This window comes from Brevibacillus ginsengisoli, assembly GCF_050113715.1.
In the GTDB taxonomy this organism is placed as follows: domain Bacteria; phylum Bacillota; class Bacilli; order Brevibacillales; family Brevibacillaceae; genus Brevibacillus_H; species Brevibacillus_H ginsengisoli.
On sequence record NZ_JBNJQR010000008.1, the window covers coordinates 113,872 to 170,039 of the forward strand.

A 56,168-nucleotide genomic window follows, 5' to 3' on the forward strand; every position below is an offset into this window, starting at 1 on the left:
CATTAAACCCGATATTCTGGAATCGGCCGTAAAACGGTACCAAGAACAAAGATCCTACGCTACCGACCCTATTCTCGAGGAAAGCGAATGGAATAACCTGCAGGATATTATGGCGGAAGCTGGCGAGTTGAAAGCGCGAATCCCCTACAAACAATTGGTGAACACCACTTTTGCCGAAAAAGCGAAAGCAGGGAGGTAATCACGGATGACTTCTCTTCCTTCTACTCCAGCCAAGATCGAACTACATCGCGTTTCTCATCTCTATGTCAATACGATTAGCGCTTTCTTAGCCGTTAAGGGAATCGACTTGCGAGTAGAAGAGGGTGAGTTTGTCTGCTTGGTTGGGCCTAGCGGCTGTGGAAAAACCACGATTCTCTCGCTGATTGCTGGAATTGAGCGGCCAACTGCCGGAAAAATCCTTTTGGATGGCCATGAAGTGACCGGCACTTCTCGGCAAATTGGCTATATGTTGCAACAAGATTATCTGTTTACCTGGCGTACGATTGAGGACAATGTGATGCTTGGGCTAGACATCCAAGGAATTCGCAATAAAGATACAGAGGCGTATGCTTCTCGCCTTCTTTCTGAAATGGGCTTGCAGGAGTTTCGCAAAGCTTATCCGCAGCAATTATCAGGTGGAATGCGCCAGCGGGTTGCGCTCGCCAGAACCCTTGCCTGTCAGCCAGATGTGCTGTTGTTGGATGAACCCTTTTCGGCGCTCGATTATCAGACCAAGCTTAAATTGGAGGATTTGATTATCGAAACGCTTCGCCGTCATAAGAAGACGGCCATTCTCGTGACACACGACTTGTCGGAAGCGGTAGCAATGGGAGATCGCGTCTACATACTCGATCGCAATCCCGGACGCGTTCACAAGGAAGTTATCGTCCCGGATGAGATACGCCAGCCTCTTCCCTTTCAAGCCCGTAATCAGGAGGGGTTCACCGTACTTTTCCAACAGGTGTGGAAGGAAATGGAGCGTGTAACGGATGCAACCCATTGATACCAAACAAATCCACCTTGCTTATGTGAAACAAGAAAAGAGGATGCGACTGTACGTTTTCCTCACTCAACTCATTATCTTCGCTCTCTTCATGAGCCTTTGGGAATGGGTGGGCAGGGTCAATGCCATTAATGTCCTTTTGTTCAGCTATCCGAGCAAAATGTGGGCGTTGTTTGTGGAAAAATTACTGGATGGAAGCCTGCTCCCCCATCTTTATACAACTGTCTATGAAACGGCGGTCGGGTTTATACTGGGAACGCTCCTTGGAACGTTATTTGCCGCCGTGATCTGGTGGTTTCCGTTTTTGTCACGTGTGCTTGATCCCTATTTAGTCGTATTAAACAGCATGCCCAAGGTTGCGTTCGGCCCCCTCTTCATAGTGGGATTCGGCCCTGGGTTCTTCTCAATCATTGCGATGGGGTTTGCCATTTCGGTGATCATTACCACGATCGTCATCTACAACAGCTTCAAGGAAGTCAACCAGAATTACATCAAAGTGGTGCAAACACTGGGCGGCAACAAACGTCAAATTTTCACGCTGGTCATTTTGCCGGCTACCGTTCCGGCGATCGTCTCCACGTTGAAAGTGAATGTCGGCCTCTCATGGGTTGGGGTCATTACCGGAGAATTCCTGGTCTCGCAAAGCGGGCTCGGTTACCTCATCATCTACGGCTTTCAAGTATTTAACTTTACCCTCGTAAGCGTTACAGTAGAACAACAGGATCACTTACTTCCTTAAATCTCCATTCAGAGGATAAAATCGGTACATTTATCAAACACTACCATTCAGTGGAGAAGCGATTTTAATCCGCTATGAAGAGCTAAGTAAGGAAGAGAGCCAATGTTCTTTCGCAGATATAGCCCCTCAAAAAAACGATCTCAGTCACTAGTTCCCGTAAGCTTTCATGAGCTTTTACAAAAGGTAAAAGACTGGACCGCCCCAAGCAAAGATTGGTCCGTCACTCGCATATCCAACGTGTTTTCCCTGTTCTATTACTCGTATCTAGTCGATTCCGAGCAATTACAGCAATCGATTATCAAACAACTGCAGGCGATTGAAGGCAATTATCAAGCCGCAGAGGATCTGCTTCAGGTCATTCCGTTGGATGAAATCGTATTGACTGAGGATTTCCCGAAGGTAATGAAGCATTTAATACAGGGATGGGTTTTCATCCATGTTGATGGCTTATCCAAAGGCTTACTCTGTAATATCACAAAATCCGAAAAACGAAACCTCACCAAACCGGAAATCGAGAGCCAAATCTATGGTCCGCAGATCGCTTTTGTGGAGTCACTCCAAACCAATATGGCCATCATCCGCAAATATGTTCCGCATACGAAACTGGTGGTCGAAGAGTTTGAAGTTGGCAGACGAACGTTAACCTCGATTTCGGTTCTTTATATCCAAGATATCGCTGACCCCCAAAATATTCAGGAAACTAAGAGTCGATTAGAACAGATTGACATTGAATATATTTTGGACAGCACGATGCTCTCTCAGTTAATTTCGGACCAAGAAAGCTCCCTTTTCCCCGAAATGCTGCTGACGGAACGCCCGGATCGAACAGTCGCGGGAATGATGGATGGTAAAATTGCCATTCTTGTGTCTGGGAGTCCGTTTGCTATTTTGTGTCCTTGCAGTTTAGTTGACTTCTTTAAATCGACGGAGGATTTGTATTTCAGATGGAGTGCAGCAACATTTCTGCGCCTCTTGCGGATTACAGCCGTAATCGTCTCGGTTCTGTTAACTCCATCATATGTTGCTGCGCTTACCTTCCATTACCAATTGATTCCTTCTACCATGCTGGTTTCGTTGGCGCAATCCCGTTCAAGAGTCCCTTTTCCACCGTTAATGGAAGCTTTTATACTGGAATTCATGATTGAGCTGTTGCGTGAGGCCGGTGCCAGGCTCCCAACCAAAGTGGGACAAACCATGAGTATCGTTGGCGGTATCGTTATCGGACAAGCGGCGGTACAGGCTGGATTTACGAGCAACATTCTGATTATCATTGTGGCTCTGGGGGCTTTAGCCTCTTTTACGACCCCCTCTTACATGATCGGGAATGCCATCCGTATTCTGCGATTCCCGATGATCCTGTTAGCCGGCATGCTTGGCGGTGTGGGGATTATGTTGGGCATCTGTTTTACGCTGATTCACCTGCTGAGATTAACCAGCTTGGGACATTCCTATCTGTATCCGTTGTATCCTCCCGTCTTGCGTAAGATCCCGAACAGTGTTGTTCGCGCGCCTTTCAAGTCTTTATTCAGACGTTCTGTATCGACTGCCGACAAAAATCAGTCCGGCTCGAATCACCTTCCCCACCCCCCAAAAACTCCGGATATCTTTGAAGAACCGGTAGGTGGACAGCATGAATCATCCTAATCAACAAGCCAGAACCGTACCTTTACTCCGCTCTTTCTTGATTTTTTTCGTTATTCCCGCGAACCAGATCGGTGTCGGTTTCATGGGATTTGAGTCATACGTTTACACGGGTTCAGGGCATGACGCTTGGATCTCTGTCCTCATGGCGAGTGTGGCTTCTATGGTAGCTGTCTGGTTTATGGTTCGAACGCTTTTGCGATTCGAGTCAAAGGATCTATACGACATACACGGGTTCGTCTACGGCAAATGGATTGGAAAGTTCATGAATACGATCTATATGATTTATTTGTTTCTCACGGGTTTTACCATTTTGCGCACTTATATCGAAGTCGTGCAAGCTTGGATGTTCCCGGACCTTGAAGCATGGTTCTTGGCGACACTCTTGGTTCTCTTAATTATATATGGCGTGAATAGCGGGATTCGCGTGATTGTCGGTTACTGCTTTCTCACAATCGTTTTCTCCGTCTGGTTGGGCGGGCTCTATTATTACCCACTTCAATATGCCCATTGGGAGCACCTTTTTCCCATCATGGAGGCAAGTCTTCCCGAGTTATTAGCTGGAGCTCAAAAAATGTCCTTCACTATCATCGGATTCGAAATCATTTACTTTGTCTTTCCCTTTCTGCAGGACAAAGAGCGCGTTATGAAGTATTCGCAGTTTGGCTTACTGTTTACAACATTTATTTTTGTAAGCATCATGATGGTCTCTATCGTTTACTACTCTGGTAAACAATTACTTAAAACTGTCTGGGCTACCCTCAATTTGTATAAAATTGTCGAACTGCCCTTCCTGGAACGCTTCGAATACATTGCGGTCGCTTACTGGATGTTTATCGTCACTCCAAATTTGTTCTTGTATCTCTGGGCATCTACACGAGGATTCAGCAAAACTTTTCATATCAAACAGCGTACTGCCCTATACGGATTATGTTTAGTCATGATTATCCTTACCATGCTTATTAAGACAAGAGACCAGATTAACAACTTTACAGATATGGTAGGGTATGTGGGCCTTGGATTGTCATTTGCCTATCCGATCGTTCTCTATGTTTTTGTCATGATAAAACAATCCTGGCAGAGGAGGAATAAGAGTGAAGACCCGGCGTAAGACCTTACTGTACGGCCTGATCGTCTGTTTGACGTTGTTCCTGCTTTTTTTTGCCGGAGGGGTAGAGAAAAGAGTTCTGGAGCGAATGGGCTTGGTCGTGGTCATTGGGTATGATGAGCTGCCCCGGGACCGACTGCTGGGTACGGTTGTCCTGTACCAGATCGATCCCGGGGCGAAGGAAAAAGTGAACGTGATTTCCAATACAGCCTTTACGAGCAAAGGTTTCCGCAGCGCGGCGAATGTAGAATCTGCCAAGAAATTGGCTGGTGGCCAAATACGGGTTGTGACCTATCACGAGTCACTCGCTCGCAAAGGCATCATGAATTTGGTGGATTCCTTAAGTCGTGATGCCGATATAGGTACAGGGATATACCTGACAGTCAGCAAAAACAAAGTCCTCGATCTCCTATCCCATCGATACCCAGAATTCGCGAACGTTGGCACCTATATCTATCAAAACATCAAGCAAAACACTAATGGCGAACGGTTAATTTCGTCCACTCTGCATGAATTTCTGCACGATTATTATTCGGTTGGAAAAGATCCGGTGCTTCCCTATATTGCTCAACAGGGGGATGAGCTGATGATCAATAAAATAGCCTTGTTCAAAGACGATCGGATGGTAGGGACAATGTCCTTACAAGACTCCTTCCTAATCAAATTGCTACAAAATCGTGTAAGCGGTGGAAACATCGAATTAAAAATTGATGGGAAACCTCTGGCTAAATACCTTCTCAAGGGAGGGCAAGGAAAGCCCATTCATATCGTCCTTGAACAGATTGGAAGCAAGAGTAAAATTAACGTCGTAGATCCCAATACGCCTACTTTTGAAATTAAAATCAAGCTGGAAGCGAGACTGCAAGAGATTGTCACCCAGATCGATCTGAGTAAACCCGAGTCATTGAAAGCGTTGCAGTCTGAAGCGAACAAAGCACTTGAAAAGCTGCTCCAGACATTCTTGAAGGAAACCCAAAAAATGGGTGTCGACCCTGTTGGATTTGGATTAAAATATGATGCCCAAGTACGTCATGCCAAACTTACGAAAGAGAAGTGGCGAGGTGATTACAACAAAGCCAAATTCAACATCAGTGTAAACACTATGATCATCCGCACCGGCGTAACCAGATAATTCACCCCATTCCAAGGTGATTATTCGCTTCATTCGAAAGGTTCCAGACGCGAAGCTCATACGATTCGGCTCCCGAAGAGATAAACGGGTCCATCTCAGCGATTGCTTGGGCTTCCATCATGGAACCAGCTCGAATAATCACCATTCCCCCACGATAATTGCCAACATAAATTGTCATGTATGACTAATTTCAACATAATCTGGTATTGTTTACGGTTTACGATTCTGGGAATTTGACAGAGGAGCGTTATGTTCCTTCCTTGCATAAGCATTCATCGTCGCGTGAAGCATAATCGTCAAGGCGCGTTCCAATAATTGTTTGTTCGGGAACTGATGATGCACATCACGGCAGTCAGAGGGCAGGTTTACTTCTACTCTTGTCATTCACTCACTCTCCCTTCTTCTGTAAAAAACAGTCGTGATCGTTCTTTTTGAATCTATTCCGCTGTGCCTGTACAACATGATTCATACCCTCTCTTGCAAGAAGAGAGAACAGTTTGAATTCAGGTAGGTGACAACATGAAAACAGCGCTCTATATCCGCGTGTCAACGGACGAACAAGCAAAGGAAGGGTACTCGATCCCTGCTCAAAAGGATAAATTAATGGCCTACATTCGTTCGCAGGATTGGGAATTTGTCGATCTGTACATCGATGAGGGGAGGAGTGGAAAGGATTTAGAGCGTCAGGAGTTACATCGCCTGCGTGCTGACATCCGTACTGGCCGAATTGAGGTTGTCCTTGTCTATCGTCTTGACCGATTAACTCGCTCGGTGCTGGATCTCTATCATCTTTTGCAAGAGTTCGAGACGTATCAAGTCAAGTTTCGTTCAGCCACAGAAATATACGATACGACGACGGCGATGGGACGTCTTTTTCTTACGTTGGTGGCTGCACTGGCTCAATGGGAACGAGAGAATCTGGGAGAACGCACTCGCATGGGAAAAGAAGAGAAGATCAAGCAAGGGAAACGCGCAGGTGGCAATATCCCCTATGGCTATCGGTTAGATCATGGTACTCTGGCTATTCATGACCAGGAAGCCACGACGGTAAAGCTTATCTACCAACTCTATCACCAGTACGGTAATATGAATCGGGTAGCTGACCGCCTTTTTCAACTGGGTATATTCTCGCGAAAGGGTACACCCTTCTCGGTGAAAACCGTTCGAGATATCCTCCGAAATCCTGTTTACATCGGCACTTTGCGTTACAACCATGCCCGCAAACATCAGAACAAGAACAAAGCAGTTCCATTAGAGGATGTGATTCTGATCGAAAACGCTCATCCCGCCATTCTCTCTGCAGAGGATTTTTCTTCTCTCCAACAACAGTTGAAACACCAATCTAAAAAAAGCCCTCGTACACTTTCCTCTACGTATCTCTTCTCTGGTTTGGTGCTCTGCCCGCACTGCCGTCATACTCTAATAGGCAAAACCAGTAAAAACCATCGGTACTACCACTGTTCCTATACAAAACCAGGTGCCTGTCACCAATACAGCATCCGCGAAGATCAACTGGAACGTCTGTTCATTCAGTTATTCCAAACCCTTTTGAGACAGATCACGATCCAACTGCTTCCACTGACACAGAACACCACATTGGAACTCAAGCCCAATGAACAATCCTTGTATCAAAAAGAGCAAGCTCATCTCACACAAAAAGAGCATCGACTCCACGAACTCTTTCTCGCGGGAATGATCGATATTCAGGAATTCCAAAAACAAATAACCGCTATCCAGCAACGCCGAGAAGAAATCAACGAATTGCTGAACCAAAAAGAAAGCTCCGATGCTCTGAATGATGAGAGTTGCCAGACGCTGATTGAGACGCTCCTCAATGTTGATCAAATATGGAACTACATGAGTCGCGATGAACAGCAGAAGGTCATACACCTCCTGGTTGCAAGTATCAAGTTGCGCTATCACGATCAGCAAAAGATGTGGGTCATTGACTCGATTTCTTATCATCCGTAATGCGCGTTGTTGTTCTTTTGTACCGTTTCTCCTGGTAATGGTAAGTCTTGCGCTGATTGCCATCGTCGCGACCATCATGTATAAGGGAGTCGCCTATCTGGAGCGAAGGCTTACCCGCCAGTTTAAATAGATGAGAAAAGACTTCGTCACTCTAAGCTCTGTTTAAGCTCGCGTGTTGTCTCAACTGTCCGCTCCGCTTAAAATGAGACACGAGTTGACGAAGTCTTTTCTCCAGTACGCTTACGCGAAGGAAAAAAGTCGAATTACTTTCCCACTGTAAAGTAATTCGACTTTCTTAATTAAAGAGCAAAAAACAAGAGTCTCCCCCACATCTTTAGGCATAACAACAAGTGGAATTAGCCTTCTATGTGTGGATTCAGGTTTATTTTTTTAAGTGTGATAAGGTTTTTAAGTACTGTTTACTGTGTACAGTGTCCGACCCATCCCTAAAAAAGTAAACCCAGCGATTAAAGTTGTAAACTGGCAGCGGGCATTAAACTAACGGTCAGATTACGATCGTTGACCCCAAGTATGGTAAGAAAAAGCACCCTCGTGAGGTGCTTAAGCTGACACTGGGTTAAAGCATGCCTGCCGAAAGGAATGATTCCGTTCAATGTAAGTGTAAGGCTATCACAACAATAGCTCCATGGCTGCGCGTTCTATATCCGCAATCTCGAGCAACAGCTTAGACGCATTCACGAGCTCTTGGTGCTCACCTGTTCTTCCTGCATGCTCGATTGAAGCAGAGACGCTAACCCACATTGGGGCGATCTCTGTAAACATACAGTGGGCTTGTTCGATCCTCGGGTCCTCCAGCCGATCAGCACATTCTCTCAAATAATCCCTAAACAGATTCCGAAATAAAGCGCCGCCGGTTCCCGCACGCTCCATTAGCGTCGCGGTAAGACATAAATCATGTTCGAAATTGTTGCTGCGAGAAGGCCACTTCAAGATTTCATTGCTCATTTTAACAATGCCCTTATTGCCAACATTCCGAATGGGCGGGTTCAGATAGTCATGCGCATTCATGGTCAAGGATTCGCGTATAGCAGGAACAAGCGGAAGCAATGCGGCGTTTGGCTCGATCGTAAAGGAACGATTCCGGGAGCTCATGGGTCCCTTTGCATTTCTGGCAGCGGCCAAGCTTGTCAAACGCGTCTTCACAAGTCCACCCTGTTGTCTGGTGTCCGCCATGTAGGCGTATTCGTCATCTATACCGTAAATTACCGCATAGTGACCGGCGAAGTGCACTTTGTTCTTAAAATAATCCAAGTAATAGGCATCTAATTTAAGCCCAATCGGAATGCCGTGTTCGATGCTGCTTCGGACGTTCTGCCACGCCTTATTGACGGACGAGGTTTCTTGATATCTGACGTTCAAGCCGAGTCGTTCGGCGAGATTAGCGGTCAGTTTATCCGGTTTTACCCTTCCTCCGATGAAGGGGAAGTCCATTCCCTTCGAATCCCAGTATATGAATCCAAGCCCTTGCCCGAGTCCGAACAACATCGGCTCAGACAGGCGGACTCCCGCATATTGCATTAAATTGCCCATGGCGGTTGTTTCGCAATGTTCGCCTTGATAAGGAATGAAACCTTCAATAAATTTGACCATGTCTACTTGCCTCCTCCAATAATTCATGGATTAAACGGCTAACGAACGCTTGCTCGCTCTCGATTAAGCTGAATGGATGCAAGAACAACGCCCTTACGTTCAGCGGCAAGCTAGCTCCGCCTTGTGATTCGTACTTCTGTCTTATTTTTAACGAGGCTTGTTCAAGAAAATCCAGTCGTTTCCGTAAAGCAATGACGGCCTCTTCCTTCCCGATATGGGGCAAAGCGGCCAAACCGAGATCGAAGCGGTTGTCACGTTCCCGTGTAGACGACAGACTATCAAGAATTTCATTTTTCAGCTTACGTATACCCACTTCGGTGAGGGCAAACCGGGTCGGCGTTGGCCCCTTGCCGGATTTCTCGTCGGATGTCTCAGGTGAGATCCATCCTTTATCGCTAAGTTTCTTCAATCCTGCATATATTGAAGTTGTACCGATATTCGCCCATTCCTTATAACCTCGCTGCTCGACTAACTTCATAATATCGTATCCGGAAGCTTGACGATGTTCCGCGATCATTTGCAGGAGCATGAATTCGACATTCGATAATGTATGCATAGAGAGACTCCTTACCTTAAGTATTTCATATACGGAATATAACATAGGTGTAATAAAAAATCCAATAACCGAATCTGCTAGAAAACTACAGCTTGAGAATGTTCAAATCAGGAACTGACGAACTTCCGAATGTACGGGTCTTGAGGCGGCACTTGAGCTCGCGGCATCGACCGAACATGCCGATCCTTTTTTGTACCCAAGTGATCAACACTACTTCGCGGAAAGCAGTTTGTCGTCGTATGACGCTGACGCGACAGCGTTGCTGTTGCACCATGTACTTGAATTCCTCAGGCGGTTAAATGACTGAGAGCAAACTCATGTATGCGGGAAGTCAGTTAAGCTATCGGAGAACGTTAGTTCAACAAAACAGCGGCGAATAAAGGCTTTATTTTATAGCCTTTATTCGCCGGACTTATATACAAGCATTTCCAAAAGGCGTTTCCACACGAAATGAATACCCAATATAACAAATAAAGCCCCGAACATATTAGATATATACAATATGTTTGAGGCTTTATTTTATTTTGTTTTCTTATAGTAGGTCTTGATAAAATCAGTTAGTATGACTCTTGTTAATTACCAAACCTTCCACCAAGGTTTCTTCGCGTCTTGAGAGTCCGAATGCTCTTCTTGCTTTTCCTCCAGCAACTCAGGCGGCAGCTGGTCGAGGAAGTTTTGTACGACCTCTTTGAATTGCTCTTGAACATGAGGAAGCATCTCTTTTAGGACCTCAACAGCCTGTTGCTTCTGGTCTGACGATATCAAGGCATTGGCATAGTTAAAACCAACGTAAGGATATTCAAAGTTTGGTTTCCAATATTTCTCGGCGAACTGGATCAATTGATAGACATAACCGGCCTGTCCTAATTCACCTGTTACATTCATGATTGTGATCTCGCTGTCTCCGCTTTTGGTAATCGCTTCCTGGTATTTTTCCATCGCCAAAAGCAAGTTCCCTTCTTGCATGGACAATCGACCCATGATCAGTTGCGGACGCCAAGCTCCCTCTTCCCGACCGAAAAACTCCAGGCGTTCCATTAATTCCTTGATTTTCCCGTGTTCGACGAAGTTAGAGACGTACCAATCCAAACCATTATCCTGATTTGGATCTTTCACTAATCCCGCTTCCAGGAATTCAAAGGCTTTTTCTTCGTTGCCTTCCAATACCAGAATTTTGGACATATTGGTATACGCGCTGCCCGCGTTCGGATAGTTCTGAATGACATAAATAAGGAGTGATTTCGCTTGCTCAAACTCTTGCTGGTGCATATGGACTACCGCGCGAAAAATCAAAGCTGGTTCAATCGGTCCATACAATTCTAACAGTCGATCCGCGGCCTGGGCAGCTTCCGTGAAGAATTCCTTGCTCACGAGATCCATCGCAAACTGACGCAACATATCTTTATCGTCCCAAAACCGCTCCATGGTAGGCAGGGCGACTTTCTCCAGAAATAATTCTCGTGTCAGCTCAATTCGTTGACCATGCTCATTGGTGAATTCAATAAGATCAGACATTAGAGGACCCCTCTTTCGTATGCTTGGCTACCTATTGTATATTCGAGAGGCGCAAGGGTATTCCCTGTTTAAATCCAAGCTTTTATATTTACTTTGCGTATAAATTCCTCAGTGGATTCTTTTAGGTTATTTTCTTTATCGCTCTCATCGTCTGACATCCCCATGAGTTGACGGAAAAGGGCTTCATTACGCGTAGCGAGCGCAAAGTCAAGCAAAGCTTCACGCTGGATTTTCTCTGCTTCTTGCTCCAGTAAGCTCTCCTCTGTCGCCATATCTGATTCAATAATTTGAAATGCTTTATCGATTCGAGGAATGCGGACAATCCAATCGAATACGCTATCTGGATTCCGGTCACGTCCAATAATGTATGCATGTTCTCCAAGAGGCAACCCTTGCTCAAAGGAGTCTGCGATTAGAATGACGCGTTGTCCAAGCTTGAACATTTACGTCAACCTCCTCTACCATTACCTGCACAACAGTCATGCTCGTCATGTGTGATCGTGATGTATTCTTATGATACTCAGTTGAAACCTTGTTGGGAAGCAAAAAATCAGCTAAACTTCATTACAAGACATAGAGAAAACAGTTGAGGTGAAACGAAGCTCATGAACGCATGGTTCTCGTTATTTATTACATTCTGGACCTTTGTTCTTTTTGGCCTCTTGGTTATTGGCGGCTTCTTCATGTTCCGCAAATTTTTGAAGTCCATGCCCAAGCAGGATGGCAAATCTGATCTGGACTGGCAGGATCACTATATCGATCAGACACGCTCCCTATGGACAGATGAAACACTAGCTTTCCTGAATGAGTTGGTGGAGCCCGTTCCTCCCATTTTTCGTGATGTGGCCAGACGTACCATTGCGGCTCGCATCGGACAGTTGGCCCTCGAGGAAAAGGCTTCCGTCATCACCCAGGACTTGATTATTAAAGGATATATTCAGGCAACCCCGAAACGTGACCACAAGTGGCTGGTTGCTCATTTACAGAAAAAAGAGATTGAGCTTGCTCCCTACCAGCAGTATTTGTAAGAGATCACTCTTGCCAGCTTGGGCTACTTTGCTAACAAACGCTTGATGTCTTCTTCCAGATCTTCTGGTTTCGTCGTGGGGGCATAGCGTTTCACCACGTTGCCTTTTCGATCGACGAGAAACTTGGTGAAGTTCCATTTAATCGAGTCGGTCAGCATACCAGGCGCCTCTTTCACCAGATAGCGATAGAGTGGATGAGCGTCGGCCCCGTTAACATCGATCTTGGCAAACATCGGGAACGTCACATGGTAATTGACTTCACAAAATTGCTGAATCTCCTCTTCCGTTCCCGGTTCCTGACTCATGAATTGATTGCAGGGAAACCCAAGCACAACCAACCCGTCCATTTGATAGGTTTCGTATAAGGATTGCAAGCCTTTATATTGCGGCGTAAATCCACATTTACTCGCCGTATTGACAATGAGCAGCACATTGCCCGCATAATCGTTGAGTGATCGCGCTTCTCCTCGAATCGTCCTCACTTCGAATGAATAGACGCTCATATCCATCACTCTTTTCCTTCTTCTTTTTTAGGTTCTTTTCCAGATACGCCCCCGGAAACCAGGAATGTCATGACGTCCGCACTCTCTGCTTCCAATACCTCCACTTGATCGGAAGGAAAAAGGAGCACGTTGCCCGCGACATTGTACGATTGCGGAAAATAAACCGCTACATGATCCTCAATGCCATACATACTCATGGAATCTCGTGTAATGAAACCGATCGCCTTAGCATAGCCATTCGGAGTCAGTCTAACGAGTACCGGACGATCGAAGCTTTTCTTATCTCCGACGAACGCCCCGATTAAATCCTTAATCGATGAATACAACAGTTTAATAAATGGCAAGTGGCCAAATATTTTATCAACGATCGACAAGAGGCCTCTCGTCAAAACATTGGACGATAAGAATCCAATCACAACAATACTTGCCAGCGTAATGACAAAACCAACGCCAGGAATAGGAAGTCTAAGCCAGCTATCTACGGTGACAAACACTTTGTACAAAACATAGATGGTTACGGCTAGTGGAATGGTAAATAATAATCCTTCAAAAAAATATCTGGCAACCCGTTTCAATGTTAGTTCCCCTTTCAATTCTTCTGTATTCCATTGTACTGATTCTATTCTCTGATTCAAGTTTACAGGTGTTTATCATGTGGTTATTAGAGACGATCCCGCTCTATTTTGGTATGATAGAACAAACTATTTGGTAAAAGCAAGGAGGTCTCGTAACATGGAAACGTCGCAAACTGTCGTGAGTGCAGAATGGCTCCATGCAAATCTTCAGGATCCCAATCTGGTTATTCTCGATTGCCGCTTTATGTTAGGTCAACCTGTCTCAGGGCGATCAAACTATGAAATCTCTCATATTCCTGGAGCTGTTTATGTAGATTTGGAGGCTGACCTGTCTGGTCCCAAATCAAAACATGGTAGTCGCCACCCTCTGCCTTCTGTGGAAGCAATGACCGCTCTTTTCTCCCAATTAGGAATTGATGATCAAACAACCGTCATCGCGTACGACGATCAGGATTTAGCCATGGCGGCAAGACTCTGGTGGATGCTGCGCTATGTGGGCCACAGCAAAGTTGCCGTCCTGGAGGGAGGATTTGCTGGCTGGCAAAAAGCCGGGTTTCCAACCACCACTGAAGTCACTTCTCGAAAGCCACGCGATTTTAAAGCCCATGTACAAGCTGAAATGCTGGTTACACTCGATGATGTACTCTCGCGTGATGATCAAACCGTCTTGATCGATTCCAGAGCGCGTGAACGCTATTTGGGTGAAAACGAAACAATCGATCCTAAAGCCGGACACATTCCTGGTGCGCTAAACTACTTCTTCAAAGAAAACCTGACCACTGAGAGCACCTTACTTCCTACACCGGAATTACGCAAACGCTTTGATCAAGTCGTCAACGCCAAGGAAGTAATGGTTTACTGCGGTTCTGGTGTGACAGCCTGTGTCAATCTGTTGGCCCTCCACAAAATCGGACGTACCGATGCCAAGCTGTATCTGGGAAGTTGGAGCGATTATTCCTCCTACGAATTACCCGTCGCCACCAAAGAATAATGAAACGCATGATCCTGTTTTTTCTGCATTTTGGGTATCAGCAGGCGCTCTCCTGCTTGTTTCCCGCCTTTATCTTTATCACACTAGCACTCTCGCATGTGATCATCATTCCTGGACTTCCTCGATATGATTTTATTTTACTCGCTTGTGTGGGGATGCAGGCTGTCATGGTCTGGAGCAAGTTGGAGACGGTAGATGAACTAAAAGTGATCACGGTGTTTCACTTGATCGGGTTGGCCTTGGAAATCTTCAAGGTCCATATGGGTTCATGGGCGTATCCTGAATTGGCATACAGTAAAATCTGGGGAGTTCCGCTCTACAGCGGTTTCATGTACGCGAGTGTGGCCAGCTATCTCTGTCAGTCTTGGCGTAGGTTGGATATCTCGATTGAGCGATGGCCGCACGCTCTTTTGACAATTCCATTGGGGGCTGCGATTTACCTCAACTTTTTTGCGCATCATTACTGGATCGATATTCGTTGGGTGTTGACGGTCCTGATCTTCCTCTGCTTCAGACAGACGAAGGTACACTATCATGTAAACGGTCGCTCCTATTGGATGCCGCTGTGGCTCTCGTTTTTGTTGATCGGCTTTTTTATCTGGTTGGCCGAGAACATCGCGACACTGCTCGGAGCCTGGCAATACCCCAATCAACAGCATGGCTGGCACATGGTGGGATTCAGTAAAATCAGCTCTTGGTTCCTTCTCGTGATTGTCAGCTTCATCATCGTGGCTCAATTGAAGCATGTAAAGCTAAACCGTTCATCGATAGCGATAGAAAGATAGAAATCCAGTTCATTACGACTGGATTTTTTCATTACAGAGACTCCGCAATATTCGTTCGAATGCTGTGCCATAGAAACAAAATACAAGCAAGAAAGGCAAACACAAACGCCACAAAAAAAGACAAACTCATCTGGTTAATGGTCCCCGCTATAAGAGGACCTGTCATTGCCCCGATGGAAAGAACGGCGGAAAAAATACTGAATGCTGTCCCGTAGGATTCTCTTGGCGCTTGTTGGGTCAAGATCGTTGACATCGCTGGAAAAAGCATGCCAAAGCAGACCCCAAGGCTAAGCATCCATGCTTGTAGCGGAAAGTTGACCCCCACCGCCAATCCATACATGATGAGTCCTAAACAGCCCAATCCAACCAGACAGCGAATCTGTGGAGCTATTCGGTGAAGTGCTACTATACTTAAAATGGTTAGCGAACCAACGCCCATCACCCCAAACAAACTGCCCGTTACACTTGGTGCCAGATGATTGCGCTCAATGAGCAAAGGAACCTCGAACATCAGCGTCCCTTGCGCATACAGTACACAAAACCCGGTTAGATAGGCTAACATCAGTTTGGTAAAAGACATACTAACTGTTCCCGCTTGAGCCGTTTTCGAGTCTCGCAAAGGAATCTTCTGTCGCCTCACTGGAAGCCTCCAGATCGCTACGGCTCCAGCTACCAGCATGATTACACCAAACCATTGAAAGGCTTGGTGGTAGCCCGCATGGGAAGCAAGGTAACCACCAACCACCGGCGATACCATCGAGGCAATGGTCATTACCATTCCGTTTTTGGCCATGACATTTCCCTGCTCTATGGATGTTCTCCCCAACTCCCCCAACATGGCAAAACAAGCTGGCGTAACAAATGCCATCACAAACCCGAAGACGAATCGCAACAACAGCAATACGCCAAATTCATCTACTGTTCCTTGCGCAATCAACAACAGACCTGCTAAAAACAGGCCACCACTGATTAAAAACGGCTTGGAATAGCGATCCAGTATGGGTCCAGCAATGAGATTACCTACCAAATTACTGCTGGAATAAGCGCTTAACAAAACCCCAATGAGCATGGCGGAAGCCCCGAGAGATTGAGCATATGGAGCGAGCAAGGGCATCTGCGCATGCATGTCAAACGACGAAAGAAACAAGATGAAAAACAAGGTAACCTTCACTGTCTTGATTGTCCCCACTCCTTTTTAATCCCATGTTATCGAGACAACCCGTGAAATATGTCAAAAACCACACCTCGTCATGAATGAATGGTGTGGTTTTCCCTTTGGTGGTTAAGGACTGATTCGATTGTTGATTTGAGAAGTGAGTTTACTAAACTTCCAATAGCTGCCGATTCTCCAGATCGCGATGTAAATCATCCCCATGATCATCATGAGTACGCTAAAATCAATTGGATCTAAGCTTTTAAAGTACTGCGCCAAGGAGAACCGGATGGCAATGATCGCGATCAGGATATATTTAAAATATTCATTAGGCTTGGTATAGATCAACCCATCCGCTCTTCTTTCATACTCTGTATGCTTCAGCATAATGAAGCCAAACACGCTTCCCAATATACCAGCAGCCAGTAGCTCCCAATAGGCCGGCCAGTGAAAGATTCTCCCTGGAATGTGCATGATTTGTTGCATGCTAAACGAGATAACGATGAACATGATGATGACAGGGATCAACATCCTAAGCCCATTTCCTTTGATGGGACGATGTGTTCTTCGGGTTTTTCTCCAAATAACCAGTCCAATGATGACAATAGCAGCTGTCATAGAAATGATGGATTGCATACCGTCTTCGCTCCTTCTTTTTGCATCTTAGAACATGTAAAACTTCTTCCTATAACGATATTTTTCGGTCAAGTAAATACGCACACAGACGAATCACTAGAAAAGCCGCTACCCAGCTAATGACCATACTAACAAGTACTTCCCATGTAAATGGCGACGAGATAACAGGATCCTCGGCCGCTCCAGTTTTTATGAACAGATTGTTCAGTAATGACGTGTTGATTCCACTGTAAAAGAAGCCAATCCCACTCATAAATACTAGCCACAATAAAGGAATGAGAGGACGAAGTGAAGTGTAAGCAGCACTACCCATAAGCATGCTGATGGACGTAAGGAACGGACTGAATCCAATGACCAAGATGAGCAAATTTAGACCAGTTAATACACTGGCTTCCACATCTGTCCAAGCGTACTGCGGAAGAACTAAGATAATGAATACTGTGTATAACGAAATCAGCGCGAATAATAAGCTCGCTCCAACAACCACCCGCAAAAAGAGGGCGATCCATTTGGAGCTGACTAACCAAACTCTGGGATAGGGAAGTGTCAGCCACCATCCATATGTCTCATTTTCCCACTCTCTTTTCATCATCGAGACTCCTGTTACAATTAACACATACGGAAAACCTGTGGTAACAACCCAGAGATGATATAACTCAAGGTGATGATGATTTGCAAAGTAAGTGACGATTCCAACGCCAAATATCGCAAAGAGTGCCAGGTAGATCGTCCACCAGCTTTTGGTCACACGGGAACGACCTTGTTTCCTCCAGCTTCCCTTCAAGGTAAATTCATGACGGACAAGTGCCCAAAAAGTATGAGAGGAACTCATCGTCTCCACTCCTTCTGATAGTAAGTTCGGAATACATCCTGCAAGGAACCGTATTCGGCACGCAAATCCTCAGTTTCCCCTGACCAAATAACCCTACCTTTATCCATGAACACGGCATAGTCGAACAAACCTTCTACTTCATGAATGTCATGTGTACTGATCAGAATGGTTTGCTCCCCACCCTCCAAAAAATCAATCATTCCGGCCACGATCGCTTCACGAGAAATGACGTCAATCCCAGCAAATGGTTCATCCAAAATAATCAGAGGAACACGGCGAGCCATACAGAGAATCAGCATGACCCTTGCCTCTTGCCCTCGGCTCATTCCCCCTACTTTCTGCTCCAATTCGATGTCCATAAACTCAGCTAACTTCTGCGCTGCTTCCATTTCGAAGCCTGGTAAAAAAGTGGCACCCCATTCAAAAGTCTGCTGTACTGTAAGTTTGGGATACCAGCGCGCGCGGTCAGGCAGATACGCGATCTGGCTGTTGGCTTGCCAACCTGGCGTTTGTCCAAGGACCTGGATTTTCCCTTCATCTGGTCGGATCAATCCGGTAATCGCCCGAAGAAAGCTGGATTTCCCACAACCATTCGGCCCGAGAATACCGACGATTCGACCGGAAGGAATCAGTACATCAAGTTGATCCAACGCTTTTTTATTGCCATATGTCTTTGTTATCTGTTCAGCAATAACGATTGCGTTACTCATTGATTCGTCCCTCCCATGGCTCGATTTTTTTGTCTGAGGTATTCCTCGACATCCGTGAAGGAGAGCCCCAAGCTTTCCATTTGCTCCATAAACGCCTCAATATATTTGGCCGCAATCTCGGTTCGAAATGACTGGACTCTCTCGATCGACGACGTGACATACGTTCCTTGACCTCGTCGTTTCTCCGTTAAGCCATCGCGTTCCAATTCCTGATAGGCGCGCATCACCGTATTCGGATTCATACGCAGTTCCTGAGCCAATTCTCGAACGGAAGGCATTTTATCTCCCAATTTCATTTCTCCTTTGGCGATTGAGCTTCTCACCTGATCTAGAATCTGTTCATACAGCGGTTGGCTAAAGTCAATCTTAAACCGTAGCGAACCTACTTTTTGTTCTTCCATGGGCGTTCCTCCTGCCCTACTTCTGTATATAGTGTATTATATCACTTAATACACTTAATGCAAGTGGTGAATTAGCATTCATAAGAAAACGGGCACAAGAAAAAGGCCGAGCGTATACACTCAGCCTTTTCGATCTTGTTCGTCCTATTTTAATAGTCACGCACGCACTTACGCATTCGTTCTAAGTCCCAGCGAGCTTTCATGGAACGTAATCGTCGAATATTTGTCTTGCGCCACGCGGAGCTGATATTCGCTTTCAAACAGCATCACCAATCGTCCGTAGCGATCACGTACGGTTTGGCTTCGTGTTGCCACCTGATCTAGTGCTGCTTTATCCCCTTCAATCCAGCGAGCAATCTGATACGGCATGCGCTGCAAGATAATCTCTACACCGTATTCCGCCTTCAGACGGTACTCCAACACTTCAAACTGAAGGACACCGACAACGCCCAGGATTAGCTCATCCCACGGCTGCGTCTTAAACAACTGAACCGTTCCCTCTTCAGTCAATTGCATGATGCCTTTTTGGAACTGCTTGTGCTTCATCGCGTCTTTTACCGTTACTTTGGAGAAGAATTCCGGTGAGAAGTGAGGCATTTCTTCAAATTCGAAGGATTCACCTAGACAGAGAGTATCTCCAATTTGGAAGACTCCCGGATCATAGAGACCGATTACATCTCCCGCGAACGATTCCTCGACAATTTCCCGATCTTGCGCCATAAATTGCATCGGCTGAGCGAGCTTGATGTCTTTATTCAAACGAACGTGTTTGACAGTCATCCCACGTTCAAAGCGACCGGAGCATACACGTAGGAACGCGACGCGATCTCGGTGTGCCGGATTCATGTTGGCCTGGATTTTGAAAATAAAACCGGAGAATGGACGGTTGTATGGATCGATCAAACCGATGTTGCTTTTCTTCGGAGACGGTGGCGGCGCCATTTGCAGGAAGTTATCCAGAAACGTCTGAACTCCGAAGTTGTTGATCGCACTGCCAAAAAATACAGGAGTAAGCTCCCCTTTGTTGATCAGTTCCGCATCAAACTCGTCTCCAGCTACGTCTAACAACGAAATTTCGTCCTGAAGCTGCTGCCACAGATCCTGACCGACCCTCTCTCCAATGACAGAGTCTTCTGGCCCGCTAACCTCGACGAATTTGATCTCGTCATGGTAATTGCCGTTCTCGTAAAGCTCGACCCGGGATTGGATGCGATCATATACCCCGCAGAAATGGCTGCCCATCCCGATTGGCCAGTTCATTGGATAGGAACGAATACCCAGTACGTTCTCCAGTTCTTCCAGTAGGGCAAATGTTTCTTTACCGAAGCGGTCCATTTTGTTGACGAAAGTAAAAATCGGAATCCCACGCATACGGCAAACCTTGAACAGCTTGATCGTTTGCGCCTCTACCCCTTTGGCTACGTCGATAATCATGACCGCAGCATCGGCAGCGGTAAGTGTACGATAGGTATCTTCACTGAAATCCTCATGGCCCGGTGTATCCAGAATGTTAATATGGTGACCTTTATAGATGAAGTCCATCGCACTGGAGGTTACGGAAATTCCGCGTTTTTTCTCGATTTCCATCCAGTCGGAGGTAGCGTGCTTGGAGTTTTTACGTCCTTTTACCGTGCCCGCTTCCCGAATGGCGCCTCCAAAATAGAGCAGTTTCTCGGTCATGGTCGTTTTACCCGCGTCCGGGTGGGAAATGATAGCGAACGTACGGCGTTTCGCAATCTCTTGTTCCCATTGAGGATTTATTTGAGTCATGTTTTCATTTCTCCTATGTCAAAATCTCGTTATCTCTCATCAGTACGATTATACAGAGATTCGTCCACAGACGAAAGCTAAAACATTTAAGCCCTATGTATTGGTATTTTTTTCAGCAACCGTTATACTAAGATTGCTTAGTAAAAATATTTTGATTATTGTTAGGAGGCCTCCAATGTCTAATACGACACTTGAGAAACAAGTTGCTGCCTTTCGCGAATTCGTCAAAAAAATGACGAGTTACAATCAAGCCCTGGCTGTTCTTCACTGGGATATGCGCACCCAAGCGCCTCGTAAAGGAATGGATGCCCGCGCTGACGTCATTGGAGTGCTTTCGGGTGAAGCATTTAAACTCTCCACCTCCAAGGAGATGGAAGAATATCTGGAAGCGTTGAGTGAACCGGCTACATACAGCACACTTGACCCGATCACCGCGGCGACCGTCCGTGAGTGCAAAAAAGAGTTCGACCGCAGCAAGAAGCTCCCGGTTGAGAAATACCAAGAGTTTGTGGTCACCACAACTCAAGCAGAGACCATCTGGGAGGATGCGCGACGCCAGAATAATTTTGCCATGTTCCAGCCGTATTTGGAGAAAATCGTGAAGCTCCAGCTTGAGTTCATCGATTACTGGGGTCACAACGGCGTAAAATACGATACGTTGCTCGATCAGTATGAGCCTGGTATGACGAGCGGCCAGCTCGATCAAATGTTTAAAGTGTTACGTGACAAGACGGTTCCTCTCGTGCACGCCATTGCGGAATCACCGAATCAACCGGATGTCAGCTTCATGACCAAATCCTTCTCGATTGCCGAGCAAGAGGCCTTCAGCCGTTTTGTTCTCGAGAGAATCGGCTATGATTTCCAAGCGGGACGTATGGATCGCAGTTCTCATCCGTTCGCGACCAGTTTCGCACCTGGCGACGTGCGCATCACGACTCGCTACAAGCAAAACGATTTCCGTGAAGCCTTGTGGAGTTGCATCCACGAAGCGGGGCACGCAATTTATGAACAGAACATCTCTTCAGAATTGTTCGGTACCCCATTGTGCGACGGTACCTCCATGGGTATTCACGAATCCCAATCCCGCTTCTGGGAGAACATCATTGGCCGCAGTCTGCCATTCTGGAAGCACTTCTATCCAGAACTACTCAAAGTGTTCCCAACTCAGTTCGCTGGAGTCAGTCTGGAACAATTCTGGCGCGCGGTCAATCAAATGTCGCCTTCTCTCATCCGTACGGACGCGGATGAATTAACCTACAACCTGCACGTGATGATCCGTTACGAAATTGAAAAAGGTCTTATCAACCAGACGATCGAAGTAGCTGATTTACCGCGAATCTGGAATGAGAAAATGGAAGAGTACCTGGGCGTTGTTCCTCCAAATGATGCGGACGGCGTCTTACAAGATGTGCACTGGGCTGGAGGAAGCTTCGGTTACTTCCCAACCTACTCCTTGGGGAATGTGTATGCCGCACAGTTTAACAATACCCTGCGCAAAGAACTGACCAACTACGACCAACTGATTGAAGCAGGTGACTTCGCGCCGATTCGGGGTTGGCTGAAGGATAAGATCCACCAGTTCGGTAAAATGAAATCTCCGAATGAACTGGTTCAGGAGATTACAGGTGAAGCTGTAAATGCGAACTACCTCGTGAATTACTTAGAGAAAAAGGTCAAAGAAGTATACAAACTGTAGGAATGTGAAGAGCCCTGCCCTAGTGATCGTGCTAGGCGCAAGGCTCTTTTTTAATGAAATAAAGAAAAACCGTACCCATAATGGATACGGTGATCTTTTCATACGTTGTTACAATTAGTTTTCTGACGCACCAACGATTACCAACAAGATGAACAGAACGAGCACCAACGTAAACATATCTCCAAAGAAACCATTAGACATTCCCGATCCCCTCCTTTCTTTATGATACATGGCATTTTATTCAGAAAGGGGGATCATTCGTGTTAGAGGAAATACCTATTTTAAGCTTTTTGATGCATCTGTCCTGCATACAATCTTAAGTCGATACAACCACACTTCGCTCTCGAACGTATTTGGTCAACTCAACCGTCATCTGGTGGTAATGAAAGGGCGTTATCAGGTAAAGACCCTTGAAGTATTTCACCGCTACGTCCAGCAACTCTTTGGCCATTCGCGTGCCTTCTGCTCTCGCCGCTTCTCCTTGGACGTTCTTCATCCGTTCCAAAGCCTCTTGCGACAGCTTGATTCCCGGGACCTCGTTATGCAAGAATTGGGCGTTACGCGAGCTGGTCAAAGGCATGATCCCTAGAAAAATCGGGATAGGGATGTGTTGCGTCTTCTGATAGATGAGTTCAATCGTCTCCGCATCATAAACCGGCTGTGTCATAATATAGTCGGCACCTGCTTCGACCTTCTTCTCCAACCGCTGCACCGCCGCATCGATATTGCGTACATGGGGATTAAAGGCGGCTCCGACGATAAATTGCGCTTTTTGCTGGAGCGGTCTTCCCGAAAACGAATAGCCTTCGTTCAGTTGCTTGGTCATGCGGATCAGATCGAATGAGGAGACGTCAAACACAGAGCTTGCCCCCGGTAAATCCCCAAAACGAGAGGGATCTCCCGTGATTACGAGCACTTGATCAATCCCCAAAGCATGCAAACCCATCAAATGGGATTGTTGACCGATCAAATTACGGTCCCGACAGGCAATGTGAACTAGCGGTTCAATGCCAAATTGACTTTTCATAATCGCCCCAAGGGCCATATTGCTCATTCTCACGTTGGCAAGCGAGTTATCCGCCATCGTAATCGCATCAGCTCCAGCGTTGTGCAGTTCACAGCAGCCTGTCAGGAATTGCGAGATTTCCAAATCTTTCGGTGTATCGTACTCAACGATAATCGTGTGTGTTGTTTTTACCGCTTCCACGATACTTGGCTTCGTCCTAGGCAGGACCCGATAAACCGGCTCAGCTGGACTTGGTGCCGCTACCAAAGCCGGATTGATGCGCTCTACCGGTTCCAATCCACTCAAAGCCTCACAGATGGCGCGAATATGATCAGGGGTGGTGCCACAGCAGCCCCCGATGAGACGAGCCCCTTGCTCACGAAGCTGCAAGGCACTCTGTCCAAAATACTCAGGCGATGATTTGTAGGCGTATTCTCCGTCCGATAACCCTAATCTCCCCGCATTGGCAAATACCGAGACCCAAGTCTCTTCAGGCACAACCGCACTCTCCAGCGAACGGAGCATCTCGGCAGGACCGAGGCGGCAATTTAAACCGACGATGTCAGCACCCTTCATTTGAAGATGACGGAACGCTTCCGTAAGTGTATAGCCGTCTCGTGTTCGCCCAACCTCCAAGGTAGCCAATTGGGCAATAATCGGACGATCGGTTAAGGAGCGCACGAGTTCTGTGGCCAGTAAAAGCTCATCCAAGTCAACAAACGTTTCCAGAACAATTCCGTCCACCCCTGCATGAAGCAGGGCTACCGCTTGCTCTTCGAATTGATCTTTGTATCCGTCCATTTTGAGATTGTACACACGTCCAGCCGTAATGGAACCCATGCTCCCCACGAGGTAGGCATCCTCAGGGAGCACGTCCCGGGCAATGGATACAGCCGCCCGGTTAATTCGGGAGACCTTGCTTTCCAGTCCGTAACGTGCCAAGCTGTCTCGATGAGCACCAAACGTATTGGTCTCAAACAAACGCGCTCCTGCCTGATAATAAGCCTTGTGCACCTCTTGCACCAACTTCGGGTTGTTCAGACAAAGCTCCTCATAACAAATACCGACTGGTACACCCAACTGATAGAGCTGCGTGGCCATCGCCCCATCACCAATCAATAGATGAGACTTGAGGTATTCACGCAAATCTGTTTTGTTCATTCGATTCCCCTCTTCCCTCATCAAGTCTATTCATCGGATTCATCAGGCGATGCGGCATTGAAATAACGAGCTTGCGGATGCGCGAAGACCATTGCCGAAACAGATGCCTCCGGGTCCATCATGAAACCCTCTGTGAGATGAACGCCAATGTCTTCTGGACGAAGCAATCGGAATAATTTCTCTTGATCATCCAAATTAGGGCAAGCCGGATACCCAAACGACACACGAATTCCTTGGTACCTCGCCCCAAATCGCTCTAACATCGTCATCTCTGCCGGATCCGGGAACCCCCAGCTGTCACGCATGACGTGATGAAGCCGCTCTGCAAACCCTTCCGCAAGCTCCAAAGCTAGCGCTTGAAGCACGTGAGATTTGAGATAATCCCCTTGATTTTTCCACTCTTCCGCCTTTTCGCGGATGCCTTTTCCAGCCGTTACGGTTAAAAAGCCGACGGTGTCCATCTCCTTGCTCTCCACTGGTCGCAAGAAATCAGAGAGACACAAGTATGGCGCTTGCTTTTGTCGCGGGAAACTGAATCGCTCCAGCACTTCCGAGTGATTGGCGGGATTATAGATCAGGATGTCGTTGCCATCCGCTTGCGCCGGAAAGAATTGATACATGCCATGCGCTTCGATCAAATTCTGCTCGTGCGCCTCCCGCAACAAATCTTCAACCACGCCGTAAAGCTCCAGCACTTTTGGGTCGCCCTCTTGAAGCAGACGCTCCACGTTGCCTTTTACCCCAAGATGCTTACCTAACAGCATCCGCAGATTCAGATACGGCTGCAAATGCGTAATCGGATAATTGCGCAGCACATGTCGGTTGGTATCAGGCGGACTAAATAACGGCGCGTGGCGATCAATTTCCGAACGAATTGGACGCTCCTTAGGCGCTGGGCTGGCTGTGGTTTGATCAGCGTTCTCTTTCAACTGTTGCTTTTCCGCAAGTTGTTGTTTTAGCAGACGCTCGATCTCTTCCGGATTTTGCAGCTTGTTGGCAATGTCGAGTCCATCCATAGCGTCTTTGGCGAATAGAACAAGTCCCTCGTACTCCGGAGCAATCCGGTTAGATGTAAATTTGCGGGTAAGCGCTGCTCCTCCCACCAGCATCGGGACGTGAATGCCCGCCGCGCGCAAATCTTGGGCGGTGATCACCATTTGCTGCGCCGATTTCACCAACAATCCCGACAAACCAATCGCATCCGGCTTCTCTTTGCGGCAAGCCTCGATCAGCTGCTCCGGCGGAACTTTGATCCCGAGGTTGACGATTTCATAGCCGTTATTGCCAAGAATGATCTCCACCAGGTTCTTCCCGATGTCGTGGACGTCGCCTTTTACTGTGGCGAGAATGATCTTGCCTTTGGATGCTGAAGATGACTTCTCCATGTGTGGTTCCAGATGAGCCACCGCCGCTTTCATGACTTCCGCGCTTTGCAGCACCTCGGCTACGATCAGCTGGTTGCCGTTAAACAGGCGGCCAACCTCTTCCATCCCCGCCATCAACGGTCCATTAATGATCTCGAGTGGCGGATATTTTTTCAGCGCTTCATCCAAATCTGGGATCAATCCGTCCTTGGAACCTTCGATTACGTATTGCCCAAGGCGTTCTTCGAGTGTAAGAGTAGAAGTTTCTTTTACCTGGGTTACTTTTTTCTGTCGATAGAATTCGGTGAACTTAGCCAGTGTCGCGTCATTGGTCTCGAAAAGTAAGGCCTCCGCCAGCTTCCGTTCGTGTTCGGGAATAGACGCGTAACGCTCCAGCTTCTCGGTATTGACAATCGCGTAATCGAGTCCGGCCACCGTGGTGTGATAGAGAAAAACAGAGTTCAACACTTCACGACCCGCGTTGGGCAAGCCAAACGAGATGTTGCTGATGCCAAGCGTCGTTTTACAGAGCGGAAACGCTTCTTTGATGAGGCGTATTCCCTCAACGGTCTCCCTCGCCGAGCCAATGTACTGCTCATCGCCTGTACCTACAGGAAAGACGAGCGGGTCAAAAATAATATCCTCAGGCTTCACACCCAACTCGTCGACCAGCAAGTGATAGGAGCGTTTGGCTACCTCCAGCTTCCTCTCACGGGTAATCGCCATTCCTTGTTCATCGATGGTTCCGACGACAACCGCCGCACCATACCTGTGAATGAGCGGTACCACCTGTTCAAATCGTTCCAAGCCATCTTCGAGGTTAATTGAGTTGAGAATCGCTTTCCCCTGAGAGTAAGTAAGCCCCAGCTCCATTACCTTGGCATCGGTGGAGTCGATCATGAGCGGCGCTTTCACTTTCTTGGTCACGTACCGGAGGAACTGCTTCATGTCGTTGTACTCATCCCGATCAGGGTCTGCCAAGCAAATATCAATCACCTGCGCACCCATACGAACCTGTGCGCGCGCAACGTCCGACGCTTCCTCGTACTGTCCATTGGTAATCAAATCACGGAACTTCTTGGAGCCAATGACATTCGTTCGCTCTCCAACAAGCAATGGGCGGTTGTCCTCCTCCACGTACACAGGGTCAATCCCGCTTAACGCGCTGATATGTCGCTTCGTCGCTTGTCTTGGTTTGTAGGATTTCAGCGTCTGTGCCATCGCTCTCACGTGATCAGGCGTGGTTCCACAGCAGCCACCCGCAATGTTGAGCCACCCTTGCTCCGCAAAACCGGCCAGCTTGGTTGCAAGGGCTTGCGGTGATTCATGGTAATGTCCGTTCTCATCCGGAAGTCCGGCATTCGGATAACAGCTGATCGAACAGTTGGCCAATTCAGACAATGTGCGGATGTGGTCTCTCATGAATTCCGGCCCTGTTGCGCAGTTCAAACCGATGGATACAGGCTGTAAATGCGCGAGCGAAATATAAAAAGCCTCAATATTCTGACCAGCAAGCGTTGTCCCCATTGGCTCAATCGTTCCGGAAATCATCACGGGCAGTTCAATTTTTAGCTCCGTAAAGGCCTGACGAATTCCAATCCCGCCCGCTTTCACGTTCAACGTATCCTGAGCGGTCTCCAACAATAGAACATCGGCTCCGCCAAGGATTAGCCCTTTTGCCTGACGGTAGTAGGCCTCTACCATATGCTCGAACGTAGCGCCGCCTGTGAGCGATAAGGTTTTCGTTGTTGGACCCATCGAGCCTGCTACATAGCGTGGCCAATCAGAAGTAGAGAACGCCTCTGCCGCTTCCTTCGCGATACGGGCAGCCGCTATATTGATTTCTTCGTCACGCGCCTGCAGCCCATATTCCGCCAATACGATATTGGTTGCCCCAAACGTATTCGTCTCGATGATATCCGCCCCGGCCTCGAGATACTTGTCATGGACATTGCGAATCACATCCGGTCGAGTCAAATTCAGCATCTCATTACAGCCATCCAATTCCTCTGTGCCAAAATCATCAGCCGTCAAATTGGCTTGCTGCAGCATGGTGCCCATCGCGCCGTCCAGAATTAAGATTTTATGCGTTAATTGTTCTTGAAAGGTAGGTTTGCTCATTCGGTTTCCCTCTTTCCTATTAAACTGGGGACAAATAAAAAAATCCTCTTCTTGAAAAACATAAGAAGAGGATCACGTCATCATTAACGTAGAATAAATCCCCTCTTATCTTTCAAAGCATCTGCTCTGCTGGATTTGGCACCTGTTAATCAGGTTGCCGAGGCTTCATAGGGCCAGTCCCTCCGCCTCTCTCGATAAGAGATCATAATTCGTTACATATGAAGTTGATGTGATGTTACCACTCTCTGGCGGGTACGTCAACGAAAAATTCTGTTTTTTCCGATGCTTCGCCCATTTTTCTGAGCACTAGGCAATTGCCCAGACCGAACCAGGCATTCGTGTATAGACTAATATCATAACGAAAGGAGGCAAAAACAAAAATGAGTACATCATCTTTTTGTAATAATATTGGCGGTTGCTTCGGGTTGATACTCGTTCTGTTTATCCTGTTGGTCATCGTCGGTGCTTCTGACGAATAACACGTTGGAAAATCCGCTTGCACGAAAGGCCGTTCGCTAATAACCACTGTCTTGAGCTAGGATGCCTGCTTCTCCCCAGGTATCCTTTTTCTTGTGGTTTCATACTGTGTCAAGGTTATTTGTATCAGACTCCCGCACAAGAAGGGAATTATTTTGAAGTAATAAAGAGAGACTTGTTCTTGGAATCCCATTTGTATTTTATCGAAAAAATCCTTGCAACATCATCTAGTGGTAAAAGGAAGCGTTTATTAACAATCAAAGTTTTTGCACCGATAACGGTCTTCTTCCCATTAATCAGTGCTTCGCTTTTATTCCCAACAAATTCTACATCTTTATTGTTTAGCATCACACCAATATTATTGCCAATAATTGAAGGAGTCCAATTCATTTCTCCACCTAGTTGATGGATGATTTCGGGCACTGGAATGTATATTTTCCCGTTTATAAAAGTAACTGGATGGTCCAAAAAAAGAACCCTTTCACCATTTACAAAAGTCTTAATAGCAAATTGAGAGTTATATGATTCTAACGAACGAGATATGCTCATGGAATATATAGATGAAGTTCCATCTTCTTTTGAGAAGGTTACTTCATAATCGCCAATCTTATATTCGTATAGATAATCTCCACCCTCGGTACTTGCAATACCAAGTGGTTTACCAAACATTTTAATTAATTGTTGCTCTGTTATTTTGTAAGTGGGAACATCAATACTTTGTACGATGTCTTGATAATTCATCATGACATCGGTTCTAAAAACACAGGCTTTGCATGCTTTAGACTTAGAATACTTGGTTACGAACGGTTGGGGATCATAATTCACATAAGTTGGTTGTTCGGTTGATGGCTCTCCCCACACTTTCACTAGATTCGCTCGTGTCATCCCAATATAGATTGGAAAGTTTTTTAATTTTCCTTGTTTCGCATAAGCAAACAAATCGGGAGTAATCTGATAAGCTTTTGAACTTGCCTCTGCTACATTACCCTGTACACTGATGATTGACATGATTACCATTACAGAAATGATTAGTAGGTTCCGTATAATCTGCATGTATATCTCTCCTCTCGGCAAATATATTACCACTAATTCCATTATATGGATATACCTTCCTCTTAGAGTGTGTCGATTCGGTTGTCACTTCCTCTGTTCTTTGATACGATCAACAGGTACATCAGATAAAATAGAATTTGTAAATGTTAGGGAGGTACTCACTCATGAGCGAACTTCAAGCGTATACGAGCCGTTCTGCCCTTCTCTCCTCCATTGAGGTTGTAAAAGAATTGGGACAGACAGATTTTGAAACTTACACGATCGTGAAGGAACAAGACAGCCCACAGCATTTCCTCCACTATTCGTTCTTCCATATCAAACTATCCGAGGGCGGCATTCGAGAGGATTACGATTATTTCTTACCGCTTGATGCTGATGAGGTTTTGGCGTTCGTCCTTGAAGAACAGCCGTATCAATTCCCTGATCACTGGAATAAAACCTATCTGCGCAGTGGCACTGATGACCGTCTGATTCCGTTTGAGCCTACCTATATCGATGAACTCGAACGGGAGAAGGAAGAAGAATTGGGGATTTTGGAGGCTCTAACGCGTTATAAAAACCTTTTTGAGAACGCTGAGGACAAGGATGCGTTGACACAGGAATTCTTTAAAGAGCTAGAAGCCAACCGTAAAAAATTCGATCCAAAGTAAGGCTTCATTCTGCTGATAGTTGCATCTTACTCCGGAAATCATATATAATAACATTTATATCGTTTGATACCACACATCGATGAAGAGGAGAGTATTTATTCGCACACCCGAAGCGAGTCAGGGATGGTGGAAGCCTGATGGTTCGACGAATGAAGAAGCGCACCTCGAAGATGCAACCTGAAGGTCTGAGCTATGCAGCAGACTGTGTAGGGCTTGCCGGGTTTGCCCGTTACAGCATTTTAAGCTGGCTCTTATTCGCTTACGCGAGGAGCAAGAAGAGTGGTACCGCGGGAGTACATAATCCTCTCGTCTCTTTTATTGGAGACGGGAGGTTTTTTATTTTGATGAGAAAGGTTGAGGACACATGAGCCAAAGCTACAAACAACTGGTTGCCCAAAAAATTACCGCCGCTCTCACCGACTTAGGTGTAGAGGATTTCTCCCTCGACAAGGTAGAATCCATGCTGGAAACTCCGCCGAATCCTTCAATGGGAGACATCGCGTTCCCTTGCTTTCAATTGGCAAAAGCACTGCGTAAAGCGCCTCCAATGATCGCTGGAGACTTGGCAGCCCAAATCTCTGGTCACCCTCTGAAAGAAGTACAAGTGGCCGGTCCATACGTCAACTTCTTCCTGGACAGACACAACGTCAGCACGGAAGTCATCGATACGATTTTGAGCCAAAGAGCCGCTTATGGTTCCACCACGGAAGGGGCAGGCCGCAACGTGCCGATCGACCTCTCCTCTCCTAACATCGCGAAGCCGTTCTCGATGGGTCACCTCCGTTCTACGGTGATCGGGAATGCGATTGCCAACATTTTGGCCAAAACCGGCTACAATCCAGTGCGCATCAACCACTTGGGCGACTGGGGCACACAATTCGGGAAACTGATCGTTGCCTATAAAAAATGGGGCGATGAAGAAAAAGTCAAAGCGGAGCCAATCAAGGAACTGCTTACACTTTACGTCAAGTTCCACGAGGAAGCCGAACAAGATCCTTCCCTCGAAGATCAGGGCCGTGAATGGTTCAAACGTCTGGAGGATGGTGACGAGGAAGCGAAGCACTTGTGGCAGTGGTTCCGCGATGAATCCTTGCAGGAATTCATGAAAATCTACGACCTGCTTGGCGTGAAGTTTGACTCCTTCCACGGTGAAGCCTTCTACAACGACAAGATGGATCGTGTCGTAGAACTTCTGGAATCCAAAGGACTGTTAACGGAATCAGAAGGTGCGCAGGTTGTTTCACTTGATGAATTTGACATGCCGCCTTGCCTGATCAAAAAATCAGACGGCGCGACTCTTTACGCTACACGTGACCTTGCCGCTGCCCTCTACCGTCATGAGAATTACGATTTTGCCAAAGCGCTCTACGTGGTAGGCGGCGAGCAACGCCTTCACTTCCAGCAGCTGTTCAAGGTCTTGCAAAAAGCAGGCTACGACTGGGCGAAGGAAATGTATCACGTTCCGTTCGGCATGATGCTTAAAGACGGCAAGAAGATGTCTACTCGTAAAGGAAAAGTGGTTCTTCTGGAAGAAGTGCTCGCTCAAGCGATTTCAGACGTATCCAAGGTCATTGAAGATAAAAATCCAGCTCTCGCCAATAAAGAAGTAGTCGCTCGCCAAGTAGGCGTTGGAGCGGTTATCTTTCACGACTTGAAGAATTTCCGTCTCAACGACATTAACTTCTCTTGGGAAGAAATGCTGACGTTTGAAGGCGAAACAGGACCGTATGTTCAATACAGCCATGCGCGCGCTTGCTCCCTCCTGCGTAAAGGAAACTACCAGGGCGGTGCCATTACCTTGACACCAGATGCGCTTGATTCCGCAGAAGCATGGGCTGTGATCACCTTGCTGATTAATTTCCCAGAGGTCATCAAACGCGCGATGGAAGACTTCGATCCTTCCCAAATTGGCAAGTATGTGGTCGATTTGGCGCAGTCCTTCAACAAGTTCTATGCCAACGTACGCATCCTCGCGGAAGACGAAGCGGCCAAAACAGCTCGCCTTCACTTGGTGGCAGCCGTTGTCGTGGTGCTAAAAGAAGGTCTCCGCTTGCTCGGATTGCAGGCTCCTGAAGAAATGTAAGATCCAATTTTATGAAAAACGTCGAGTCGTTTTTCACAGAAAAACAGTCTTCCCACTCCTATGGGGAAGACTGTTTTTTCTATGCTTCTATTTCGATTACCCACAGCTCTTTTCCAGAGTTGTACCCGTAATTCGTTTGCCCTTCCCCGCACTCTCAAGTCCCTGCTGTTGTTCCCATAATTTTTGCCCTCGATGAAAGAATGGAAAGGCAATAAACGTCAACAGCATGAGGATAGCGAATATGAGTGGCCCCTGATTGAACCCCAGTTCTTTTAGCAAATTACCGCTAATCCAAGTGGTCAAACTCTGTCCGATAAAAGCGAATCCGCTGGCGCCATAATAGGTTCCTCTCAAATGTTCGGGAGCAATTTCTCCGATCAACACATCCCCAATCACAAAGCATAGAATTTCGCCAAGCGTATACACCACCATGGTCAGGGAGAGCCAGACGAGATTATGAAATAACCCAAATCCGAACAATCCCAGTCCGAATAATAAGCAACCCGCCTTCAATGCGGTTAACGAAGAGAAACGCTTCATGAACCTCGTTAGCGGATACTGAAGAATCATGACCGAAAGCGAATTGATGACAAAAAGAAACGAATAGATTTCTACGCGATCATGACCGATATATTGCGACAAGGTGGTATCCAAGTGTGTGGCTGCCCCATAGACGAAGATATTGCCGAGTAGAAAATAAAGAAATATTTTATCGGTAAAAACAATACGAACCATTTGCTGTATCTTGACCGTAGTCGCCTTCTCCTGCGTGTTTTGCTTGAAGGTGATCTTAAAAAGCACTAAGAGCACGGCGTACAAAGCAAAAATAACAGCAGCTACAAAAAACGGCAAAAGGGATGATGAGCTCCCCGCTCCAAGCTTTAAACCGACTAAAGGTCCGATCGCTCCCCCTACATTAATGGCAAAATATCTCGCATTAAAGGCATCTGCGCGCTGCTCGGCTGGAGTTACATCAGCAAGCATCGCTCTGGCTGTCGGTTCAAAAACACTTCGGAAAAGTCCATTCAACGAACTCAGCAAGAAAAACATCCAAATCTCGTTAGCATAAGCAAATCCTAGCAAGACCAGACTCCAACAGGCCATCGATGTAATCATCACGGGATAACGCCCCAAACGGTCTGATAGAGCACCGCCAAAAAAGCTGCACATGGTGCCAACCAATAGGCTTACCGCCAAAATTCCCCCAACGATGGCGGGATCAATGCCCTTTCCCTTCCCCAGATAGACCCCTAAAAACGGGATGGTCATAAAAAAACCGGTTCGTGATAAAAAGGTTCCGATGATTAACCCCCAGGCAACGGGATGAAAATCAGGTATCATTTTTTTCCAGATTCTGTTCAAGCTTCATCACCCTTTTTACGTTTGTTTATCCTCGGTGTCATCCGAAATGCTATTCAGTAGTTAATCTTAAGTATAGCTATCCAAAAAGGTGTAAAAAGTGTAAGATTTGATAAAAGCTGTTCACCTTTTAATGAACGAAATGGGGGTCTGTATGTTACAAGCTCTGCATTTTTTGGAACTTCGCTCGCATTACAACGGTCAGGAAATCGGGAAGCCCTTCTCCGTCACGGTTGACAAGCTTACCGATGTATGGCACTGCACCCCCCGTTACACCAAATTGATTGTCCGCAGACTGTGTGAACTTGGATGGATTGAGTGGCAAAGTGGCCGAGGCCGAGGAAATACCTCTATGCTGACGCTTAGAACTGATCCGGACGACATCCTCTTCAAGGAGGTCATGCTGAAGATGGAACAGGGCCATGTCAAAGAATCAATGGATCTGATGAGTCGTTTCGGGGCTGCAGCAGTCAAAGATCAGTTTATGGAGTGGCTATCCAACGGGATGGGCTGTTATACGCAAGCTGTTTCAGACAAGTCCTATGATTCGCTTCGTTTTCCCGTTTTCCGCTCGATTGTCACACTGGACCCCGGATTGCTTTATTACGGGTTCGACTTTCATATGGCGGGCCAGGTGTTTGATACGCTGGTTCAGTACGATCAAGAAAGCAAAACCATCCAACCTTGCATCGCCCACTCCTGGGAAAAAAGCGATGATGACCGTGAATGGACCTTCCATTTGAAAAAAAACGTCATGTTCCATCATGGTCGAGAACTGAATGCCCATGATGTCGTCTTTTCACTGGAACGATTACGGTCGAATCCAAATCGATTTGCCTCTAGCTGGATGTTTCAAGACATCGAACAACTAAAAGCGATTGACTATAAAACGGTACAGGTCTGGTTAAAAGAGCCCAATTACCTCTTCCTGCGATTCCTCTGTACCATTCCATCGAGCATTGTTCCTGAAGAGATCGTCCGTAAAAATGAAGCGGAATTTGGGAAAAGACCCATTGGAACAGGGCCTTTTCGAATGACTAAGCTAAATGAAGGAATCTGTATTCTGGAGGCGTTCCCGGAACACTTCAATGGCCGTCCTCATTTAGATCGCGTCGAGGCACTCATCTTCCCCGAGACAGAAAGTGGTCGTTTGAAAGAACCGGATTGGGATTCTGTTTTTATTTCAGACGGAGATGCTTCCAAGCAGCATCGGGAAGCGTTCAAACATGACGATTGGTATGCTATGGAGAAACTTACCTGCTGCACTATGCTCGTTTTTAACCAAGGAAAACCAGGCCCGCAAAGCGAGCTCAAATTTCGCCAAGCGATCCATCACATGATTGATCGTAAGCAGCTGATTGCCGACTTGGGTGGAGACAGAATTTCAGTAGCGCCGGGATTCCACCCCGCTTCCCTGGACCCTGACGATGAAAACGCTTCTCCCTCCCGCTTAAGTCACTCGGAAATTATGGCGCTATTGAATGAAAGCGGCTATTGCGGTGAATCGTTCCATCTGGCTACGACTAGCTACCACGAGGCAGATGCTGTTTGGCTTAGAGACCGACTCCTGGCATTTGGAATTCAAACGGTTATTGATTTCAAAGATCCTGCTGAGATGGCGGATCAAGATACGTTACCGCAGCATGACTGTCTTTTGTTCGGGAACTCCTACAACAATGACGAAGTATGCGAGCTGGAAATGTATTTACAGAAAAATTACTTTTTGTCCTCGTTTAACGAGCAAGCGGTAGAAACTGTGCAAAAAGCCACCCAATCCATTTGTCGGGAACCTGACGCAAATAAGCGCCAACAGATGCTACAGAAATTGGAAGATTACATGAAGGAAACGCATTCCGTTCTGTACCTCGTCCAAAAGAAAAGCAATACCTCCTATCACAAATCAGTTCATGGAGTTACCATCAATCCCTTTGGCTGGCTTGATTTCCGAAAAATTTGGTTCCATCCGAACTACACGCCTTGTATGAATAAATAACAAATTGCTTGGCATTTTCTTTGCTCCAGACATAGTTTGCTCCCACTCGTACATCCTAAAAGGTAGAAACCTGGATGCACGTAGGAGGAAAATATGGTAAAACTCGATGATATTATCATTGCGCGCGAGAAGATGAAGGGAATTGTCTACATGACTCCCCTGGATTATTCCAAAACTTTTAGTCGGCATTCTCATAACGAAGTCTATTTAAAACTCGAAAATCTCCAAAAAACCGGCTCGTTCAAAGTAAGGGGCTCGTATAATAAGCTAACTTCTCTATCAAAGGAAGAGCTAAAAAATGGCGTAGTAGCCGCATCCGCGGGGAACCATGCTCAAGGAGTCGCTTATTCAAGTAAAATGCATGACGTTCCCTGCACCATCGTGATGCCAAAGGGAGCACCAATTAGCAAGATCGAAGCAACGAGAAACTATGGCGCAGAAATCGTTTTGGAAGGTTCCGTGTTTGATGAGGCTCTCTCCTATGCACTTAAGCTTCGAGAGAAAATGGGGGCCACATTTATTCACGCGTTTGATGATGAGGCTGTTATTACGGGGCAAGGAACTGTCGGGTTAGAAATACTCGATCAACTCCCAGATGTTGAGGCCATTATTTGTCCTGTTGGCGGAGGCGGACTCATCTCTGGAATCGCAGTGGCGGTTAAAGAAAAAAATCCACATATTGCGGTATATGGCGTGCAAACACAGGCTTGTCCAAGCATGAAGCAATCCTTGTTGGAACACAAACCCGTTACAGTCGAATCCAGACCGACGATGGCGGATGGAATCGCCGTCAAGACACCTGGTCAAATCAACTATGAGATCGTTCAAAAATACGTGGATGATATTTTTTTGGTGGACGAAATGGAGATCGCGAGGACCATGCTCATGGTTTTGGAGCGGAATAAGCTGTTGGTAGAAGGATCGGGTGCTTGTTCCCTATCGGCACTGCTTTATGAAAAAATAAAACTGAAAGAGAAAAAAGTCGTAGCGATACTAAGCGGCGGAAACGTCGATATGAATTTTATTTCGCGAATACTGGAACGCGGCATGGTTGAGTCGGGAAGGTATGTTCACTTTATCATTACCTTAAAAGATAAGCCGGGCGAACTGCAAAGAGTATTAACATCCATAACCGATCTTGACGCCAACATTCAATCACTTAACCTGAATCGAATGGACAAAAACATTTATCCAGGGTATGCCCAAATCGACATTTCCCTGGAAACAAAAAATCACGAGCATATTGAACAACTGCATAAGGCGTTAAGCAAAAAAGGCTATCCGGTAGAAATGAGTTGTTTCAACCCGCCCGTTCAATTGTAAAAAGAACCTGCTGAAACATTTGTCCCAACTAATGAAATCTCCCCGCGTCAAGCTTCGGGGAGATTCATTAGACTCTCTTCGTTATTAGGTTTTCGGCGAGATTCAGCTCTTCCACAAAGCCCGAGAGCTACTCAAGGTGCGATCGGACTATCAGCTATTCTTCCAGTTAGCGGCCGTTTCGGTAACGAAGGCTTCGAAGGAAATCGGCTCTCGTTTTAGGATTTCACGCTGAAGCTCGAAATCGCATTCAGTCGCCACAAGCCCCTTGTCTTGGAAGTACTGATACATAATTTTAAAATCTTTTGCCATCCATTCCGGGAGGCTGGTTCGGGCTTGTTCATACCATGCGTCCAAATCGTCACCGCCATAACGGATTTCCTCTCCTACTATGCGGCTGTAGATGTGCGCGATCGAATCTCCTGTCAGTGGGTCCGGACCGATTACCGGATATTCTTTTCCTTCATAACCTTCCAGGAGGAGAGCATTAACAGCAGACTCCGCGATATCTCTCGCATCTACACGATTCAGTCCGATAGAACCGATCGGTTGCGGATAAATTCGAAGCCCGAGTATCGCATCCCGAAACGAGTAATCGTTCTGGTAGAAGTTATTCGGTCGCAGAATGGTATACTTGGCACCCGACTGACGAATTGCTTCTTCAATGGGAATCTTGCTTTTGAAATGGGGAATATGTTTAGAATCTTCCGGCATCGGCACCGATAAATACACGATTTTTTTAACGCCGGCTTTTTTAACTGCCTCAACCGCTGTAAGGCCTTGTTCGGTTTCCGTCTGCGAAAGGGCATTTAATAAAAATACGGCATCCGCTTGATGAAAAGCCTCTCCGAGAGTATCGGGCGATTCCAAATCTCCCGGACAAATACCTACGGAATTGGGCAAGCAGTTGGCTGCATTGGCGTTTCGGGTCAAAACACGGACGCTCGCTCCCCGTTTTACCAAGTTCGCCACTACTTGACTCCCTACCGTGCCTGTACCGCCCAACACAAGAACATTCATCTTTAGCTCACCGCTCCTGTAACATCATTGTCTAACTCCGACTTTAATCTCGACAAGCTTTGAGGTTCCAATCGGCTTTCTGCCAAGCTAAGTACCGCTTCATAGAATTCCTGCGGAGCAAAGCGTTTCATGTCGCTTAACATTACGAATCGATCCGCGTGTGTGATGGATGGAAGCATATAATGAAGGAAAATCATCATGGCATGAGGCTGAATGGAAGAGCGTATTTTTACGGATAATTCATGTATTTGGTCATCGTCCAGGTTGTTACATAACGCTTCCATTCCAGGTCCTTCTTCACGCTGCAGGTGAATGAAGTATTCAGCGGTAAAGCTGTTTAATCTTCTGCCGATCTGGTACCAGATACGTGAACGCTCTTCCATTGAAGCCGTATTCTCCAAATCACTTACCAGTTCGTTAATTTCGTGAACCTGCCGATCCAATACGACATGTTCCTCTTCCAACTGTTTTGCTGTTTCTGGGGCATACTTCATATACACATCGTTCAGGTGAAGGTCCTCATCATGGGAGTGGGCTTCCAGAGTGATGACAATTCGTCTCCATTCTTCGATAAACGACTCTACCTTCTGTTGATCCGTAACGTCTGCCGATCCCACTTGATAACAAATCCCGCTTAAAGCTAGTCGAAGCCCCTTGTGAACCGGTCCATAAAGATCATAGCGCTTATACATACTATTGACTCCTTTCGTGTAGCCATTTAATTTCATGATTAACTCAATCGTTTAAATGACTCGTCATACCTGCATAAGATAGCATGGAGCGCGGCCCCACGGGAATTACACGAAGGTCGTATTCAATGGTATACTAAAGTAGTAGATTTAATCGGTGTTTGGATTCCCCCCTTCTCCCCGCTCACTCCCTTCATTTACATAGTCTCAACTCGTCTTCAGGACGCAGCCGTTAAAGCCCGTGAAAAGGTGGAATTCAGAGAAATGGAAAAATCCTTTTACTTCGCCGTCACCTGGTCTGACGCCAAAAATTACATGGATGCACTCAAAACACTGGGAGTTCCCCACTTGATAGAAACTTCCGAGGAAATTCCTTCGCTTGCTTCCGGCCACCTTGCCATTGTTTTCCCTAGCCTTCCTGTTCGGATTTATGCCAAGGTTCGGACACTTTTTGGAGCGGACGGGAAACCGTATTAAGACAGCGCAATCTCTCACATCAAATCGATACAACATAAAGCGATAGGAGTAGATACAATGATTCTTGTTAGTTCCTGCCTTGGTGGAATGGAATGCCGCTACAACGGTACCTCTAGTCTGGTTCAGCGTATTCAAGAATGGGTCAAGCAAGAGAAGGCCATCATGGTATGTCCTGAATTGCTTGGCGGATTTAGCACTCCACGTGAGCCTGCCGAAATCATTGACGGAACCGGCCAAGATGTATTGGACGGCAAAGCCAAAGTGATAGATCAATCCGGTAATGACGTGACAGAGCTTTATGTCAAAGGAGCAGAATTAACGCTCGAGCTCGCTAGAAAAGTCGAGGCAACGCATATTGTCCTCAAAGAATTCAGCCCTTCCTGTGGAACGCAAACGATCTACAACGGGAGCTTCTCTCATACCAAAGTGCCCGGTGAAGGCGTAACCTCAGCCTTGTTAAGAAGGGAAGGTTTTACGGTCATCTCGGAGAACGAGCTAGGTGAATTGGAGCTCTGATAGGAACCACTTTAACTGGTTGTTCTGTCTAAGAACACCTCCCCTTTTTGTGAAACAGCCACAAAATTGATGAATCACAAAGAAAGCTCTTGACTGTGAGTGAATCCCACAGACAAGAGCTTTTTCTCTTTCGGTTTTATCAAACTGTTCGCAGACCGAAATTATTTTACTGCTTTCAATGCCACAGCAATTTTCGCAGCGACTTCGGCATTATGCTTCACGAGCGCAATGTTGGTTTCGAGGCTTTTGCCGCCAGTCAATTCTTTTACTTTTGCCAAGATGAACGGAGTTACGCGCTTTCCTGTAATATTATTGGCTTTCGCTTCGTCCAGTGCTTGCTGAATCACTGCTTCAATCTCATTGTAGTCAATCGCGTCCGCTTCTGGAACCGGATTGGCGATGATCATACCACCGTCTAGGCCCAGCTTCCATTTGGTATCCATCATCGTTGCTACCGCTTCAGGTGTGTCTAGTTGGAAATCTACTGGGAAACCGCTTTTGCGCGAATAGAAGGACGGGAACTCATCACATTTGTAACCAACTACTGGAACCCCTTGTGTCTCGAGGTATTCAAGTGTACGGCCAATATCCAAAATGGATTTCGCACCTGCGCAAACAACCGCCACATTCGTTTGAGCCAGCTCTGTCAAATCTGCAGAGACATCCCATGTTACTTCTCCTTCACGGTGAACGCCTCCAATACCGCCTGTCGCAAACATTTCAACACCAGCGATTTCAGCTGCAATCATGGTTGCTGCTACTGTTGTCGCACCGATTTTCCCGCTGGAGAGAATGTATGGGAAATCTCGACGGCTTACTTTTTCCACTTGTTTGTTGGTTGCAAACTCTTGAAGCTCACTATCGTTCAAGCCGATTTTGATTTTGCCGTCCATGATCCCAATGGTTGCTGGCACCGCACCATTTTGGCGAATGATGTTCTCAACTTCTTTAGCCATTTCGATATTTTGCGGATAAGGCATTCCGTGAGAAATAATGGTTGTTTCAAGGGCTACGATAGGCAAGTTGTTCTCAAGGGCATGTTTTACTTCATCTGTATACGTAAGATATTGTTTCATGATCAATTCCTCCTAATGGGATTCTATATAAGCGTAAATATGTTCAGGCTGTAACAGTGGAGATACAGAATGCTCAGTTTGAAGCGTGAGAGCTGAAGCGGCAAGACCTAAACGGCATGCCAGTTCCAAGGTTTCTCCTTGCATGATTCCATAAAGAAATCCCGATGCGAACGCGTCTCCGGCACCTGTCACGTCCACCACCTCTACTGGATAAGGCGGCAACAAGCCAGCGTCTTCTTGTGACGAATAATAAATTCCCTGTTCTCCGAGTGTGACAATCACATTCTTCACACCACGTTCTCTGATTTTCTCGCAAGCTCGCCCACAATCTTCGGTGGATTCGATACTCATCCCGGACAACAGCTCGGCCTCTTCCCGATTGGGCATGATCGTATCGATTCCTTCCAAACTCTCTGGAAGCTTCTTGGCCTTGGTCGATGAGACAGGATCAACATACAAAGGGATGGATTCATCCTTGCAACGCTTCATCAGATAGGCCAAACAATCGGCTGGAATATTCGTATCGAGAAATACTGCCTCAGAAGAAGCGATATGCGACCACTTCTCCGCAAACATCTCAGGTGTCATTCGATCGTATATATCCATGTTCGCCAAGGAGACGACCATTTCTCCATCCGTATCCAGGAGGGCCGTGTAAGAGCCTGTCTGCTCCCGCGGAAGGATCCAGGTTTGACTGACTTCAACGCCATGCTGTTGAGTCTCCTGAAGGACCCACATGCCTTCCTTATCGTCACCCACGCTGCTGATCAGCGAAGTGGTACATCCGAGTCGCCCAAGGTTCTCGGCAATGTTGCGCGCAACTCCCCCGCAAGACTCCGTAATCGTAACAGGATTGGAAGAGTGGAATTTGACCTTCTGTTTACTGTGCGCTTTTCGATCGAGATTGGCTCCGCCGATACAGGTAATCAGCGATTCGTCCCGTAAAATATACGCTCGACCTTTAATCTCGCCCTGTCTGGTTAAACTAGCAATATATCCGGCAACGGCTGACCGAGAAATTCCTATTTTGTCCGCCAGTTCCTGCTGGGATATAAAAGGATTCATTCGGATGTAATGTAACACCTGTTTTTCTTTGTCCATTGAACAGCCTCCTTTCACCAGTTTTTTCTTCTCAAACAAAAGTTTATCACTATAACATTTGTTTGTAAAGCGGCGAGATAAATTTAAAAAAGGATGACTCGAAGCTGCAAAAGCTACGTGTCATCCTTGTGTTATCACTGATTTATCCCTGTAGGAGCGTAAAGATTTCCTACTAATCATCTTTTATTGGAACCATAATCGTCAGCATTGGTTGATCCGTTTGCGGGTCATAAGTGGCCGGGTACACTTCTAGGTAATTGATTGGCTCGGTTACCGTCTGATACCCTTCCTGCTTGATCCAATGATCAATGGTTTCGTAGGATTGATAGACTTCCTCTCCCGTCGGATGGTTCAATGTCGCATAAAGCTGGGAAGGAACTATAAAGGAAATCATTCCTTCTGGAAGCTGCGCCGCTTGTTTTACCTCCGAGCCGATGTAATAGGTAAATCCATTTGGAATATCGTGAACCGAAATCCCGAGGATATACCTGGGTTGAACAGTCTCCGGAATCTCGCTCATACGCTCCCGAAACTGACTCATTGCCTGACGAATCTCCCCATTGCCAGCCTGTTCATACGTTCCCTGCCATTTGATGCCCACGATTTGAAACGAGTCCTTTTGAACGGTATTGATCTTCATCCGGTTCCCCCCGATTTCATTAATGATTGGTTGGGTTTATCCACTTATCCATACAAGCGAAGTTTTGGATCTGACTCTGTTCCTGTCAGTCGCTTCGTGAATGTGCGCTGCCAATTAGCAGAAAGTGCCTCCACCTTCAACATCCTTTCCGCTTCCTTAAGATTGGTGCGGTCCTTGTGCATAATGTGGTTAGCGTATTGGATGGAGATACCATGAGGATCACGCTCCAGCAGAAGGATAGGTTTCTCTTGACGCACCGTTCCTTCTTGGAGAACACGGAAGTAGAAGCCGGTATACCCTGTTTCTTGCACTTGCAAGGCCAACTCTGGGATATCGTATCGTTTTGCGAGTTTGTGGCAAGGTTGACGGGGCTGACTGACTTGAACAACGGCCGTTCCCATTTGAAAGATGTCACCGATGCACACATCGGACTCCAGCATTCCTTTGACGGTAAGGTTTTCACCGAAAGCGCCCACTTGCAGCTTTTGGTTCAACACCTTTTCCCAGTAAGGATAGTGTTCGTAGCTGTAAACGCAAACAGCTTTATCCACACCTCCATGAAAGTTCAAATCCGCTTGTTCATCGCCTTCCAAATTCACAGAAGATAAAAATAATTCACCCTGAACGGGAAGCTTCAGCATCCCCGTCAGGATTTCTCCTTTACTGTAGGCCATAAGCTGCGGTTTCCCCACTTGAATCGATAGGATTTCTCCTTGCAGCATGGCTCTCACCTACTCTTCTTTTTTGGGTTGTTTGGCAAACCAGGCTTGCGCCAGTTGACGAACAACCTCTTTGGACAATGATTGCTCAGCTTGTACAACTTCACCGCGCTCATCCTGCAAGCGATAAAGCATCGCGGTTTCGTCATTCGGGTCGGATTTGGTCACCAGTGTCGCAGCGCCGATTTTGCCGGCTACCTTCCAATCTTCAATGATCAGCTCGTACTCATCTATCGCGAGCTCAATATACTCTCCGTCTGGCAGATCGATTACCGCATACCCGTCATGTTCAATTTCTGCCTCATATGTATGACCATTGGCTTGTTCATACAGAGCCAATTCGTTCGCGTCATTCAGATTTTCTTTGATTTTCGTGAAATCACGGATTGTAACTTTTACCATTTTCTTCATCTTGATCGCCTCCTTCTATACTCTAGCATAAGTCAAGCAACGATTGAAGTCTTCACGCTTTCTCATTCCATAACGAAGTCAATTAAGTTTAGGTTTGGCCAATGTCAACCGATAAATTCCTTTTCATGGACAGACAATTCCGCCTAGCCCCAAGCATACGATGTGCACAGGACGATTTTTAATCTCCACTATACAAGCATCGGCAAGATGGAACGGAAGGATGAAAAACCATGTGCGGAATTACGGGATGGATTCATTGGAAAAAGGACTTGACTCAAGAACTTCCGATTATCCAAAAGATGACGAAGACCTTAACGGATCGTGGGCCGGACGCGGTCGGCGTCTTTATGAACAAGCAGGTTGCGTTTGGTCATCGCCGTCTATGTGTCGTTGATCCGGCGGGTGGCGCCCAACCCATGACCAAAACGCTGGGTGATTATAACTTTACGCTTGTGTACAACGGAGAATTATATAATACAGAAGATATTCGGCAAGAACTTTTGGCGAGAGGGCATCGGTTCAAATCTCATTCGGATACGGAGGTTTTGCTTACCGCGTACATGGAGTGGGGGCGAGACTGCCTTGCCAAGTTGAACGGGATATTTGCTTTTGCCATCTGGGATGAACGCAGGCAGAATCTTTTCCTCGCGCGAGACCGAATGGGAGTCAAACCGTTATTTTACGCCGAGCGAGAATGCTCGTTTATTTTTGGTTCGGAGTTAAAAGCAGTCCTCGCCCATCCAGATGTGCGCCCCGAGATCAATCGAGAGGGCTTGGCGGAGATCTTCATGATGGGCCCTTCCCGAACTCCCGGACACGGTGTTTTTCGTGGCATTAAGGAAGTGAAACCCGGTCATTATCTGGAAGTGGATGAGGCGGGTCTACGAATAAATCAATATTGGTCGCTGGTTAGCCAGCCTCACACCGACGACCTGGATACGACCGTCTCCACTGTGCGCTCTCTACTACTCGATTCGATTGAACGCCAGCTGGTCTCCGATGTTCCAATTGCTACCCTGTTGTCAGGAGGACTTGATTCCAGCGCCATTACGGCTGTAGCTGCCGAGGTGTTCAAACGTGAGGGGAAAGGCCCGCTTCATACCTATTCTATTGACTATGTGGGGAACAATCAGTACTTTCAATCCAATGCTTTTCAGCCCGATGAAGATGCTCCTTGGATCAAACGAGTAAGCGAACATTTGGGAACCATACACCATACCATCGAGTTTGATACGCCGGATTTGGTGGAGGCCCTCCGCACGGCAGTGTTTTCCCGTGATTTGCCGGGGATGACAGACATTGATGCGTCCCTTTTCCTCTTCTGCCGAGAAATCAAAAAAGAGACAACGGTCGTTCTGTCAGGAGAATGTGCGGACGAGGTGTTTGGCGGCTATCCGTGGTTTTATCGCGAGGATTTGCTGCAATCGAATACTTTTCCATGGATGAGAAATGCCCATCAACGGGTTGAGTGGCTATCGGCCGAATTAAAAGACATGATCCAACCTGAGGCCTACCTTGCCCAACGCTATAAGGAAACGCTTGAGGAAGTGCCACGATTGGATGACGAAGATCCCGGGGAAGCGCGTCGTAGAGAGATGTTCTACCTCAATATTAACTGGTTCATGAGCACTCTTCTGGATCGTAAAGATCGTATGAGTATGGCGGCTAGTCTGGAAGCTCGGGTACCGTTCTGCGACCATCGGCTGGTTGAGTACGTTTGGAACATTCCCTGGGCAATGAAGTTCCACAACCATCGGGAAAAAGGCATTCTGCGCAAAGCCATGGAAGGAATTCTGCCTGACGATGTGTTGTATCGCAAAAAGAGCCCTTACCCCAAAACGCATAATCCCGCTTATGCCAACGCCACTCGCAAATGGCTCTTGGAAGTGCTGGACGATCCAAGTTCACCGCTTCTCGCTTTAATCGATCAGAAGGCCGTTCGGGAATTGACGCAGCTAGACGCAGCTGCCAGCAATCTTCCCTGGTTCGGACAGCTGATGAGCACACCGCAGTTGTTCGCCTATTTGGCACAGATTGATCTTTGGCTAAGAGAGTATAAGATTTCCATCGTATAAAGATTAAAAGGATGATCCTTTGAAAATTCCACGTCGGATCATCCTTTCTACTCTTGTTGTATCATCGTAACCTCATGCAAGTACAAGCTACTAGCAATCGAAAAGTGAGGGTTGCAAAATGACTAGCCACCAAGACACCCCGACTTCCCTACACCTTGCCTGGCAATTCATCCAAGGTGTAGCCATTGCGCTCTTTGTGGTTGCTCTTGTTCCATTTTTGGCGATCTACAATTTATTCGACCTGTAAACTATATGGGTTTCCCCACCTGGATTTACTGGCCCTTATGTAAATGTTCATCAAGGAAACGGTGAAAAAGGTCTTCTTCTTCTGGACTCAGTTCCCTCATTGGGATAATGGTTCTGGTGTTGGCATCCGTACCCCGTACTTCCGCCACTAAGATGTTGTCCTTATAGACATTGAATGTAGCCGAATCCCCTGATTCTACAGGAACTCTTTGCGCATTGAAGTGTCCTTCCGGGTTATCCCCCTCGTCCATCCTGTCATTTTCAGGATTGCTCCGAACACTAACCTGCCACTCGCCTTCTTGATACGAATTCACTTCCACAGAATTACCGCTCACTGAAACGCCTTCTTTCTTTTTTCTTTACTTTACCTCTTAAGGCGTTGGTTCATTCAACATGTGTTCAACATGTGTTCAACATATACAACTACCGTGCTTGTTTGCATGCTCCACAGTAATGACTACATTTCCCTTTTTGTGCCCTTTTTCCACGTATCTGTGGGCTTCAGGAATTTGTTCTAGCGGATAGCGTCTATCTATGACTGCTTTGATCTTTCCCGCCTCCATAAGTTCTTTGAGGAAAAGTAAATCTTCCACACGTACCTTTGCGATCCCCTGCCCTACAACTGACACATAGGTCCCGCTCGGCGTTAGTGCACTCTCGCATAGGGATTTCGGGCTTTTCCCAACCGCGTCAAAGATCATGTTGTAACGCTCTTTTGCCCTCGTATAATCCTCTTTTGTGTAGTCGATCACCTTATCGGCTCCCAGAGATTTCACCAATTCCAAATTCGTGCTTCCGCACACTCCAGTAACCTCTGCTCCAAAATATTTGGCAAGCTGTACCGCAGACGTCCCTACCGCTCCAGAAGCCCCATAGATCAGAACTTTTTGTCCGTTCGTGATATTCCCTTTTCTAAGAAAATGCAGTGCTGTCGTTCCTCCAAAAAGAACGGAAGCGGCTTCCTCATAACTCGCATTCGCCGGTTTGATTGTTACCAATCCGTCTTCGCCCAGACATATGTACTCAGCATAAGCACCAAAACGCATACCGGTAAACGCAAAAACCTGGTCGCCCTTCTTAAATCGTTTTACAGCTTTGCCTACAGATTCAATTTCCCCGGCTAACTCGACACCCAGGATCGGCTTTCTTGGTTTTCTGAGACCTAAGAATAACCGCATGGGGATCCAGTACAAAAAAGGACTTTTGAAACTTCGAACACGACAATCCCCTGATGTTACAGTTGTCGCATACACTTTTATCCGTACTTCATTGTCTTTGGGAATAGACTGCTCTACCTCTTTAAGTTCCAGAACATCCGGTGATCCGTATTTCGTGCAGACAACGGCTCGCATTGGTTTCCTCCTACATTCAAATTGCATGAGGTATAGCTTTGTAACGATGTTCACCACAGATCTTAAGATACTGGATCATACCCTATTCAAAAAATATTCAAAGAGATAATGAATCATGTTTGCTTGATAAGGTTATTTCATCTCCGACGTTCACCTCACCAAAGCTTTCAACCTTCGCCCAGACACCAAACGTTGCTCCATGATTATGAGCTATCGCGCGGAGTACACGAGCATCCTGTTGAAGTTCCTCTTGAGTGTTGTTCACCATAACACAACGTTGGAGTGGAGCAACAACTCGTAGGGCTACAGTTGGTCCAACTTGGATGAGTCGGTCTACCCAATTGTCTTCGATGTATCCAGTTCCTTCTGTATCCATTAAAATGTTGGCTCGAAATCGACGAGGGTCAACAGGCTCTCCTAGTTGCTCACTCAACATGCGTAATGCAGAGGTTGTTATGATACTAACTGGCCCCTCGTCAAAATGAGAGATCGACTCTTCTTGTACCAAGGTTACCGGATATCCAAGCCGCTCACTCAACGTCTCATGTACGGTAGGATCGTCACCCCGATACTCCATCCCATCCTGCATTGTTACGATGGGAATAGACCCCTCATATCGTGCTCGATATTGAAATAGCCCTTTCATTTCCTGAAAACGCCGTGTCGTCTTGCCACTTCCAAACTTTCCGTTCGAATTTTTAATTGCCCATAAACGATCTCCCAAGAACCCTCGATGATCAATGGAGACGGAAGACAATGACTCTCCTAAAATGGATTTGACAGGATAACGGCGGATTTCCTTGACTTTCCCTATGAAATGTTCGTCCTGCTGATTCAATATTTACCCCCAAAGTTTTTCGACTGTTGAATTCTGTTCTCTGAATAAAGTCTATGAATGAGTGAATTTTCTGATGGAGTATTTTACCTTGTTTCTACTGTAAACCCCTTGATATTCCCGAGATTTACCACATCCTGCTTTGTCATTCCTTTGGTGTCGAGTATCAATTCTCCCTTAAACTGATGGGTACCATTGGGACTCAAGGATTGGTTGACGAAAATGACCGTATCGCCCGAGAGCACGTGCTTTCGAAGTGAATCAGGCAACTCCATTTTTACTTGGGTAATAAAAGTTTCTTGAGTGCTATCATTCCAAACAGTTCCCCAATAAGAAAATTTTTGTTTGTCCATGTCCGTCACTTTGTCGCCTTCTGGACCTATTGCACTATACCAAGAGTCTACGACAACACCTTGATGCTGTTCAGGATCAGACGAGCTCCAGTCGTTGAACAGCCAATACCCTAGCAACACTAACCCCAAAAGAGTAACCCAAGTTCTTATATTCTTCATTGTAACCTCTACTAAACTTTTTAGTTTAATTAGATAACTTATTCCATACATTTTTGGCATATAAGAAGAGCATGATTACTAATTCCTAAAATACTTTTTTCTCTGCAACTGTTCTCAATGTAATGAACCCAAGTATCCACTTCATCGGTCTCAAATGTGTTTAGATATTTTCCGAGAAATGGACTGAAGCCGTCCGACGCCAAATGGTCAATTATTTCAACCTCGAAATTTTCCAAAAGCGATATCATCTCTTCAGGTGTAGTAAAGAATGCATCCGTCCAAAAGCATTCTTCTTCTCCATCTCTAATTACACCCGTTCTTAACATCTTATCAATAAATTTGTTTGTTAAATATTTTTTATTGTTCAACATGACTGAGTGAAGGATATAGTGCTTATTTATATAAGCAACAACTAATAACCCTCCTCTTTTCAGAACCCTTAAAGACTCTTGGATACATTTCACTCTATCAGTTTCATTTATAAGATGATACAAAGGACCAAGACACAACACCACATCAAAAGCCTCTGATTCAAACTCACCTAGATTAGTTGCGTTCGCTATTTTTGCTTCAAGATCCAATGGGACACCATTTCTTTTTACTACCTTTTCTTGAATTAATTCTACATGTTTAGGCGTGATGTCTGTAGCTACGACTTTATTCCCTTTTTCAGCATAGTAAATAGAATAGATGCCCGTTCCCGCTCCTAATTCTAAAACAGTATAGGCTGGTTTAATATAATTATCTAATGTTCTTGTAGTGATAATAAATTCAATTTTCCGAGCATTATCAGTAGTCAGCCGGGATTCCTCATTATATTTTTCATAGAAATCAATAACGGACTGCATTCTCCCATCACCTATTTTTCTACATGTGGTTTAATGTTCTTTCAGAAGCACGTGCATCCATACACCATTACAGTCTTCATCATCACCTGTTAACCCAACCAGCGCGCGGTCAAAAACAAAGCCTAACTTCTCGAAGATTCTCTTGCTGCTCATTGGTGAATAAACTTCCCAAACGGATTTGGAACAAAATCAGACTTGTTAATAAATCCCCATATCCCACCCGGGGCTTCAATCTCGAAAAATTCCCCTCGTTCACTCAGAATAAAAATCGTATTCTGATTACCTTCCTCCTTGAAAACCCCTTCTTCATCAAAAATTACTGCACCTGCCTTCAAATAACCCTCTTTGGCTAAACGAGGATCGTAGTTAACGACTGCGTTCTTTTTTATCCATTTTTTTCCTTCAACTGGCTCAGCATATCGGAAAAACTCAATTTGGTACCACTCATTCTTTTCACCGAGAATTTTAATGATCTTCCCGGCTTTAAGCTCATAGACTGGATCTTTTTCATCTGAAGTCGGATAAACGTAAGTCTGATACTTCATTATTTTGTAGCTTTCTTGGGAATTCTGATGTTTACTCTCCTCTACTTGCTGACTGTGTTCACTCATCATTAAGCTTTTGAATCGTTCTTGAAATGGTTGGCTGCCAGGTATCGTGAGTACAAGCAACTGAATTCCCAAAAGAATGGTCTGTACCAACACCGAAAGCTCACCTTCTTATTGAATTTTCTTGTAAGACGCTCGGAGAAATATAATGTTTCTCGGCTAAGTATTGGAGGCTTGAACAATTTAGTTTGCAGGACATTCGGTTATCACAAGTAATGATTTGATAATTAAATTTGCTAGTTGATGATTTTGAAACTTGGGCAAATATTGTATCTGACAAAAATGGCGAATGGGAAACTAATTATCCACGATGGAGTGACGTCATCATAGTCTTTGAGATAAACTTAAAATTGTTTCACACTCTCTTTTTATTGAAAGGACTGAATTATGCCCAGTTAAAAATTACGATTCTATTCCGATCAATAAATTGGGAGGTAATTTTATGGAAATGAAACAGTTAGAAACCCAAAGACTACTACTTAGACCAATAGAACCCAATGATGCCCCTTCTTTATTTACTTTTTGGTCTGATCCTATTGTCTCGAAACATATGAACATTGAAACGTTTTTAGAGGTTACGCAGGCTGAACAAATGATTTTACTTCTCCAAAAACTTAGCGTTGAACAAAAAGCATGCCGTTGGACAATTATTCTTAAGGATACAAGTCAAGTTATAGGCTCGTGTGGTTTCAATTATTTTGATTTCGAAAATGAAAGAACGGAAGTTGGTTACGACCTTGGTTACCCCTTTTGGGGAAATGGTTATGTCCCTGAAGCCTTAAAATCATTAATTTCTTTTGGCTTTAATGACCTAGGTTTAAATAGAATCGAAGCAAAGGTTGAGCCAGAAAACATAAACTCGGTAAAGGTCTTAAAAAAATTACATTTTGTCGAAGAAGGCATATTACGACAATATGAGAAATCAAAGGGGCAGTTAGTTGACTTGATCATGTTTTCTGTAATACGGAAAGATTGGAATGAACACTCCATTTAAATCAGTAGCTTAAATATCCTTACATTTCGGGTGGCTATGAAGTATTCTAGCCACCTATATTTTTTGTTCCGCTTTCTCCTTAACTATCGTGTTAAATTGCGATATACCATTTGTCCTTCCTATAACTCAAAAAATAAGAACAATGCTGGCGTTTTCAAACAATATCGTTCAAGGTTGAAGATGCATCCGATTTAGATATTTTAGATGTTCTCGATGTTTTCAAATAGATCCAACAAAGAACCAATGTCGTACAGATAAGGCTTACAATACTTCCCTCCAGACCAAAATGATCGCCTGAGAGCCATGCCGGCCCTGATACACTGGTTCTAAGAAATGAGTACGTGACTTCTCCACCTGATACCGGATATCCTAAAATATTTCCCTGAATGAAATTCCAGCTCCAATGAAATCCAACTGATAGCCAGATACTTTCTGTCCACTCGCGCAGCCATCCTAGCAAGAAGGCGCTGAATAAAACATCCAAGAGAGGGATGATATGAGAAGTTGCCCCGGGATTAAACAAGTGTATCAAGGAAAATAGGACAGCCTGAATGATCAAAGACAGTTTGGGTCCAGTAGATTGCTTGATCAATCCTTGCAAATATCCTCTGAAAAAGAACTCCTCTCCAATTGCCACTACCAACCAAAAAACGATCACTGCCCCAAGGTCCAGCCAAGCTCCGCCATGGGGTACCTGAAAGTTCGTAATGGTGACACCGCCTAAAAGCCACACAGCAATAAAACATATGAGGATCATTGCGGCACCTAAGGCAAACCCTTGACTGCTTTTAACAAACCACCGTCTGTCTTTCAATCCAAGTGGCCATTTGTTAGCTCGTTCCCAAACTCCATACATAATGACCACACAGAGAACCATGGAGAGATGGTTGCTCCATTTCCCCAAAAAGGGTTGCATAGTAAATATCATGGCGAAAATCAATAAGTAACTTCCGATGACCTTCAATGTCAATAACAGTAGGCGTATAAACTTCATGGATAAATCCTCTCTCATTTATCTGACTCAAGATAGCATTTCAGGAACATACTACCATTTCGCTCAAATCATACTATACTCCGAAAAAGGTGTCGCGTCTTCTCTATCCTTCGAAAAATAAAAAAGGGTGTCTCCTCCATAGTTTCTACTTGAAGGGACACCCTTTTGATTAACGCGAAAGATGCTTTTTTACCGGCTTTTTACCAACAAATCAACCGCTTCCTTGATCACGGACTCCGGGTTGTTCCCCTTGTCCATTTCTTCGCGGATACAAGCCTCGAGATTGTTTGCGACGACCAGTCCAATACTGCGATCAACCGCTGAGCGAATCGCGGTCAGTTGCGTAACCACTTCTCGACAATCTTTGGTTTGATCCATCATGCTGAGCACACCACGGATTTGTCCTTCGATTCGCCGCAATCGATTTTTCAAAGAATCTGAGTACTCCATCGTACCACCTCGTGCCAGTTCATTTTCTACATTATACCCTATGGGGCAAATCTAACAAGTAGATCCCTTCTTCCAGGGCGGATTTAACGAGTATTTAGCGGCTTCACGTATGCTAATGTTCTTAATTTGGTCATTCTTTTTCACACATATTGACTTTCCCTATTCCTTGGTAGATAATACTTGGAGTTTTTATACCGTAGCGGTGTTGATTGAAGGAGGAAAACGACGTGAAACGACTATTTTCGGGGGTTCAACCATCTGGAAACCTGACGATCGGAAACTATCTGGGGGCCATCAAACAATTCGTGGATTTGCAGCATCAAGCAGAGGCCTTATACTGTGTGGTAGACTTGCACGCCATTACAGTTCCTCAGGACCCGCAAGAGCTTCGCAAGCGTTCACGCGAAATCGCCCAGCTCTATCTGGCATGTGGGGTCGACCCGAGCAAAGCCACCATCTTTATTCAATCTCATGTAAAAGAACATGCCGAATTAGGCTGGCTGTTGCAATGCGTTTCCAGCATGGGTGAATTGAATCGCATGACCCAGTTCAAAGATAAAGCGGAGGGCAAATCCTCAGTAAACGTAGGTTTATATACATATCCAGTCCTAATGGCAGCCGATATCCTCTTGTACGATGCCACGCACGTACCAGTAGGCGACGACCAAAAGCAGCATGTTGAATTAACTCGTGACATCGCTGAGCGCTTCAATGGACGCTATGGGGACACCTTCGTGATTCCGGAACCACATATTCAAAAGTTCGGTGCCCGTATCATGGCCCTGGACAACCCTGAGAAGAAAATGTCCAAATCAGCGGAGAACGAAGGAAGCCGAATCTCCATCCTGGAAGCTCCAGAGATCTTCAAGAAAAAAATCATGCGAGCCGTTACGGATACGGACAACGAGATTCGCTTTGATGAAGAGAACAAACCAGGCATCTCCAACCTCTTGACCATCTACAGTCTGTTTGCGGATGAATCGATTGAGTCCTTGGTTAACCGCTTTGCGGGACAAGGCTACGGTACACTGAAAAAAGATTTGGTGGAACTCTTAACCGATAAGTTAGGCACCATCCAAAAACGCTTCAATGAACTAAATGACCATACCGAATTGGATCGCATTCTTGGCGAAGGCGCTGAGCGAGCACGGACAATCGCTGAACAAACCGTGAACCGTGTAAAAGACGCGATGGGTTTCGTTCGACTTTCTAAATAACCTATTAAAATCCTATAGTAAATGGATCACATCCCCTTTGGATGGGCAGTAAATCAAAAAAATTTTACTGTTTATCTTGAAGGGGAATTTTTTTTGCGATATGGTATGTTTATCCAAATTGTGTAAGGAGGAATACTTTTGCCAATCATTCGTAAAAACCCTGAAAATGTTGCCCCTCCAGTCGGTTCGTACTCGCATCTAACCATATTGCCAAAAGACATGGATATCCTAGTTCTCGCTGGACAAGTTGGAACAGATCCAGATGGAAATCTGCCAGAAGAAGTGGAAGAACAATTAAAAAATGCGTTACACAATATTCAACGGATTCTAAGCAGTGAAGGTGTCTCGACAGACAATATCGTTAAAATCAATATTTGGTTAACAGAAAAGATTGATCGGGCTCGTTTTGTAGAAATTTGGGGTCAATTCCATAACGGAAATCCGCCATCTACAACATTTGCTTATGTGGCGGCTTTGGTTCAGCCCGCATTTAAGGTAGAAGTAGAAGCCTGGGCAGCTCGAGGTTAATTCAAAAATAAGAAGAGCAGTCCTTCGCTCGAAAGGACTGCTCTTTTTTCTAACACCCTATTTTATTATCTCTTATCAATCGGTGACTAGCCGGATATTAATCTTTGAATAAGAGAGATTTGCCGGAGATACCTGGATGCGTCATTTCGTACGCATCGAGAATCACGTCAAGCTCTTCTTCAGTCAGAACATTTTTCTCCAAGCACAATTCACGAACGGATTTGCCGGTCAGAATCGCTTCGCGAGCAATGCGTGCAGCTACTTCATAGCCAAGGTGTGGGTTTACCGCTGTGATGACACCCGCACTCTTCTCTACGTATTCTTTCATGCGTTCTTCATTGGCAGTAATTCCATCGAGGCAGTACTCACGGAAAGCAGCGAATACGTTGTTCATCATGCTGATGGATTGCAAGAGGTTGAATACGAGCACTGGCTCCATTACGTTCAACTCAAGCTGTCCAGCTTCGGATGCCAAGCAGATGGTATGGTCGTTACCGATTACTTGGAATGCTACTTGGTTCACTACCTCAGCCATAACAGGGTTTACTTTTCCTGGCATGATAGAAGAACCAGGTTGTCTTGCTGGCAGGTTGATCTCACCAAGACCAACACGAGGTCCGGATGCCATCAAGCGCAAATCGTTAGCGATTTTGGACATGTTGAGCATACAGACTTTCAAAGCTGCGGATACTTCGGTATAAGCATCGGTATTTTGAGTAGCATCTACCAGATTTTCTGCACCTTCGATTGGGAATTTGGTGATATCCGCCAGGTGTTTCACAACATTTTTGATGTAGTCTGGGTCAGCGTTAAGTCCAGTACCTACAGCAGTTGCACCCATGTTTACTTCATACAAATGTTGACGGCATTGTTTGATTCGTTTGATATCGCGTTCGAATACTCGGCGATAAGCTTCGAATTCTTGACCCAAGCGAATTGGAACAGCGTCCTGCAAGTGAGTTCTACCCATTTTGATCACGTGGTCGAATTCTTTTGCTTTTTTCGCGAAAGTCTCATGAAGTTGATCCATAGTGACAAGCAATTTTTCAAGCATCATCAGTGTAGAGATGTGAATAGCTGTCGGGAATGAATCGTTTGTGGATTGGGACATATTTACATGACTATTTGGGCTTAATTGGAAGTATTCACCTTTTGAGTAACCCAATTTTTCCAAAGCTCGATTGGCAATAACTTCATTGGTGTTCATGTTGATCGAAGTACCTGCTCCACCTTGGATTGGGTCAACGATGAACTGATCATGGTACTGACCTTGAACGATCTCTTCAGCAGCTTCAACAATTGCTTCTCCAAGTCGTTTATTCAATTGTCCTGTTTCCATGTTCGCCAAGGCAGCCGCTTTTTTCACCATTGCCATTGCTACGATCAGCGATTCATGAATACGATATCCAGTTATAGGGAAGTTTTCAATTGCGCGCAATGTTTGCACACCATAGTAAACATTAGCTGGTACTTCTTTTTCACCAAGAAAGTCTTTCTCAATACGATAGTTTTCGGAAGTCATTTAAAAGTCTCCTCTCATTTCTATAGGAACAGTTGCGCAAGACCAAAACCGATGACTACGGCACTGACTGTTGCAACAATACCTGGCACCATAAAGCTGTGATTCAGAATATACTTACCTATTCTAGTTGTACCTGTGCGGTCAAAGTTGATCGCAGCGACAATAGTAGGATAGTTAGGAATGAAGAAGTAACCATTAACGGCTGGGAACATTGCGATCAAAGCCGCAGGTCCAAGACCAAGTGAAAGTCCTAATGGCATAAGCGTACGAACGGTTGCAGCCTGACTGTATAATAGAACAGAGAGCAAGAATAAAGCAAGAGCAAACAACCAAGGTGCACTAGTAACCATATCTTTGATGGATCCGGTCAACAAGTCCATGTTACCACTGAAGAA

Annotated in this window: 60 protein-coding genes, 1 pseudogene, 1 riboswitch and 1 other annotated feature (2 of these 63 only partly in view); of the genes and pseudogenes, 24 read left to right on the forward strand and 37 right to left on the reverse strand. The window is 45.8% G+C overall.

What is annotated here, in order from left to right:
• From ACQCN2_RS16775 to ACQCN2_RS16800, 6 genes are all read left to right on the forward strand, one after another.
• Positions 1 to 199 carry the 3' portion of an ABC transporter substrate-binding protein gene (locus tag ACQCN2_RS16775; RefSeq protein ID WP_426930093.1) on the forward strand. 794 nt of this gene lie to the left of the window's left edge, so 199 of the gene's 993 nt are visible here — the last part of the coding sequence; the start codon falls outside the window, past its left edge; it ends in the stop codon at positions 197 to 199.
• Between the two features lie 6 nt (positions 200 to 205).
• Positions 206 to 1,003 (forward strand): ABC transporter ATP-binding protein, encoded by a 798-nt coding sequence (locus tag ACQCN2_RS16780; RefSeq protein WP_426930094.1) that lies wholly within the window; start codon positions 206 to 208, stop codon positions 1,001 to 1,003.
• A complete protein-coding gene (locus tag ACQCN2_RS16785; protein WP_426930095.1) occupies positions 990 to 1,742 on the forward strand; it encodes an ABC transporter permease in 753 nt (250 codons plus the stop codon). The genes ACQCN2_RS16780 and ACQCN2_RS16785 overlap by 14 nt, the downstream gene beginning before the upstream one ends.
• Positions 1,743 to 1,844: 102 nt before the next feature.
• Complete coding sequence (locus ACQCN2_RS16790) at positions 1,845 to 3,386, forward strand: spore germination protein (RefSeq protein WP_426930096.1); 1,542 nt, start codon at positions 1,845 to 1,847, stop codon at positions 3,384 to 3,386.
• Complete coding sequence (locus ACQCN2_RS16795) at positions 3,373 to 4,494, forward strand: GerAB/ArcD/ProY family transporter (protein ID WP_426930097.1); 1,122 nt, start codon at positions 3,373 to 3,375, stop codon at positions 4,492 to 4,494. The genes ACQCN2_RS16790 and ACQCN2_RS16795 overlap by 14 nt, the downstream gene beginning before the upstream one ends.
• Positions 4,478 to 5,623 (forward strand): Ger(x)C family spore germination protein, encoded by a 1,146-nt coding sequence (locus ACQCN2_RS16800; protein ID WP_426930098.1) that lies wholly within the window; start codon positions 4,478 to 4,480, stop codon positions 5,621 to 5,623. The genes ACQCN2_RS16795 and ACQCN2_RS16800 overlap by 17 nt, the downstream gene beginning before the upstream one ends.
• Before the next feature lies 1 nt (position 5,624).
• On the opposite strand, the gene ACQCN2_RS16805 is transcribed toward ACQCN2_RS16800, so the two are convergent.
• Both ACQCN2_RS16805 and ACQCN2_RS16810 read right to left on the reverse strand, forming a co-directional pair.
• Positions 5,625 to 5,801, reverse strand: coding sequence for a YciI family protein (locus ACQCN2_RS16805; protein ID WP_426930099.1), 177 nt, complete (start codon positions 5,799 to 5,801; stop codon positions 5,625 to 5,627).
• Between the two features lie 32 nt (positions 5,802 to 5,833).
• Positions 5,834 to 6,007 (reverse strand): hypothetical protein, encoded by a 174-nt coding sequence (locus ACQCN2_RS16810; protein ID WP_426930100.1) that lies wholly within the window; start codon positions 6,005 to 6,007, stop codon positions 5,834 to 5,836.
• A 135-nt stretch (positions 6,008 to 6,142) separates the two neighbouring features.
• Here ACQCN2_RS16810 and ACQCN2_RS16815 point away from each other — a divergent pair, with 135 nt between their 5' ends.
• Together ACQCN2_RS16815 and ACQCN2_RS16820 are read left to right on the forward strand one after the other, a co-directional pair.
• On the forward strand, positions 6,143 to 7,594 hold the full coding sequence (locus ACQCN2_RS16815; protein ID WP_426930101.1) for a recombinase family protein: 1,452 nt from the start codon (positions 6,143 to 6,145) through the stop codon (positions 7,592 to 7,594).
• Between the two features lie 25 nt (positions 7,595 to 7,619).
• Positions 7,620 to 7,724: pseudogene (locus ACQCN2_RS16820) on the forward strand (ABC transporter permease); the annotation flags it as partial.
• Between the two features lie 500 nt (positions 7,725 to 8,224).
• Here ACQCN2_RS16820 and ACQCN2_RS16825 read toward each other — a convergent pair.
• From ACQCN2_RS16825 to ACQCN2_RS16840, 4 genes are all read right to left on the reverse strand, one after another.
• Positions 8,225 to 9,205: a BtrH N-terminal domain-containing protein gene (locus ACQCN2_RS16825; RefSeq protein WP_426930102.1), complete on the reverse strand. Its 981-nt coding sequence runs from the start codon at positions 9,203 to 9,205 to the stop codon at positions 8,225 to 8,227.
• Entirely contained in the window at positions 9,189 to 9,761 is a 573-nt protein-coding gene (locus tag ACQCN2_RS16830) for a PadR family transcriptional regulator (protein WP_426930103.1), read from the reverse strand. The genes ACQCN2_RS16825 and ACQCN2_RS16830 overlap by 17 nt, the downstream gene beginning before the upstream one ends.
• A 576-nt stretch (positions 9,762 to 10,337) precedes the next feature.
• On the reverse strand, positions 10,338 to 11,276 hold the full coding sequence (locus ACQCN2_RS16835; protein ID WP_426930104.1) for a tetratricopeptide repeat protein: 939 nt from the start codon (positions 11,274 to 11,276) through the stop codon (positions 10,338 to 10,340).
• A 68-nt stretch (positions 11,277 to 11,344) separates the two neighbouring features.
• Positions 11,345 to 11,719, reverse strand: coding sequence for an ATPase (locus tag ACQCN2_RS16840; protein WP_426930105.1), 375 nt, complete (start codon positions 11,717 to 11,719; stop codon positions 11,345 to 11,347).
• A gap of 162 nt (positions 11,720 to 11,881) precedes the next feature.
• On the opposite strand from ACQCN2_RS16840, the gene ACQCN2_RS16845 reads away from it, so the two are divergent.
• The gene (locus ACQCN2_RS16845) at positions 11,882 to 12,304 is read left to right on the forward strand and encodes a DUF2621 domain-containing protein (RefSeq protein WP_426930106.1); all 423 of its coding nucleotides are present in this window, start codon (positions 11,882 to 11,884) and stop codon (positions 12,302 to 12,304) included.
• Positions 12,305 to 12,327: 23 nt separating this feature from the next.
• Here ACQCN2_RS16845 and ACQCN2_RS16850 read toward each other — a convergent pair whose 3' ends face one another.
• Both ACQCN2_RS16850 and ACQCN2_RS16855 read right to left on the reverse strand, forming a co-directional pair.
• Positions 12,328 to 12,807 (reverse strand): glutathione peroxidase, encoded by a 480-nt coding sequence (locus ACQCN2_RS16850; RefSeq protein WP_426930107.1) that lies wholly within the window; start codon positions 12,805 to 12,807, stop codon positions 12,328 to 12,330.
• Positions 12,808 to 12,812: 5 nt separating this feature from the next.
• Positions 12,813 to 13,382: a DUF502 domain-containing protein gene (locus tag ACQCN2_RS16855; protein WP_426930108.1), complete on the reverse strand. Its 570-nt coding sequence runs from the start codon at positions 13,380 to 13,382 to the stop codon at positions 12,813 to 12,815.
• Between the two features lie 157 nt (positions 13,383 to 13,539).
• On the opposite strand from ACQCN2_RS16855, the gene ACQCN2_RS16860 reads away from it, so the two are divergent.
• On the forward strand, positions 13,540 to 14,373 hold the full coding sequence (locus tag ACQCN2_RS16860; RefSeq protein WP_426930109.1) for a sulfurtransferase: 834 nt from the start codon (positions 13,540 to 13,542) through the stop codon (positions 14,371 to 14,373).
• A complete protein-coding gene (locus ACQCN2_RS16865) occupies positions 14,373 to 15,158 on the forward strand; it encodes a DUF817 domain-containing protein (RefSeq protein ID WP_426930110.1) in 786 nt (261 codons plus the stop codon). The genes ACQCN2_RS16860 and ACQCN2_RS16865 overlap by 1 nt, the downstream gene beginning before the upstream one ends.
• Positions 15,159 to 15,189: 31 nt before the next feature.
• On the opposite strand, the gene ACQCN2_RS16870 is transcribed toward ACQCN2_RS16865, so the two are convergent.
• The 6 genes from ACQCN2_RS16870 to ACQCN2_RS16895 form a co-directional block, all read right to left on the reverse strand.
• Positions 15,190 to 16,347 carry an MFS transporter gene (locus tag ACQCN2_RS16870; RefSeq protein WP_426930111.1) on the reverse strand — a complete coding sequence of 386 codons (1,158 nt, stop codon included), beginning with the start codon at positions 16,345 to 16,347 and terminating at the stop codon, positions 15,190 to 15,192.
• Positions 16,348 to 16,440: 93 nt separating this feature from the next.
• Positions 16,441 to 16,947 (reverse strand): CcdC protein domain-containing protein, encoded by a 507-nt coding sequence (locus ACQCN2_RS16875; protein ID WP_426930112.1) that lies wholly within the window; start codon positions 16,945 to 16,947, stop codon positions 16,441 to 16,443.
• Positions 16,948 to 16,996: 49 nt separating this feature from the next.
• Complete coding sequence (locus ACQCN2_RS16880) at positions 16,997 to 17,779, reverse strand: ABC-2 transporter permease (protein ID WP_426930113.1); 783 nt, start codon at positions 17,777 to 17,779, stop codon at positions 16,997 to 16,999.
• The gene (locus ACQCN2_RS16885) at positions 17,776 to 18,489 is read right to left on the reverse strand and encodes an ABC transporter ATP-binding protein (RefSeq protein ID WP_426930114.1); all 714 of its coding nucleotides are present in this window, start codon (positions 18,487 to 18,489) and stop codon (positions 17,776 to 17,778) included. The genes ACQCN2_RS16880 and ACQCN2_RS16885 overlap by 4 nt, the downstream gene beginning before the upstream one ends.
• Positions 18,486 to 18,890 (reverse strand): GntR family transcriptional regulator, encoded by a 405-nt coding sequence (locus ACQCN2_RS16890; RefSeq protein ID WP_426930115.1) that lies wholly within the window; start codon positions 18,888 to 18,890, stop codon positions 18,486 to 18,488. Before ACQCN2_RS16890 ends, ACQCN2_RS16885 begins: the two co-directional genes overlap by 4 nt.
• Positions 18,891 to 19,058: 168 nt before the next feature.
• Complete coding sequence (locus ACQCN2_RS16895; RefSeq protein ID WP_426930116.1) at positions 19,059 to 20,660, reverse strand: peptide chain release factor 3; 1,602 nt, start codon at positions 20,658 to 20,660, stop codon at positions 19,059 to 19,061.
• A 175-nt stretch (positions 20,661 to 20,835) separates the two neighbouring features.
• Between ACQCN2_RS16895 and ACQCN2_RS16900 the strand changes: the two genes are divergently transcribed.
• Positions 20,836 to 22,356: a carboxypeptidase M32 gene (locus ACQCN2_RS16900; protein WP_426930117.1), complete on the forward strand. Its 1,521-nt coding sequence runs from the start codon at positions 20,836 to 20,838 to the stop codon at positions 22,354 to 22,356.
• A 114-nt stretch (positions 22,357 to 22,470) separates the two neighbouring features.
• On the opposite strand, the gene ACQCN2_RS16905 is transcribed toward ACQCN2_RS16900, so the two are convergent.
• From ACQCN2_RS16905 to metH, 3 genes are all read right to left on the reverse strand, one after another.
• Positions 22,471 to 22,587, reverse strand: a complete 117-nt coding sequence (locus ACQCN2_RS16905) for a YjcZ family sporulation protein (RefSeq protein ID WP_426930118.1) — start codon at positions 22,585 to 22,587, stop codon at positions 22,471 to 22,473.
• 85 nt (positions 22,588 to 22,672) lie between these two features.
• Entirely contained in the window at positions 22,673 to 24,523 is a 1,851-nt protein-coding gene (locus ACQCN2_RS16910) for a bifunctional homocysteine S-methyltransferase/methylenetetrahydrofolate reductase (protein WP_426930119.1), read from the reverse strand.
• Positions 24,524 to 24,549: 26 nt separating this feature from the next.
• The gene (metH, locus tag ACQCN2_RS16915) at positions 24,550 to 28,008 is read right to left on the reverse strand and encodes a methionine synthase (RefSeq protein WP_426930120.1); all 3,459 of its coding nucleotides are present in this window, start codon (positions 28,006 to 28,008) and stop codon (positions 24,550 to 24,552) included.
• 102 nt (positions 28,009 to 28,110) lie between these two features.
• Positions 28,111 to 28,209: riboswitch (SAM riboswitch) on the reverse strand.
• A 179-nt stretch (positions 28,210 to 28,388) separates the two neighbouring features.
• Here metH and ACQCN2_RS16920 point away from each other — a divergent pair.
• A complete protein-coding gene (locus tag ACQCN2_RS16920; protein ID WP_426930121.1) occupies positions 28,389 to 28,487 on the forward strand; it encodes a YjcZ family sporulation protein in 99 nt (32 codons plus the stop codon).
• A gap of 148 nt (positions 28,488 to 28,635) precedes the next feature.
• Here the strand turns inward: ACQCN2_RS16920 and ACQCN2_RS16925 are convergent, their stop codons facing one another.
• Positions 28,636 to 29,538 carry a stalk domain-containing protein gene (locus ACQCN2_RS16925; protein ID WP_426930122.1) on the reverse strand — a complete coding sequence of 301 codons (903 nt, stop codon included), beginning with the start codon at positions 29,536 to 29,538 and terminating at the stop codon, positions 28,636 to 28,638.
• Positions 29,539 to 29,702: 164 nt separating this feature from the next.
• Between ACQCN2_RS16925 and ACQCN2_RS16930 the strand changes: the two genes are divergently transcribed.
• Positions 29,703 to 30,188, forward strand: a complete 486-nt coding sequence (locus ACQCN2_RS16930) for a hypothetical protein (protein WP_426930123.1) — start codon at positions 29,703 to 29,705, stop codon at positions 30,186 to 30,188.
• Between the two features lie 70 nt (positions 30,189 to 30,258).
• Positions 30,259 to 30,505, forward strand: a binding site (T-box leader).
• A gap of 47 nt (positions 30,506 to 30,552) precedes the next feature.
• A complete protein-coding gene (gene argS, locus ACQCN2_RS16935) occupies positions 30,553 to 32,271 on the forward strand; it encodes an arginine--tRNA ligase (protein ID WP_426930124.1) in 1,719 nt (572 codons plus the stop codon).
• Between the two features lie 96 nt (positions 32,272 to 32,367).
• Here the strand turns inward: argS and ACQCN2_RS16940 are convergent, their stop codons facing one another.
• Positions 32,368 to 33,612: an MDR family MFS transporter gene (locus ACQCN2_RS16940; RefSeq protein ID WP_426930242.1), complete on the reverse strand. Its 1,245-nt coding sequence runs from the start codon at positions 33,610 to 33,612 to the stop codon at positions 32,368 to 32,370.
• A gap of 172 nt (positions 33,613 to 33,784) precedes the next feature.
• Between ACQCN2_RS16940 and ACQCN2_RS16945 the strand changes: the two genes are divergently transcribed.
• Both ACQCN2_RS16945 and ilvA read left to right on the forward strand, forming a co-directional pair.
• Complete coding sequence (locus tag ACQCN2_RS16945) at positions 33,785 to 35,623, forward strand: ABC transporter substrate-binding protein (RefSeq protein WP_426930125.1); 1,839 nt, start codon at positions 33,785 to 33,787, stop codon at positions 35,621 to 35,623.
• A gap of 93 nt (positions 35,624 to 35,716) precedes the next feature.
• A complete protein-coding gene (ilvA, locus tag ACQCN2_RS16950; RefSeq protein ID WP_426930126.1) occupies positions 35,717 to 36,946 on the forward strand; it encodes a threonine ammonia-lyase in 1,230 nt (409 codons plus the stop codon).
• A 150-nt stretch (positions 36,947 to 37,096) separates the two neighbouring features.
• On the opposite strand, the gene ACQCN2_RS16955 is transcribed toward ilvA, so the two are convergent.
• A complete protein-coding gene (locus tag ACQCN2_RS16955; RefSeq protein WP_426930127.1) occupies positions 37,097 to 37,963 on the reverse strand; it encodes an SDR family oxidoreductase in 867 nt (288 codons plus the stop codon).
• A gap of 2 nt (positions 37,964 to 37,965) precedes the next feature.
• Positions 37,966 to 38,655 (reverse strand): hemerythrin domain-containing protein, encoded by a 690-nt coding sequence (locus ACQCN2_RS16960; protein ID WP_426930128.1) that lies wholly within the window; start codon positions 38,653 to 38,655, stop codon positions 37,966 to 37,968.
• Positions 38,656 to 38,916: 261 nt separating this feature from the next.
• On the opposite strand from ACQCN2_RS16960, the gene ACQCN2_RS16965 reads away from it, so the two are divergent.
• Positions 38,917 to 39,129: a hypothetical protein gene (locus ACQCN2_RS16965; RefSeq protein WP_426930129.1), complete on the forward strand. Its 213-nt coding sequence runs from the start codon at positions 38,917 to 38,919 to the stop codon at positions 39,127 to 39,129.
• A gap of 57 nt (positions 39,130 to 39,186) precedes the next feature.
• Entirely contained in the window at positions 39,187 to 39,645 is a 459-nt protein-coding gene (locus ACQCN2_RS16970; protein ID WP_426930130.1) for a 2-thiouracil desulfurase family protein, read from the forward strand.
• A 161-nt stretch (positions 39,646 to 39,806) separates the two neighbouring features.
• Here the strand turns inward: ACQCN2_RS16970 and ACQCN2_RS16975 are convergent, their stop codons facing one another.
• The 5 genes from ACQCN2_RS16975 to ACQCN2_RS16995 all read right to left on the reverse strand — a co-directional run bounded on the left by ACQCN2_RS16975 (position 39,807) and on the right by ACQCN2_RS16995 (position 43,592).
• A complete protein-coding gene (locus tag ACQCN2_RS16975; RefSeq protein ID WP_426930131.1) occupies positions 39,807 to 40,721 on the reverse strand; it encodes a pseudouridine-5'-phosphate glycosidase in 915 nt (304 codons plus the stop codon).
• Positions 40,722 to 40,733: 12 nt separating this feature from the next.
• Positions 40,734 to 41,822, reverse strand: coding sequence for a carbohydrate kinase (locus ACQCN2_RS16980; RefSeq protein ID WP_426930132.1), 1,089 nt, complete (start codon positions 41,820 to 41,822; stop codon positions 40,734 to 40,736).
• 172 nt (positions 41,823 to 41,994) lie between these two features.
• Complete coding sequence (locus ACQCN2_RS16985; protein WP_426930133.1) at positions 41,995 to 42,462, reverse strand: GyrI-like domain-containing protein; 468 nt, start codon at positions 42,460 to 42,462, stop codon at positions 41,995 to 41,997.
• 44 nt (positions 42,463 to 42,506) lie between these two features.
• A complete protein-coding gene (locus ACQCN2_RS16990) occupies positions 42,507 to 43,184 on the reverse strand; it encodes an MOSC domain-containing protein (RefSeq protein WP_426930134.1) in 678 nt (225 codons plus the stop codon).
• A gap of 9 nt (positions 43,185 to 43,193) precedes the next feature.
• A complete protein-coding gene (locus ACQCN2_RS16995) occupies positions 43,194 to 43,592 on the reverse strand; it encodes a hypothetical protein (protein WP_426930135.1) in 399 nt (132 codons plus the stop codon).
• 230 nt (positions 43,593 to 43,822) lie between these two features.
• Here ACQCN2_RS16995 and asnB point away from each other — a divergent pair, with 230 nt between their 5' ends.
• Together asnB and ACQCN2_RS17005 are read left to right on the forward strand one after the other, a co-directional pair.
• Positions 43,823 to 45,667, forward strand: coding sequence for an asparagine synthase (glutamine-hydrolyzing) (gene asnB, locus ACQCN2_RS17000; protein ID WP_426930136.1), 1,845 nt, complete (start codon positions 43,823 to 43,825; stop codon positions 45,665 to 45,667).
• A 118-nt stretch (positions 45,668 to 45,785) separates the two neighbouring features.
• On the forward strand, positions 45,786 to 45,914 hold the full coding sequence (locus tag ACQCN2_RS17005) for a hypothetical protein (RefSeq protein WP_426930137.1): 129 nt from the start codon (positions 45,786 to 45,788) through the stop codon (positions 45,912 to 45,914).
• A 25-nt stretch (positions 45,915 to 45,939) separates the two neighbouring features.
• Here ACQCN2_RS17005 and ACQCN2_RS17010 read toward each other — a convergent pair whose 3' ends face one another.
• The 7 genes from ACQCN2_RS17010 to ACQCN2_RS17040 form a co-directional block, all read right to left on the reverse strand.
• On the reverse strand, positions 45,940 to 46,248 hold the full coding sequence (locus ACQCN2_RS17010; RefSeq protein ID WP_426930138.1) for a hypothetical protein: 309 nt from the start codon (positions 46,246 to 46,248) through the stop codon (positions 45,940 to 45,942).
• Between the two features lie 75 nt (positions 46,249 to 46,323).
• Positions 46,324 to 47,265, reverse strand: coding sequence for an NAD(P)-dependent alcohol dehydrogenase (locus tag ACQCN2_RS17015; protein WP_426930139.1), 942 nt, complete (start codon positions 47,263 to 47,265; stop codon positions 46,324 to 46,326).
• Positions 47,266 to 47,362: 97 nt separating this feature from the next.
• Complete coding sequence (locus ACQCN2_RS17020; RefSeq protein WP_426930140.1) at positions 47,363 to 48,103, reverse strand: MOSC domain-containing protein; 741 nt, start codon at positions 48,101 to 48,103, stop codon at positions 47,363 to 47,365.
• An 83-nt stretch (positions 48,104 to 48,186) separates the two neighbouring features.
• Positions 48,187 to 48,612 carry a hypothetical protein gene (locus tag ACQCN2_RS17025; RefSeq protein WP_426930141.1) on the reverse strand — a complete coding sequence of 142 codons (426 nt, stop codon included), beginning with the start codon at positions 48,610 to 48,612 and terminating at the stop codon, positions 48,187 to 48,189.
• 38 nt (positions 48,613 to 48,650) lie between these two features.
• Entirely contained in the window at positions 48,651 to 49,460 is an 810-nt protein-coding gene (locus ACQCN2_RS17030) for a class I SAM-dependent methyltransferase (protein WP_426930142.1), read from the reverse strand.
• A 30-nt stretch (positions 49,461 to 49,490) separates the two neighbouring features.
• On the reverse strand, positions 49,491 to 49,613 hold the full coding sequence (locus tag ACQCN2_RS17035; protein ID WP_426930143.1) for a hypothetical protein: 123 nt from the start codon (positions 49,611 to 49,613) through the stop codon (positions 49,491 to 49,493).
• Complete coding sequence (locus tag ACQCN2_RS17040; protein ID WP_426930144.1) at positions 49,610 to 50,164, reverse strand: SH3 domain-containing protein; 555 nt, start codon at positions 50,162 to 50,164, stop codon at positions 49,610 to 49,612. The genes ACQCN2_RS17035 and ACQCN2_RS17040 overlap by 4 nt, the downstream gene beginning before the upstream one ends.
• 352 nt (positions 50,165 to 50,516) lie before the next feature.
• On the opposite strand from ACQCN2_RS17040, the gene ACQCN2_RS17045 reads away from it, so the two are divergent.
• A complete protein-coding gene (locus tag ACQCN2_RS17045) occupies positions 50,517 to 51,062 on the forward strand; it encodes a GNAT family N-acetyltransferase (RefSeq protein WP_426930243.1) in 546 nt (181 codons plus the stop codon).
• 154 nt (positions 51,063 to 51,216) lie between these two features.
• Here the strand turns inward: ACQCN2_RS17045 and ACQCN2_RS17050 are convergent, their stop codons facing one another.
• Positions 51,217 to 52,056: a CPBP family intramembrane glutamic endopeptidase gene (locus ACQCN2_RS17050; protein WP_426930145.1), complete on the reverse strand. Its 840-nt coding sequence runs from the start codon at positions 52,054 to 52,056 to the stop codon at positions 51,217 to 51,219.
• A 189-nt stretch (positions 52,057 to 52,245) separates the two neighbouring features.
• The gene (locus tag ACQCN2_RS17055) at positions 52,246 to 52,506 is read right to left on the reverse strand and encodes a metal-sensitive transcriptional regulator (protein ID WP_426930146.1); all 261 of its coding nucleotides are present in this window, start codon (positions 52,504 to 52,506) and stop codon (positions 52,246 to 52,248) included.
• Between the two features lie 227 nt (positions 52,507 to 52,733).
• On the opposite strand from ACQCN2_RS17055, the gene trpS reads away from it, so the two are divergent.
• Positions 52,734 to 53,723, forward strand: coding sequence for a tryptophan--tRNA ligase (gene trpS, locus ACQCN2_RS17060; RefSeq protein WP_426930147.1), 990 nt, complete (start codon positions 52,734 to 52,736; stop codon positions 53,721 to 53,723).
• A 138-nt stretch (positions 53,724 to 53,861) separates the two neighbouring features.
• Entirely contained in the window at positions 53,862 to 54,251 is a 390-nt protein-coding gene (locus ACQCN2_RS17065; protein WP_426930148.1) for a RidA family protein, read from the forward strand.
• A 97-nt stretch (positions 54,252 to 54,348) separates the two neighbouring features.
• On the opposite strand, the gene aspA is transcribed toward ACQCN2_RS17065, so the two are convergent.
• Together aspA and ACQCN2_RS17075 are read right to left on the reverse strand one after the other, a co-directional pair.
• Positions 54,349 to 55,773 carry an aspartate ammonia-lyase gene (aspA, locus tag ACQCN2_RS17070; protein ID WP_426930149.1) on the reverse strand — a complete coding sequence of 475 codons (1,425 nt, stop codon included), beginning with the start codon at positions 55,771 to 55,773 and terminating at the stop codon, positions 54,349 to 54,351.
• Between the two features lie 20 nt (positions 55,774 to 55,793).
• Positions 55,794 to 56,168: the 3' portion of an anaerobic C4-dicarboxylate transporter family protein gene (locus ACQCN2_RS17075; protein WP_426930150.1), read on the reverse strand. 945 nt of this gene lie beyond the right edge of the window; 375 of the gene's 1,320 nt are visible here — the last part of the coding sequence; the start codon falls outside the window, past its right edge; its stop codon occupies positions 55,794 to 55,796.

Excerpts from the sequence above, each read along its gene's own strand:
- ACQCN2_RS16945 (WP_426930125.1), top strand. The coding sequence starts at position 33,785 with ATGTTACAAGCTCTGCATTTTTTGGAACTTCGCTCGCATTACAACGGT.
- ACQCN2_RS17030 (WP_426930142.1), bottom strand. The coding sequence starts at position 49,460 with ATGCAGTCCGTTATTGATTTCTATGAAAAATATAATGAGGAATCCCGG.
- ACQCN2_RS16905 (WP_426930118.1), bottom strand. The coding sequence starts at position 22,587 with ATGTATCATAAAGAAAGGAGGGGATCGGGAATGTCTAATGGTTTCTTT.
- ACQCN2_RS16815 (WP_426930101.1), top strand. The coding sequence starts at position 6,143 with ATGAAAACAGCGCTCTATATCCGCGTGTCAACGGACGAACAAGCAAAG.
- argS (WP_426930124.1), top strand. The coding sequence starts at position 30,553 with ATGAGCCAAAGCTACAAACAACTGGTTGCCCAAAAAATTACCGCCGCT.
- ACQCN2_RS17055 (WP_426930146.1), bottom strand. The coding sequence starts at position 52,506 with ATGGAGTACTCAGATTCTTTGAAAAATCGATTGCGGCGAATCGAAGGA.
- ACQCN2_RS16885 (WP_426930114.1), bottom strand. The coding sequence starts at position 18,489 with ATGAGTAACGCAATCGTTATTGCTGAACAGATAACAAAGACATATGGC.
- ACQCN2_RS16845 (WP_426930106.1), top strand. The coding sequence starts at position 11,882 with ATGAACGCATGGTTCTCGTTATTTATTACATTCTGGACCTTTGTTCTT.
- ACQCN2_RS16900 (WP_426930117.1), top strand. The coding sequence starts at position 20,836 with ATGTCTAATACGACACTTGAGAAACAAGTTGCTGCCTTTCGCGAATTC.
- ACQCN2_RS16830 (WP_426930103.1), bottom strand. The coding sequence starts at position 9,761 with ATGCATACATTATCGAATGTCGAATTCATGCTCCTGCAAATGATCGCG.
- ACQCN2_RS16925 (WP_426930122.1), bottom strand. The coding sequence starts at position 29,538 with ATGCAGATTATACGGAACCTACTAATCATTTCTGTAATGGTAATCATG.
- ACQCN2_RS16990 (WP_426930134.1), bottom strand. The coding sequence starts at position 43,184 with ATGCTGCAAGGAGAAATCCTATCGATTCAAGTGGGGAAACCGCAGCTT.
- ACQCN2_RS16930 (WP_426930123.1), top strand. The coding sequence starts at position 29,703 with ATGAGCGAACTTCAAGCGTATACGAGCCGTTCTGCCCTTCTCTCCTCC.
- ACQCN2_RS17015 (WP_426930139.1), bottom strand. The coding sequence starts at position 47,265 with ATGCGAGCCGTTGTCTGCACGAAATACGGATCACCGGATGTTCTGGAA.
- ACQCN2_RS16840 (WP_426930105.1), bottom strand. The coding sequence starts at position 11,719 with ATGTTCAAGCTTGGACAACGCGTCATTCTAATCGCAGACTCCTTTGAG.
- ilvA (WP_426930126.1), top strand. The coding sequence starts at position 35,717 with ATGGTAAAACTCGATGATATTATCATTGCGCGCGAGAAGATGAAGGGA.
- ACQCN2_RS16960 (WP_426930128.1), bottom strand. The coding sequence starts at position 38,655 with ATGTATAAGCGCTATGATCTTTATGGACCGGTTCACAAGGGGCTTCGA.
- ACQCN2_RS16965 (WP_426930129.1), top strand. The coding sequence starts at position 38,917 with ATGGAAAAATCCTTTTACTTCGCCGTCACCTGGTCTGACGCCAAAAAT.
- ACQCN2_RS16850 (WP_426930107.1), bottom strand. The coding sequence starts at position 12,807 with ATGAGCGTCTATTCATTCGAAGTGAGGACGATTCGAGGAGAAGCGCGA.
- ACQCN2_RS17045 (WP_426930243.1), top strand. The coding sequence starts at position 50,517 with ATGAAACAGTTAGAAACCCAAAGACTACTACTTAGACCAATAGAACCC.
- ACQCN2_RS16790 (WP_426930096.1), top strand. The coding sequence starts at position 1,845 with ATGTTCTTTCGCAGATATAGCCCCTCAAAAAAACGATCTCAGTCACTA.
- asnB (WP_426930136.1), top strand. The coding sequence starts at position 43,823 with ATGTGCGGAATTACGGGATGGATTCATTGGAAAAAGGACTTGACTCAA.
- ACQCN2_RS16825 (WP_426930102.1), bottom strand. The coding sequence starts at position 9,205 with ATGGTCAAATTTATTGAAGGTTTCATTCCTTATCAAGGCGAACATTGC.
- metH (WP_426930120.1), bottom strand. The coding sequence starts at position 28,008 with ATGAGCAAACCTACCTTTCAAGAACAATTAACGCATAAAATCTTAATT.
- ACQCN2_RS17050 (WP_426930145.1), bottom strand. The coding sequence starts at position 52,056 with ATGAAGTTTATACGCCTACTGTTATTGACATTGAAGGTCATCGGAAGT.
- ACQCN2_RS16780 (WP_426930094.1), top strand. The coding sequence starts at position 206 with ATGACTTCTCTTCCTTCTACTCCAGCCAAGATCGAACTACATCGCGTT.
- ACQCN2_RS16880 (WP_426930113.1), bottom strand. The coding sequence starts at position 17,779 with ATGAGTTCCTCTCATACTTTTTGGGCACTTGTCCGTCATGAATTTACC.
- aspA (WP_426930149.1), bottom strand. The coding sequence starts at position 55,773 with ATGACTTCCGAAAACTATCGTATTGAGAAAGACTTTCTTGGTGAAAAA.
- ACQCN2_RS16835 (WP_426930104.1), bottom strand. The coding sequence starts at position 11,276 with ATGTCTGATCTTATTGAATTCACCAATGAGCATGGTCAACGAATTGAG.
- ACQCN2_RS16805 (WP_426930099.1), bottom strand. The coding sequence starts at position 5,801 with ATGACAATTTATGTTGGCAATTATCGTGGGGGAATGGTGATTATTCGA.
- ACQCN2_RS16970 (WP_426930130.1), top strand. The coding sequence starts at position 39,187 with ATGATTCTTGTTAGTTCCTGCCTTGGTGGAATGGAATGCCGCTACAAC.
- ACQCN2_RS16920 (WP_426930121.1), top strand. The coding sequence starts at position 28,389 with ATGAGTACATCATCTTTTTGTAATAATATTGGCGGTTGCTTCGGGTTG.
- ACQCN2_RS16955 (WP_426930127.1), bottom strand. The coding sequence starts at position 37,963 with ATGAATGTTCTTGTGTTGGGCGGTACAGGCACGGTAGGGAGTCAAGTA.
- ACQCN2_RS16785 (WP_426930095.1), top strand. The coding sequence starts at position 990 with ATGCAACCCATTGATACCAAACAAATCCACCTTGCTTATGTGAAACAA.
- ACQCN2_RS16940 (WP_426930242.1), bottom strand. The coding sequence starts at position 33,612 with ATGATACCTGATTTTCATCCCGTTGCCTGGGGGTTAATCATCGGAACC.
- ACQCN2_RS16865 (WP_426930110.1), top strand. The coding sequence starts at position 14,373 with ATGAAACGCATGATCCTGTTTTTTCTGCATTTTGGGTATCAGCAGGCG.
- ACQCN2_RS16860 (WP_426930109.1), top strand. The coding sequence starts at position 13,540 with ATGGAAACGTCGCAAACTGTCGTGAGTGCAGAATGGCTCCATGCAAAT.
- ACQCN2_RS16895 (WP_426930116.1), bottom strand. The coding sequence starts at position 20,660 with ATGACTCAAATAAATCCTCAATGGGAACAAGAGATTGCGAAACGCCGT.
- ACQCN2_RS16810 (WP_426930100.1), bottom strand. The coding sequence starts at position 6,007 with ATGACAAGAGTAGAAGTAAACCTGCCCTCTGACTGCCGTGATGTGCAT.
- ACQCN2_RS17005 (WP_426930137.1), top strand. The coding sequence starts at position 45,786 with ATGACTAGCCACCAAGACACCCCGACTTCCCTACACCTTGCCTGGCAA.
- ACQCN2_RS16985 (WP_426930133.1), bottom strand. The coding sequence starts at position 42,462 with ATGAAGATCAATACCGTTCAAAAGGACTCGTTTCAAATCGTGGGCATC.
- ACQCN2_RS16875 (WP_426930112.1), bottom strand. The coding sequence starts at position 16,947 with ATGCAATCCATCATTTCTATGACAGCTGCTATTGTCATCATTGGACTG.
- ACQCN2_RS17035 (WP_426930143.1), bottom strand. The coding sequence starts at position 49,613 with ATGAGCAGCAAGAGAATCTTCGAGAAGTTAGGCTTTGTTTTTGACCGC.
- ACQCN2_RS16980 (WP_426930132.1), bottom strand. The coding sequence starts at position 41,822 with ATGGACAAAGAAAAACAGGTGTTACATTACATCCGAATGAATCCTTTT.
- ACQCN2_RS16995 (WP_426930135.1), bottom strand. The coding sequence starts at position 43,592 with ATGAAGAAAATGGTAAAAGTTACAATCCGTGATTTCACGAAAATCAAA.
- ACQCN2_RS16890 (WP_426930115.1), bottom strand. The coding sequence starts at position 18,890 with ATGGAAGAACAAAAAGTAGGTTCGCTACGGTTTAAGATTGACTTTAGC.
- ACQCN2_RS16975 (WP_426930131.1), bottom strand. The coding sequence starts at position 40,721 with ATGAAACAATATCTTACGTATACAGATGAAGTAAAACATGCCCTTGAG.
- ACQCN2_RS16795 (WP_426930097.1), top strand. The coding sequence starts at position 3,373 with ATGAATCATCCTAATCAACAAGCCAGAACCGTACCTTTACTCCGCTCT.
- ACQCN2_RS16910 (WP_426930119.1), bottom strand. The coding sequence starts at position 24,523 with ATGAACAAAACAGATTTGCGTGAATACCTCAAGTCTCATCTATTGATT.
- ACQCN2_RS17025 (WP_426930141.1), bottom strand. The coding sequence starts at position 48,612 with ATGAAGAATATAAGAACTTGGGTTACTCTTTTGGGGTTAGTGTTGCTA.